48 protein-coding genes (1 of these 48 running past the window's edge) are annotated in these 57671 nt (G+C 64.5%); 35 read left to right on the top strand and 13 right to left on the bottom strand.

Going from position 1 to position 57671, the window contains the following annotated elements; translation table 11 throughout:
• Positions 1-611 carry the 5' end (the start) of a type VI secretion system-associated FHA domain protein TagH gene (gene tagH, locus ACQ4OD_RS08615; protein ID WP_110700232.1) on the bottom strand. It extends 757 nt beyond the left edge of the window, so the window shows 611 of its 1368 coding nt (coding positions 1-611); the start codon lies at positions 609-611; the stop codon falls past the left edge of the window.
• Between the two features lie 396 nt (positions 612-1007).
• On the opposite strand from tagH, the gene tssA reads away from it, so the two are divergent.
• The 16 genes from tssA (at position 1008) to ACQ4OD_RS08535 (ending at position 21859) form a co-directional block, all read left to right on the top strand.
• A complete protein-coding gene (tssA, locus tag ACQ4OD_RS08610) occupies positions 1008-2045 on the top strand; it encodes a type VI secretion system protein TssA (RefSeq protein WP_139667907.1) in 1038 nt (345 codons plus the stop codon).
• A 72-nt stretch (positions 2046-2117) separates the two neighbouring features.
• Positions 2118-2633 (top strand): type VI secretion system contractile sheath small subunit, encoded by a 516-nt coding sequence (gene tssB / locus ACQ4OD_RS08605; protein WP_023632506.1) that lies wholly within the window; start codon positions 2118-2120, stop codon positions 2631-2633.
• 11 nt (positions 2634-2644) lie between these two features.
• On the top strand, positions 2645-4138 hold the full coding sequence (gene tssC, locus ACQ4OD_RS08600; protein ID WP_046857484.1) for a type VI secretion system contractile sheath large subunit: 1494 nt from the start codon (positions 2645-2647) through the stop codon (positions 4136-4138).
• Positions 4139-4227: 89 nt separating this feature from the next.
• On the top strand, positions 4228-4716 hold the full coding sequence (locus tag ACQ4OD_RS08595) for an Hcp family type VI secretion system effector (RefSeq protein ID WP_023632508.1): 489 nt from the start codon (positions 4228-4230) through the stop codon (positions 4714-4716).
• Between the two features lie 75 nt (positions 4717-4791).
• The gene (locus tag ACQ4OD_RS08590; RefSeq protein WP_102683426.1) at positions 4792-5226 is read left to right on the top strand and encodes a type VI secretion system amidase effector protein Tae4; all 435 of its coding nucleotides are present in this window, start codon (positions 4792-4794) and stop codon (positions 5224-5226) included.
• Positions 5223-5633 carry a hypothetical protein gene (locus ACQ4OD_RS08585; protein WP_102683427.1) on the top strand — a complete coding sequence of 137 codons (411 nt, stop codon included), beginning with the start codon at positions 5223-5225 and terminating at the stop codon, positions 5631-5633. Before ACQ4OD_RS08590 ends, ACQ4OD_RS08585 begins: the two co-directional genes overlap by 4 nt.
• The gene (tssE, locus tag ACQ4OD_RS08580) at positions 5627-6142 is read left to right on the top strand and encodes a type VI secretion system baseplate subunit TssE (RefSeq protein ID WP_038707176.1); all 516 of its coding nucleotides are present in this window, start codon (positions 5627-5629) and stop codon (positions 6140-6142) included. The genes ACQ4OD_RS08585 and tssE overlap by 7 nt, the downstream gene beginning before the upstream one ends.
• Positions 6139-8001, top strand: coding sequence for a type VI secretion system baseplate subunit TssF (gene tssF, locus ACQ4OD_RS08575; protein ID WP_139667905.1), 1863 nt, complete (start codon positions 6139-6141; stop codon positions 7999-8001). The genes tssE and tssF overlap by 4 nt, the downstream gene beginning before the upstream one ends.
• On the top strand, positions 7965-9014 hold the full coding sequence (gene tssG, locus ACQ4OD_RS08570) for a type VI secretion system baseplate subunit TssG (protein WP_139667903.1): 1050 nt from the start codon (positions 7965-7967) through the stop codon (positions 9012-9014). The genes tssF and tssG overlap by 37 nt, the downstream gene beginning before the upstream one ends.
• Complete coding sequence (tssH, locus tag ACQ4OD_RS08565; RefSeq protein WP_198753754.1) at positions 9007-11682, top strand: type VI secretion system ATPase TssH; 2676 nt, start codon at positions 9007-9009, stop codon at positions 11680-11682. Before tssG ends, tssH begins: the two co-directional genes overlap by 8 nt.
• A gap of 11 nt (positions 11683-11693) precedes the next feature.
• On the top strand, positions 11694-13631 hold the full coding sequence (locus ACQ4OD_RS08560; RefSeq protein WP_430944164.1) for a type VI secretion system Vgr family protein: 1938 nt from the start codon (positions 11694-11696) through the stop codon (positions 13629-13631).
• A gap of 12 nt (positions 13632-13643) precedes the next feature.
• Positions 13644-14078 carry a DcrB-related protein gene (locus ACQ4OD_RS08555; protein WP_102683431.1) on the top strand — a complete coding sequence of 145 codons (435 nt, stop codon included), beginning with the start codon at positions 13644-13646 and terminating at the stop codon, positions 14076-14078.
• 9 nt (positions 14079-14087) lie between these two features.
• Positions 14088-18494 carry an RHS repeat-associated core domain-containing protein gene (locus ACQ4OD_RS08550; RefSeq protein ID WP_430944163.1) on the top strand — a complete coding sequence of 1469 codons (4407 nt, stop codon included), beginning with the start codon at positions 14088-14090 and terminating at the stop codon, positions 18492-18494.
• A gap of 2 nt (positions 18495-18496) precedes the next feature.
• Positions 18497-19282: a hypothetical protein gene (locus ACQ4OD_RS08545; protein WP_102683433.1), complete on the top strand. Its 786-nt coding sequence runs from the start codon at positions 18497-18499 to the stop codon at positions 19280-19282.
• 87 nt (positions 19283-19369) lie between these two features.
• On the top strand, positions 19370-20035 hold the full coding sequence (locus ACQ4OD_RS08540; RefSeq protein ID WP_198753748.1) for a hypothetical protein: 666 nt from the start codon (positions 19370-19372) through the stop codon (positions 20033-20035).
• A gap of 153 nt (positions 20036-20188) precedes the next feature.
• A complete protein-coding gene (locus ACQ4OD_RS08535) occupies positions 20189-21859 on the top strand; it encodes an FMN-binding glutamate synthase family protein (RefSeq protein WP_430944162.1) in 1671 nt (556 codons plus the stop codon).
• 30 nt (positions 21860-21889) lie between these two features.
• On the opposite strand, the gene ACQ4OD_RS08530 is transcribed toward ACQ4OD_RS08535, so the two are convergent.
• Entirely contained in the window at positions 21890-23209 is a 1320-nt protein-coding gene (locus tag ACQ4OD_RS08530; RefSeq protein WP_430944161.1) for an OprD family porin, read from the bottom strand.
• Between the two features lie 610 nt (positions 23210-23819).
• On the opposite strand from ACQ4OD_RS08530, the gene ACQ4OD_RS08525 reads away from it, so the two are divergent.
• Positions 23820-25910: a TonB-dependent receptor gene (locus ACQ4OD_RS08525; RefSeq protein WP_198753746.1), complete on the top strand. Its 2091-nt coding sequence runs from the start codon at positions 23820-23822 to the stop codon at positions 25908-25910.
• A gap of 477 nt (positions 25911-26387) precedes the next feature.
• Here ACQ4OD_RS08525 and aguA read toward each other — a convergent pair whose 3' ends face one another.
• Both aguA and ACQ4OD_RS08515 read right to left on the bottom strand, forming a co-directional pair.
• The gene (aguA, locus tag ACQ4OD_RS08520) at positions 26388-27494 is read right to left on the bottom strand and encodes an agmatine deiminase (protein WP_198753745.1); all 1107 of its coding nucleotides are present in this window, start codon (positions 27492-27494) and stop codon (positions 26388-26390) included.
• Positions 27495-27698: 204 nt separating this feature from the next.
• Positions 27699-30599 carry an aminotransferase gene (locus ACQ4OD_RS08515; protein WP_430944160.1) on the bottom strand — a complete coding sequence of 967 codons (2901 nt, stop codon included), beginning with the start codon at positions 30597-30599 and terminating at the stop codon, positions 27699-27701.
• A 168-nt stretch (positions 30600-30767) separates the two neighbouring features.
• On the opposite strand from ACQ4OD_RS08515, the gene rfbB reads away from it, so the two are divergent.
• From rfbB to ACQ4OD_RS08480, 7 genes are read left to right on the top strand one after another with little or no spacing between them, the layout of a single operon-like run.
• On the top strand, positions 30768-31850 hold the full coding sequence (rfbB, locus tag ACQ4OD_RS08510; RefSeq protein WP_139667882.1) for a dTDP-glucose 4,6-dehydratase: 1083 nt from the start codon (positions 30768-30770) through the stop codon (positions 31848-31850).
• Complete coding sequence (rfbA, locus tag ACQ4OD_RS08505) at positions 31847-32722, top strand: glucose-1-phosphate thymidylyltransferase RfbA (protein ID WP_139667880.1); 876 nt, start codon at positions 31847-31849, stop codon at positions 32720-32722. Before rfbB ends, rfbA begins: the two co-directional genes overlap by 4 nt.
• Positions 32719-33267, top strand: a complete 549-nt coding sequence (gene rfbC, locus ACQ4OD_RS08500) for a dTDP-4-dehydrorhamnose 3,5-epimerase (protein WP_139667878.1) — start codon at positions 32719-32721, stop codon at positions 33265-33267. Before rfbA ends, rfbC begins: the two co-directional genes overlap by 4 nt.
• On the top strand, positions 33264-34124 hold the full coding sequence (gene rfbD / locus ACQ4OD_RS08495) for a dTDP-4-dehydrorhamnose reductase (RefSeq protein ID WP_139667876.1): 861 nt from the start codon (positions 33264-33266) through the stop codon (positions 34122-34124). Before rfbC ends, rfbD begins: the two co-directional genes overlap by 4 nt.
• Before the next feature lie 40 nt (positions 34125-34164).
• A complete protein-coding gene (locus ACQ4OD_RS08490; protein ID WP_430944181.1) occupies positions 34165-35979 on the top strand; it encodes a sensor histidine kinase in 1815 nt (604 codons plus the stop codon).
• Complete coding sequence (locus ACQ4OD_RS08485) at positions 35976-37376, top strand: sigma-54-dependent transcriptional regulator (RefSeq protein WP_198753741.1); 1401 nt, start codon at positions 35976-35978, stop codon at positions 37374-37376. The genes ACQ4OD_RS08490 and ACQ4OD_RS08485 overlap by 4 nt, the downstream gene beginning before the upstream one ends.
• Positions 37373-37828: a YiiD C-terminal domain-containing protein gene (locus ACQ4OD_RS08480; protein ID WP_198753740.1), complete on the top strand. Its 456-nt coding sequence runs from the start codon at positions 37373-37375 to the stop codon at positions 37826-37828. The genes ACQ4OD_RS08485 and ACQ4OD_RS08480 overlap by 4 nt, the downstream gene beginning before the upstream one ends.
• Before the next feature lie 144 nt (positions 37829-37972).
• On the opposite strand, the gene cysQ is transcribed toward ACQ4OD_RS08480, so the two are convergent.
• Both cysQ and nudE read right to left on the bottom strand, forming a co-directional pair.
• Positions 37973-38806: a 3'(2'),5'-bisphosphate nucleotidase CysQ gene (gene cysQ / locus ACQ4OD_RS08475; RefSeq protein WP_198753739.1), complete on the bottom strand. Its 834-nt coding sequence runs from the start codon at positions 38804-38806 to the stop codon at positions 37973-37975.
• Entirely contained in the window at positions 38803-39369 is a 567-nt protein-coding gene (gene nudE / locus ACQ4OD_RS08470; RefSeq protein WP_023630347.1) for an ADP compounds hydrolase NudE, read from the bottom strand. Before nudE ends, cysQ begins: the two co-directional genes overlap by 4 nt.
• A 64-nt stretch (positions 39370-39433) precedes the next feature.
• On the opposite strand from nudE, the gene yrfG reads away from it, so the two are divergent.
• Entirely contained in the window at positions 39434-40096 is a 663-nt protein-coding gene (gene yrfG, locus ACQ4OD_RS08465; RefSeq protein WP_430944159.1) for a GMP/IMP nucleotidase, read from the top strand.
• A 95-nt stretch (positions 40097-40191) separates the two neighbouring features.
• Here yrfG and lysM read toward each other — a convergent pair whose 3' ends face one another.
• Positions 40192-40626, bottom strand: coding sequence for a peptidoglycan-binding protein LysM (lysM, locus tag ACQ4OD_RS08460; RefSeq protein ID WP_198753737.1), 435 nt, complete (start codon positions 40624-40626; stop codon positions 40192-40194).
• 175 nt (positions 40627-40801) lie between these two features.
• Here lysM and fdhD point away from each other — a divergent pair, with 175 nt between their 5' ends.
• The 5 genes from fdhD to ACQ4OD_RS08435 all read left to right on the top strand — a co-directional run bounded on the left by fdhD (position 40802) and on the right by ACQ4OD_RS08435 (position 46483).
• A complete protein-coding gene (fdhD, locus tag ACQ4OD_RS08455; RefSeq protein ID WP_430944158.1) occupies positions 40802-41629 on the top strand; it encodes a formate dehydrogenase accessory sulfurtransferase FdhD in 828 nt (275 codons plus the stop codon).
• An 8-nt stretch (positions 41630-41637) separates the two neighbouring features.
• On the top strand, positions 41638-43983 hold the full coding sequence (locus ACQ4OD_RS08450) for an FdhF/YdeP family oxidoreductase (RefSeq protein ID WP_198753735.1): 2346 nt from the start codon (positions 41638-41640) through the stop codon (positions 43981-43983).
• A 223-nt stretch (positions 43984-44206) separates the two neighbouring features.
• Complete coding sequence (locus tag ACQ4OD_RS08445) at positions 44207-44689, top strand: glycine zipper domain-containing protein (RefSeq protein WP_046857505.1); 483 nt, start codon at positions 44207-44209, stop codon at positions 44687-44689.
• Between the two features lie 209 nt (positions 44690-44898).
• Complete coding sequence (locus tag ACQ4OD_RS08440) at positions 44899-45708, top strand: CheR family methyltransferase (RefSeq protein WP_198753734.1); 810 nt, start codon at positions 44899-44901, stop codon at positions 45706-45708.
• Between the two features lie 118 nt (positions 45709-45826).
• Positions 45827-46483 carry a response regulator gene (locus ACQ4OD_RS08435; RefSeq protein ID WP_102683455.1) on the top strand — a complete coding sequence of 219 codons (657 nt, stop codon included), beginning with the start codon at positions 45827-45829 and terminating at the stop codon, positions 46481-46483.
• Here ACQ4OD_RS08435 and ACQ4OD_RS08430 read toward each other — a convergent pair.
• From ACQ4OD_RS08430 to hslO, 3 genes are all read right to left on the bottom strand, one after another.
• Entirely contained in the window at positions 46473-46907 is a 435-nt protein-coding gene (locus ACQ4OD_RS08430; protein WP_198753733.1) for an acyl-CoA thioesterase, read from the bottom strand. The genes ACQ4OD_RS08435 and ACQ4OD_RS08430 overlap by 11 nt on opposite strands.
• 149 nt (positions 46908-47056) lie before the next feature.
• Complete coding sequence (locus ACQ4OD_RS08425) at positions 47057-48598, bottom strand: phosphoenolpyruvate carboxykinase (RefSeq protein WP_102683456.1); 1542 nt, start codon at positions 48596-48598, stop codon at positions 47057-47059.
• Positions 48599-48777: 179 nt separating this feature from the next.
• Positions 48778-49680 (bottom strand): Hsp33 family molecular chaperone HslO, encoded by a 903-nt coding sequence (gene hslO, locus ACQ4OD_RS08420; RefSeq protein ID WP_110700172.1) that lies wholly within the window; start codon positions 49678-49680, stop codon positions 48778-48780.
• Between the two features lie 108 nt (positions 49681-49788).
• Here hslO and ACQ4OD_RS08415 point away from each other — a divergent pair, with 108 nt between their 5' ends.
• A complete protein-coding gene (locus ACQ4OD_RS08415) occupies positions 49789-50589 on the top strand; it encodes a phosphatase PAP2 family protein (protein ID WP_430944157.1) in 801 nt (266 codons plus the stop codon).
• A gap of 30 nt (positions 50590-50619) precedes the next feature.
• Here ACQ4OD_RS08415 and ACQ4OD_RS08410 read toward each other — a convergent pair whose 3' ends face one another.
• Positions 50620-51021, bottom strand: a complete 402-nt coding sequence (locus ACQ4OD_RS08410) for an RNA-binding S4 domain-containing protein (protein ID WP_038707163.1) — start codon at positions 51019-51021, stop codon at positions 50620-50622.
• Positions 51022-51130: 109 nt separating this feature from the next.
• Between ACQ4OD_RS08410 and ACQ4OD_RS08405 the strand changes: the two genes are divergently transcribed.
• Positions 51131-51613 (top strand): ATP-dependent zinc protease family protein, encoded by a 483-nt coding sequence (locus ACQ4OD_RS08405; protein ID WP_038707162.1) that lies wholly within the window; start codon positions 51131-51133, stop codon positions 51611-51613.
• Positions 51610-52515, top strand: coding sequence for a 30S ribosomal protein S6--L-glutamate ligase (rimK, locus tag ACQ4OD_RS08400; RefSeq protein WP_046857513.1), 906 nt, complete (start codon positions 51610-51612; stop codon positions 52513-52515). Before ACQ4OD_RS08405 ends, rimK begins: the two co-directional genes overlap by 4 nt.
• A 30-nt stretch (positions 52516-52545) precedes the next feature.
• Here the strand turns inward: rimK and ACQ4OD_RS08395 are convergent, their stop codons facing one another.
• Entirely contained in the window at positions 52546-53859 is a 1314-nt protein-coding gene (locus tag ACQ4OD_RS08395; RefSeq protein ID WP_102683459.1) for an ATP-binding protein, read from the bottom strand.
• Positions 53860-53953: 94 nt separating this feature from the next.
• Positions 53954-54694, bottom strand: a complete 741-nt coding sequence (ompR, locus tag ACQ4OD_RS08390; RefSeq protein WP_046857514.1) for an osmolarity response regulator transcription factor OmpR — start codon at positions 54692-54694, stop codon at positions 53954-53956.
• 229 nt (positions 54695-54923) lie between these two features.
• Between ompR and ACQ4OD_RS08385 the strand changes: the two genes are divergently transcribed.
• Positions 54924-57248 carry a Tex family protein gene (locus ACQ4OD_RS08385; RefSeq protein WP_430944156.1) on the top strand — a complete coding sequence of 775 codons (2325 nt, stop codon included), beginning with the start codon at positions 54924-54926 and terminating at the stop codon, positions 57246-57248.
• Positions 57248-57631: a PaaI family thioesterase gene (locus ACQ4OD_RS08380; RefSeq protein ID WP_102683462.1), complete on the top strand. Its 384-nt coding sequence runs from the start codon at positions 57248-57250 to the stop codon at positions 57629-57631. The genes ACQ4OD_RS08385 and ACQ4OD_RS08380 overlap by 1 nt, the downstream gene beginning before the upstream one ends.
• Positions 57632-57671: the final 40 nt, after the last annotated feature.

Below are 57671 nucleotides of genomic sequence, written 5' to 3'. Positions count from 1 at the left end.
CCCGGCGCGCCGGGCATGGCTACCGGTAAAGGCGCGGGCGGCGGCGCCACCGGCGTGGGCGGTCGAAAATCATGCTGCTGCGCGGGAACATGATCCGGCTGGCTGACAGGCGGCACGCTGGAAGGGCCGAGAAAATCGAACAGATCCGGCAAGGTGTCGTGGCTCGACGCCCCCTGCAGGAAGGCGGCGGGTGCACCGGCGATGGGCGCGCTCGGAGTGGCCACCTGGTTGGCCATCAAGGCCTCGAAACTATGGGCCTCGGACTGCCCGGCAATCGGGATCGACAAGCCGGAATCAATACGTGCCTGGATCTCGTAATCGCCAATTCGAATAACTTCGCCGTCCATCAACGGCTCACTGTTACCGCGACGCAGGCGAATGCCGGCATGCACCAATTCCACGCCATTGGTGCTGTTATCGGTCAAATAGTAGCGACCATCCTTGAACTGGATCACACAATGTTTCGAAGAAACAAGGCGTTCCGGATCGGGAAGCACCCAATCATTATCCGCGGCCCGACCGACGCTGATGGCACCGTTTTCCAGCAACTTCTCCGGGCACTGCCCCGGGGTGATCTTGTGATAACTGGTAATGGTCAGGCAAAGTGCCATCATGCCTCCTTGCATATATATGAAACACTCATCCATCCATTTGAGTGGATAAACGAGCCCGACCCTGCATTTCGACAAAGCCCTTTGAAATCAAGGGCTGGATGCCAAAACACGCTTCCCGGAAGGCCGTATTAAACCCTATCGGCAAGGCACTTTGATGGCACCTGACCAATGGACGCCAAGGGTTGCCAACTGGTTCACAGTCGCCTTGCGCGGCGCGTAGCTTACCTTGACAGCAATTTGGAAATAAACCATAAATGCGCAACTTAAGAGTGCCAAAGTGATATCACCTTGATATCAACTTCGCATTCTTTGACAAGTTTGTGCGCCAATTCACATTTGCAACTTGGCGCATACGAAGCCCTCGCCAAGGGCCGATATGGAGATCGATTTCTGGTGAACTCACCGCAGCTGCTCGCCGCTGTTTCCGCAGACTTCCCGTGCGGCGATGACCTCGAATACGACGCCGATTTCCTGCAACTGGAACGCGATGCCCAGGGCCGCCCCGAGCGCGTGATGGGCGATGCCGTGCAAGCAGCCGAACCGCCGCAGTGGCGCGCCATCGAACAGTCCTGCACCGACCTGCTGCAACGCAGCAAGGACCTGCGCATCACCCACTTCCTGGTCCAGGCCAACCTGGCCCTGCACGGCCTGCCGGGCCTGGCCGCCAGCCTCGAGCTGATCCGCGACTTGCTCGGCGAATACTGGCTGCACCTGCACCCGCAGCTGGATGCCGCCGACGACAACGACCCTACCGTACGCATCAACGCCCTGGCCGGCCTTACCTGCGACACCAACATCGGCCTGCTGCGCGACGCCGTACTGGTGCGCTCCCGGGCGTTCGGCCCGGTGACCCTGCGCGCCGCCCTGCATGCAGCCGGTGTGCAGCACTTCGCCAGCGAGCAGCTGAGCGCAGAGGAACTGGCCGCCGCCCTGCGCGATGCCGACCCCGAGCAGCTCGAACAGTGCCGCCAGGCGCTGCAACTGGCCCGCGACGCCCTTGACGTCATCGAGAGCCGGGTCAATGACCAGGTCGGCTCGTCCAGCGGCGTCGATCTGTCCGCGTTGCGCCAGCCGCTGCGCCAGGTCCAGCAGGTGCTGGCCGACTACAGCCCGGAAGGCGCAGCGCCGCCTTCGAGCAGCAGCGAAGACCAACCCGCCAGCAGCAGCCATGACGACCGGCAACCCGTTGCCAGCGCTGCCGCGCCACGCTCGACGGCGCGGCCCGGCGAAGTGAACAGCCGCGACGACGTGCTGCAGAGCCTCGAACGCCTGCTGCAGTACTACGCCCGCCACGAGCCATCGAGCCCGTTGCCGGTGCTGCTGCGCCGGGCGAAGAACCTGGTCAACGCCGATTTCGCGACCATCGTCCGCGACCTGATCCCCGAGGGTCTGTCGCAATTCGAGAACCTGCGCGGCCCCGAAGGCGACTGACGCCTCGACACCGCATCAACACCGACGCCTGCAACAAGCAACGCCGCCTTACCGGCGACCAGGAGGAACAACGTGGCGAAAGACAGCTCCCAGAAGTTCATCGCGCGCAACCGTGCGCCGCGGGTGCAGATCGAATATGACGTCGAGCTGTACGGCGCCGAGAAGAAGGTCCAGCTGCCCTTTGTCATGGGCGTGCTCTCGGACCTCGCCGGCAAGCCCGCCGAACCACTGCCGGCGGTGGCCGACCGCAAGTTCCTGGAGATCGACGTCGACAATTTCGACTCGCGCCTCAAGGCCATGAAGCCCCGCGTGGCGTTCAACGTGCCCAACGAGCTGACCGGTGAAGGCAACCTGAGCCTGGACATCACCTTCGAGAGCATGGACGACTTCAGCCCCGCCGCCGTGGCACGCAAGGTCGATGCGCTGAACCAGCTGCTCGAGGCCCGCACCCAGCTGGCCAACCTGCTGACCTACATGGACGGCAAGACCGGTGCCGAGGACATCATCCTCAAGGCTATCAAGGACCCGGCCCTGCTGCAGGCCTTGGCCAGCGCGCCGAAACCCGCCGACACCGAGCCGAAGGCCTGAGGAGACCGACCATGAACGATCCGTTGCGCGACAGCCAGGCCCCGCAGGCGGCCACCCAGGACCCGAGCGAGTTCGCCAGCCTCCTGCTGCAGGAATTCAAGCCCAAGACCGAGCGGGCCAAGGAAGCCGTCGAGAGCGCCGTGCGCACCCTCGCCGAGCAGGCCCTGGCGCAGACCAGCCTGGTGTCCAACGATGCCATCGGCTCGATCGAGCAGATCATCGCCGCCATCGACGCCAAGCTCACCGCCCAGGTCAACCAGATCATCCACCACGATGACTTCCAGAAACTGGAAAGCGCCTGGCGTGGCCTGCACTACCTGGTCAACAACACCGAGAGCGACGAGCAGCTGAAGATCCGCGTGCTCAACATCTCGAAGAACGACCTGCACAAGACCCTGAAGAAGTTCAAGGGCACCGCCTGGGACCAGAGCCCGGTGTTCAAGAAGCTCTACGAAGAGGAATACGGCCAGTTCGGCGGCGAGCCGTACGGCTGCCTGGTGGGCGACTACTACTTTGACCAGTCGCCGCCCGACGTCGAGCTGCTCGGCGAGGTGTCGAAGGTTTGCGCCTCTATGCACGCGCCGTTCATCTCCGCCGCCTCGCCGACGGTGATGGGCATGGGCTCGTGGCAGGAGCTGAGCAACCCCCGTGACCTGACCAAGATCTTCACCACTCCGGAATACGCCGGCTGGCGCTCGCTGCGCGAATCGGAAGACTCGCGCTACATCGGCCTGACCATGCCGCGCTTCCTGGCGCGCCTGCCCTACGGCGCCAAGACCGATCCGGTGGAGGCCTTCGCCTTCGAGGAAGACACCGACGGCGCCGACAGCAGCAAGTACACCTGGGCCAACGCCGCCTACGCCATGGCGGTGAACATCAACCGCTCGTTCAAGCACTACGGCTGGTGCTCGCGTATCCGCGGCGTGGAGTCGGGTGGCGAAGTCGAAGGCCTGCCAGCGCACACCTTCCCCACCGACGACGGTGGCGTGGACATGAAGTGCCCGACCGAGATCGCCATTTCCGACCGCCGCGAAGCGGAGCTGGCCAAGAACGGCTTCATGCCGCTGCTGCACAAGAAGAACACCGACTTCGCCGCCTTCATCGGCGCCCAGTCGCTGCAGAAACCGGCCGAGTACGACGACCCGGACGCCACCGCCAACGCCAACCTGGCCGCGCGTCTGCCGTACCTGTTCGCCACCTGCCGCTTCGCCCATTACCTGAAGTGCATCGTTCGCGACAAGATCGGCTCGTTCAAGGAAAAGGACGAGATGCAGCGCTGGCTGCAGGACTGGATCCTCAACTACGTCGACGGCGACCCGGCGCACTCCACCGAGACCACCAAGGCCCAGCACCCGCTGGCGGCCGCCGAAGTGGTGGTCGAGGAAGTCGAAGGCAACCCGGGTTACTACAACTCGCGCTTCTACCTGCGCCCGCACTACCAGCTCGAAGGGCTGACCGTGTCGCTGCGCCTGGTGTCGAAGCTGCCTTCGGCCAAAGGGGCCTGATCATCGCGGGCCAGCCCGCTCCCACGCTGGGGGCGGGCTGCCCGCGATTAGCCACTCAACGCTAACCGACGCGAAATCCCGAGGACATCATGGCTGTAGATATTTTCATCAAGATCGGCGACATCAAGGGCGAGTCCCACGACAAGGCCCACAAGGACGAAATCGACGTGCTGAACTGGAGCTGGGGCATGTCCCAGTCCGGCAACATGCACCTGGGCAGCGGTGGCGGCTCGGGCAAGGTCAACATCCAGGACCTGTCCATCACCAAGTACATCGACAAGTCCAGCCCCAACCTGATGGCCCACTGCTCCAGCGGCAAGCACATCGACAAGGTCAAGCTGACGGTGCGCAAGGCCGGCGGTGAAAGCCAGGTCGAGTACCTGATCATCAACCTCGAAGAGGTGATCATCAGCTCGCTGAGCACCGGCGGTTCGGGCAGCGACGACCGCCTGACCGAGAACGTGACCCTGAACTTCGCCAAGGTCACCGTCGACTACCAGCCACAGAAAGCCGACGGCACCAAGGAAGGCGGCCCGATCAAGTACGGCTGGAACATCCGCTCGAACGTCAAGATCTGATCGACCGCGCCCGTGCCGCGCCACCGTGCGGCGCGGGTGCACCTCCCCACGCGTCACCCGCTCACGGTGAACATCATGGCCAAGCCTTCTTTCATCAACCTGTGGAATGCCTACCCCAGCGTGTCATCGCCCTGCGACGGCGGGTGGGACAACCAGTGCGCCATCCGCATGAGCATCGCGCTCAACGGCGAGATGAGCCTCAAGGTCAACAAATCGACCTATACCGAACCCAAGTGCGCCCACGACCATGCCCGTGGCGCCGAATCCCTGGCCAACTGGCTGGAGACACGATTGTTCTACCCGCTGAAGATTGCCGGTACCGCCAAGGCCCGCGACGCGCTCAAGGGCAAGACCGGGATCATCTTCTACAAGGACTGCTTCGCCCGCAACGGACAAAGCCAGGAGAACCGCACGGGCGACCATATCGACCTGTGGAACCGCGGCCTGACCAAAGGTTTCTCCGACCACAACTACCAGTCGAAGCAAGTCTGGTTCTGGGAGCTCACATGACCCGCGCTGTCCTGGCCGGTGCCCTGCTGCTGGCCCTGAGCGCTTGCGCCGACGCCGAACTGCTGAACGAGGCGAACCTGGGCGGGCAGGCCGTGAAGCTGAGCGAGAATGCCGGCCAGTGTGTGCTTGATCGCGGCGAACAGCGCCTGGCGCTGGACATGCAATGGCCCTGCGGCCTGAGCCCGGACCGCGCCGGCAAGGCCCGGGTCGAGCAGTTCAATGGCACGCCGGTGGTGCTGGTGACCCATGTGCAGCCGCACCCGACGCTCAAGGGTGAATGCCTGAAGACCTCGCGCGCCGTGCGCCTGACCCAGGCCGGCCTGGAAGCCTCCACGCCCGCGCCGAGCGCCTCCTGCGACACCGGCTTCGAAGACCAGAAAATGTTCACAGGGATGTTCCAGTGGTAGCCGAAATCGCCACCCGCGACCGCTTGCAGCCTTCGCTGCTGGATCGCCTGACCGACGATGACCCGGGCAACCCGCAGGAAGCCCCCGACAAGCGCGTGCTCAGCCTGCAGCAGCTCAAGGCCTCGGTACTGCGCGACCTGGCCTGGCTGCTCAACACCACGTCGCTGCTCGACACCGGCGCCACGCTGAACTCCCCGGCCGGCGCCTCGGTGATCAACTATGGGCTGCCGGCATTGGCCGGCAACAGCGCGTCGAACATCGACCTCAACGCGCTCGAACGCATCATCCACCAGGCCATCGCCACCTACGAGCCGCGCATCCTCGCCCATACCCTGAAGGTACGGGCCCAGGCCGCGCCCGGCGAGATGAACGCCAACGCCCTGAGCTTCGAGATCGAAGGCGACCTGTGGGCCCAGCCGGCGGCCCTGCCGCTGCTGCTGCAGACCGACGTCGACCTGGAATCCGGGCACGTGCGCGTGGCCCCCGCCGACCGCCGGAGGCGCGCATGAACCCGCGCCTGCTCGAGCTGTACAACCAGGAACTGCAGCACATCCGCGAGGGTGCCGCGGAGTTCGCCAAGGAATACCCGAAGATCGCCGGGCGCCTGACGCTGTCCGGGATCGAGTGCGCCGACCCTTACGTCGAGCGCCTGCTTGAAGGCTTCGCATACCTCACCGCGCGGGTGCAGCTCAAGCTCGACGCCGAATACCCGACCTTCACCCACAACCTGCTGGAAATCGCCTACCCGCACTACCTGGCGCCGACCCCGTCGATGACCGTGGTGCAACTGCAGACCGATCCCGACGAAGGCTCGCTGGCCGCCGGGTTCCAGCTACCCCGCGACAGCGTCCTGCGCGCCAATCTCGGGCGCAATTCGCAGACGCCCTGCGAATTTCGCAGCACCCAGGACGTCACCCTGTGGCCGTTGCAGGTGGCCCGGGCCGAGTATTTCGGCAACCCCGGCGCCGTGCTCGGGCGCCTGGCCGCCAGCGAACCGAAAGCCCGCGCCGGGCTGCGCCTGACCCTGCGCAGCGGCGCCGAGATTCCGTTCTCCAGCCTGCCGCTGACGCACTTGCCGCTGTACCTCAACGGTGCCGACGAAACCCCGTTCCGCCTGTACGAACAACTGCTCGGCAGCGCCTGCGCGGTGTTCGCGCGCCAGCCGGGCGCCGACTGGGTCGAACGCATCCCGGTCGAGGACGCCTTGCTGCCCTGTGGCTTCGATGACCGCGAAGCGGCGTTGCCGGTGGTGCCGCAGGCCTTCCAGGGCTACCGCCTGCTGCAGGAGTACTTCGCCCTGCCCCAGCGCTACCTGTTCATCGACTTCGCCGGGCTCGAGCGCGCGGTCAAGCGCTGCGACGGCCAGGAGTTGGAGCTGCTGGTGCTGTTCGACCGCATCGACGCCGCGCTGGAAAGCAGCGTGGGCCCCGCCCAGTTCGTGCCGTTCTGCACCCCGGCGATCAACCTGTTTCCGCGCCGGGTGGATCGCATCCACCTGACCGACCGGGTCCACGAGCACCATGTGATCGCCGACCGTACCCGGCCCACTGATTTCGAGATCCACTCGTTGCAGCGGGTCACCGGCCACGGTACCGGGCCGGACCAGGAATTCCTGCCGTTCTACGCGGTGCGCGACCCGTCGCGCTATGGCCGTGACCAGGCGTACTACCTGGTGCGCCGCGAACCGCGCGTGCTTTCCAGCGAGCAGCGGCGCAACGGTACGCGCTCCAGCTACATGGGCAGCGAGACCTTCGTCAGCCTGGTCGATGGCAACCAGGCGCCGTACCGTCATGACCTGCGCCAACTGGGCATCAGCGCGCTGTGCAGCAACCGCGACCTGCCGCTGTTCATGAATGTCGGCGACGGGCGCAGCGACTTCAGCCTGGCCGACAGCGCACCGGTATCCGCCGTGCGCTGCCTGGCCGGCCCCAGTCGACCGAAGGCCAGCCATGCCCACGACAACAGGGCCTGGCGCCTGATCAGCCAACTGTCGCTGAACTACCTGTCGCTGGCCGAACAGGGTCAGGGCGCCGCCGCCCTGCGCGAACTGCTGCGCCTGTACGGTGACCAGCAGGACAGCGCCCTGCAGCTGCAGATCGATGGCCTGCGCGAAGTCAGCTGCAAACCCTGCACGCGGCGCCTGCCGATGCCCGGGCCGATCGTCTTCGGCCGTGGCCTGGAGATCACCCTGACGTTCGACGAGAACGCCTTCCGCGGTACCGGGGTGTTCCTGCTGGGCGCGGTGTTCGAGCGCTTCCTGACCCGTTACGTGTCGATCAACAGCTTCACCGAAACCGTGCTGCGCACCAGCGAACGAGGCGAGATCATGCGCTGGAAAGCCAAGCCCGGGCGCAGGCCGAACCTGTGAACACGCTACAGGCCATGCAGGCTGAGCCCTGGGAGTACGATTTCTTCCAGGCGCTGCGCCGTCTCGAGGCGGAGAACCCCGAGCTGCCCCGCTTCGGCCACTCGCTGCGCCTGGCTGACGAACCGGTGCGCCTGGGCCAGCGCCTGGACTGCGGCTTCGCCCCGGCAACGCTGGCCTCGGTCACGGCCAACGACGACCAGCCAGCGCGCCTGGAGCAGTTTTTCTTCGGCCTCGGCGGCCCCAACGGCCCCCTGCCGCTGCACCTGACCGAGTACATGCGCGAGCGCCAGCGCAACCACGCCGACCCAACCAGCAAGCGCTTTCTCGATGTCTTCCACCACCGCTTGCTGAGCCTGTTTTATCGCGCCTGGGCCGAGGCCCGTCCAACCGTCAGCCATGACCGCCCGGGCGACGATTACTGGGCCGCGCGCCTGGCCGCCCTCAGCGGCCGCGGTCAACCGGAGCTGCAAGGCCAGGGGCCGCTGGCCGATACCGCCAAGCTGCACTGGTCCGGTCACCTGGCCGCGCAGACCCGCTACCCGGATGGCCTGTGCAGCATCCTGGCCAGCTACTTCGGCGTGCCGGTGAAGCTGGAGGAATACGTCGGCCAGTGGCTGGAGCTGCCTGAACGCAGCCAGCTCGGCGTGCGCGCCAACCGCCTGGGCGTCGACCTGTGCCTGGGCCGCTACGTCTGGGACCGCCAGCACAAGTTCCGCCTGTGCCTGGGCCCGCTCACCCTTGACCAGTACCACGCCCTGCTCCCCGGCGGTCAGGCGTTCGTCGAGCTGGCTGCGTGGGTCGCCGAGTACCTGGGCCAGGAGCTGGACTGGGACCTCAACCTCATCCTCGCGCAGGGCCAGGTGCCCGCGCTGCAACTCAATGCCGACCAACGCCTGGGGTTCGACACCTGGCTCGGCCGGCCGTCGCACGATGCCAACGACCTGAAGCTCGCCCGGTACTACGCCGAGCGGCCGGTCAACGCCCCGCCAACAAGGAGTCAGGACCATGGGTGAAATCAGCCGCGCCGCGCTGTTCGGCAAACTCAACAGCGTCGCCTACAAGGCCATCGAGGCCGCCACGGTGTTCTGCAAGCTGCGGGGCAACCCCTATGTCGAGCTGGCGCACTGGCTGCACCAGTTGCTTCAACTGCAGGACAGCGACCTGCATCGCATCATCCGTCAGTTCAACATCGAGCCGGCGCGCCTGGCCCGCGACCTGACGGACGCCCTGGACCGCCTGCCGCGGGGCTCGACGTCGATCACCGACCTGTCCTCCCAGGTCGAGGAAGCCGTCGAGCGCGGCTGGGTGTACGGCAGCCTGATGTTCGGTGAAAGCCAAGTGCGCACCGGCTACCTGCTGGTTGGCATCCTCAAGACCCCGAGCCTGCGCAACGCCCTGCTGGGGCTGTCCAGCGAGTTCGCCAAGCTGAAGGTCGAGGCCCTGAGCGAACGCTTCGACGAGTACGTGGGCGATTCGCCGGAAAACAACCTGGCCGCCAGCGATGGTTTCAGCGCCGCCGCCCCCGGCGAGGCCAGCGGTGCCGTAGCCCCGGCGGCGATGGGCAAGCAGGAGGCGCTCAAGCGCTTCACCGTCGATCTCACCGAGCAGGCGCGCAGCGGCAAGCTCGACCCCATCGTCGGCCGTGACGAGGAAATCCGCCAGCTGGTGGACATCCTCATGCGCCGCCGCCAGAACAACCCGATCCTTACCGGCGAGGCCGGCGTCGGCAAGACCGCCGTGGTCGAAGGCTTCGCCCTGCGCATCGTCGCCGGCGACGTGCCGCCGGCCCTGAAAGACGTCGAGCTGCGCAGCCTGGACGTCGGCCTGCTGCAGGCCGGCGCCAGCATGAAGGGCGAGTTCGAGCAGCGCCTGCGCCAGGTCATCGAAGACGTGCAGGCCTCGCCCAAGCCGATCATCCTGTTCATCGACGAAGCCCACACCCTGGTCGGCGCCGGTGGCGCGGCCGGCACGGGCGATGCCGCCAACCTGCTCAAACCGGCCCTTGCCCGTGGCAGCCTGCGCACCGTGGCGGCGACTACCTGGGCCGAGTACAAGAAGCACATCGAGAAGGACCCGGCGCTGACCCGGCGCTTCCAAGTGGTCCAAGTAGACGAGCCGAGCGAGGCCAAGGCGCTGCTGATGATGCGCGGCGTGGCCTCGACCATGGAGAAGCACCACCAGGTGCAGATCCTCGACGAAGCGCTGGAAGCCGCCGTGAAGCTGTCGCACCGCTACATTCCGGCGCGCCAGTTGCCCGACAAGTCGGTGAGCCTGCTCGACACCGCCTGCGCCCGCGTGGCCATCAGCCTGCACGCGGTGCCGGCCGAGGTGGACGACAGCCGTCGGCGCATCGAGGCGCTGGAAGTCGAGCTGCAGATCATCGCCCGCGAGGCCGCCATCGGTGTGAACACCGGGCAACGTCAGCCCCAGGCCGACAGCCTGCTGGCCGAAGAGCGCGAGCGCCTGGCCGCCCTGGAAAGCCGTTGGGCCGAGGAGAAAGCCCTGGTCGACGAGCTGCTGGCCACCCGCGCGCAACTGCGTGAACAGGTCGGTGTGGTCGATCAGGAAGTAGACGTGCAGGGCAGTCATGAGCTGCGCGAAAAACTCATCGACCTGCAGCAGCGCCTGAGCCAGCTGCAAGGCGAGAGCCCGCTGATCCTGCCAACCGTGGATTACCAGGCGGTGGCCTCGGTGGTCGCCGACTGGACCGGTATCCCGGTGGGGCGCATGGCGCGCAACGAGATCGAGACCGTGCTCAACCTCGACTCGCATTTGGCCAAGCGCATCATCGGCCAGGATCACGCGCTGAAGATGATCGCCAAGCGCATCCAGACCTCCCGCGCAGGCCTCGACAACCCGAACAAGCCGATCGGTGTGTTCATGCTCGCCGGCACCTCCGGCGTGGGCAAGACCGAGACCGCCCTGGCCCTGGCCGAGGCCATGTATGGCGGTGAACAGAACCTGATCACCATCAACATGAGCGAATTCCAGGAAGCCCATACCGTCTCGACCCTCAAGGGCGCGCCACCCGGCTACGTCGGCTACGGCGAAGGCGGCGTGCTGACCGAAGCGGTGCGCCGCCGCCCGTACAGCGTGGTGCTGCTGGACGAGGTGGAAAAAGCCCACCCCGACGTGCATGAAATCTTCTTCCAGGTGTTCGACAAGGGCGTGATGGAAGACGGCGAAGGCCGCCAGATCGACTTCCGCAATACCCTGATCCTGCTCACCACCAACGCCGGCACCGAGCTGATCGCCAACACCTGCAAGGACCCGAAGGCCCTGCCCGACCCCGAGGCCGTGGCCACTTCTCTGCGCAAGCCGCTGCTGGAGATCTTCCCGCCGGCGCTGCTCGGTCGCCTGGTGACCATCCCCTACTACCCGCTCAGCGACACCATGCTCAAGGCCATCACCCGCCTGCAGCTGGAGCGCATTCGCAAGCGTGTGGAAGGCACCCACAAGGTCGGCTTCGCCTACGACGACGAGGTGGTCGAGCTGATCGTCTCGCGCTGCACCGAAACCGAAAGCGGTGGCCGCATGATCGACGCCATCCTCACCAACGGCCTGCTGCCGGATATGAGCCGCGAGTTCCTCACCCGCCTGCTCGAGGGCAAGCCGCTGGCCAGCGTCAGCATCAGCCGTCGCGACAGCGACTTGCACTATGACTTCGGCGCCGCCGACTGACAGGACCGACCATGCTGTTCAAGCAGTTCACGCGCCTGGCGCAAATCAACAGCCCCCTGGGGCCGAACAAGCTGATCCTTGCCGAGATGGGCGGCAGCGAGGAGCTTGGCCGCCTGTTCGACTACGAGCTGCAGCTGACCAGCGACGACCCAGCCATCGACCTCAACCAGCTGCTGGGCAAGCCCATGAGCCTGAGCGTGCAGCAGAGCCTCGGCACATCGCGGCACTTCCACGGCATCGTCGCCCGCTGCAGCCAGTCGGTGGATCAGGGCCAGTTCGCCAGCTACCGCGTCACCCTGCGCCCTTGGCTGTGGTTGCTGACGCGCACCAGCGACTGCCGGATCTTCCAGCACCTGAGCGCGCCGCAGATCATCAAGCAAGTGTTCCGCGACCTGGGTTTCTCGGATTTCGAGGACCTGCTCAGCCGCAACTACCGCGAGCGCGAGTACTGCGTGCAGTACCGCGAGACCAGCTTCGACTTCGTCAGCCGGCTGATGGAGGAGGAAGGCATCTACTACTTCTTCCGCCACGAGCAGGAACGCCACGTACTGGTGCTCGCCGACGCCTATGGCGCGCACCAGAAAGCCCCCGGCTACGAGACCGTGCCCTACTACCCGCCGGACGGCCAGCACCGCGAGCGCGACCACATCAACGACTGGCACCTGGCTCAGGAAGTCCAGCCCGGCTCCCTGGAGCTAAACGACTACGACTTCCAGCGCCCCAGCGCGCGCATCGACGTGCGCTCGGCCATGCCCCGGCCGCACCAGGCCGGCGACTACCCGCTGTACGACTACCCCGGTGCCTATGAGCAGACCCAAGATGGCGAGCACTACGCCCGCACCCGCCTGGAATCGCTGCAAAGCCTGCACGAGCGCGTCGAGCTGCGCGGCAACGCCCGGGGCCTGGGCAGCGGCCATCTGTTCAGCCTGAGCAACTTCAGCCGCCAGGACCAGAACCGCGAGTACCTGATCGTCGCCGCCCGCTACTACGTGCACCAGGAACGCCTGGAAAGCGGTGGCGGCAGCGGCGCGGCGCAGTTCGAGAGCAACCTGAGCTGCATCGACGCGCAGCAGAGCTACCGCCCGGTGAGCAGTTCGCTGCGCCCGATCGTCAAGGGGCCGCAGACCGCCGTGGTGGTCGGCCCGGCTGGCGAGGAGATCTGGACCGACCAGTACGGCCGGGTGAAGGTGCACTTCCACTGGGACCGCCACGACCAGTCCAACGAGAACAGCTCGTGCTGGATCCGCGTGTCCCAGGCCACGGCCGGCAAGAACTGGGGCTCGATCCAGGTCCCGCGCATCGGCCAGGAAGTCATCGTCAGCTTCCTCGAAGGCGACCCCGATCGGCCGATCATCACCGGGCGGGTGTACAACGCCGAACAGACCGTGCCCTACGACCTGCCCGGCGGCGCCACCCAGAGCGGCATGAAGAGCCGTTCGAGCAAGGGCGGCAGCCCGGCCAACTTCAACGAAATCCGCATGGAGGACAAGAAGGGCGCCGAGCAACTGTACATGCATGCCGAACGCAACATGGACACCGTGGTCGAGCAGAGCGAGACGCTGTCGGTGGGCGTCAACCGCACCCAGACCGTCGGCATGCTCGAGACCATCACCATCGGCCAGGACCGCATCCGCGCCGTGCGCCGCGACGACATGCTGCTGGTCGGCGCGAGCAAGACCGACAGTGTCAGCACCAGCTACCTGATCGAAGTCGGCGAGAACCTGCGCCTGGTCTGCGGCAAGAGCGTGATCGAGCTCAACGCCAGCGGGCAGATCAACATCAGCTGCGAGCAGTTCAGCTTCCACGCCAACGCCGACGCCGAGATCAACACCGGCGGCACCCTTGACCTGAACGTGGGCAGCGGCGCGCAGACCGACCCGAACAACCAGGGCGTGAAAACGGCCATCGACGGCGCGGTGAAGGCCCTCTTTCCCGGCGCCGGCAAGTAACGAGAACAAACCATGAGCTACCGCGTCAACGAATTCCGCTTCGCCCTGCCCGATGCGCAGGTACGCGACACCAGCATCAACATCCTGCGCTTCGAAGCCCTGGGCACCTCGCTGATCGTCAGCCGCAGCCTGCTCGAAGAGGGCGAGACCCTGCAGAGCAACTTCGACGGCCAGTTGCAGCGCCTGCAGCAACAGGTCAAGGACCTGCAGTTCCAGCCGGCCCGCGCCACCCAGGTGGGCGCGGCGCAGCCGATCGAGGCGATCGAGCTGAGCAGCCAGTTCAGCAAGGGCCAGGAAAAGGTCTACCAGTACCAGCTGGCGCTGGTGCTGCCGGGCACGCGCAAGATGTTCGCCCTGAGCTACGTCAAACCCACTCCCCTGGGCGAGGCCGAGGCGACGCACTGGGCGGCGCTCAAGCAGTCCCTCGACTTCGACAACCTGGGCTGACCCCGCACCATGTCCGACGCTCTCTGGGCCGCCCGCGAAGGCGATGCGCTGCTGCACACCTCGGTGATGGCCGACATCATCGGCGGCGTGCTGGAAGTCGCCGCCAACGTCGCCATCGGCGCTCTGGCCACCGCTACGGTGGCCGCGGCACTGGGCCTGACAGTGGTCACCGGCGGCCTGGGCTGCTTCGTGCTGGGCGCGGTGGTGGGCTTGGTGGTCGGCGTGGTCATGGCCAAGACCGGCGCGGACACCGGGCTCAGTCGATTATGCGAGGGCATCGGCAACGCCCTGTTCCCGCCGACCGTGCAAGCCACCATCGCCAGCGGCTCGCCCAACACCAAGACCAACGGCAAGCGCGCCGCGCGCGCGGCCGGCGTGGTCACCGCGCCCTCGGCACCGGCCAGTGGCGAGGGCGGTGGCGCGCAGGCCGAGGAACAGGAAGAGACCTTCCTCGACATGGCCAAGGGCTTTTTCTCGCAGATGTGGCGGCCGACCGTCGCCAGCCCCGCGCCCAACACCCAGGAAGCCCCCGACGACAAGGTGCTGTGCACCAAGCACCCGCCGATGCCGCCGCAGTACCTTGCCGAAGGTTCGAGCAAGGTATTGATCAACGGCCACCCGGCCTGCCGCAGCGGCGATCGCAGCACCTGCGAGGCGGTGATCGTCGATGGCGGACTGGTATCGGACAACGTGCGCATCGGCGGCGGGCCGATCGTGGTGCGTGAAATACGCAGCGGCAAGACGCCGGGGATCGGCCTGGCGATTACGGCGTTGATGATGTTGCGGGGGCGGGGGGGGAAGTTTTATAGCAAGTTTGGGTGCATGCTCGTCGGAGGCGTGGTCAGTTTTGCCAGCAGCCAGGTGACCGCCGCCCTGACTTCGGCCATCGTCGGCTCGCCAAACCCTGTCCACGCGCCTACTGGTGCGAAGATTCTGAGCGACGAACACGACCTCGACTTCACCCTCCAGGCCATGATCCCACTGGACTGGCAACGCTACTACAACAGTCGCGATGAACGCCGCGAGGGTCTGTTCGGTGCCGGTTGGAGCGTCCCCTATGAAGTGTCTGTAAGGGTCGAGCACGACCGTCTGCTGTATACAGACGAGCAAGCTCGTGTCATCGACATGGGAATGATCGCCCTCGGCGACGCCGTCTTCAGCGCTGGCGAAGGCATCAGCGTGCGACGCGCCCTTGATGGCGAGCTGCTGATCGAAGACATCAGCAGCGGCCTCTATCGTTTGTTCGAACCCAGTCCACAGGACGCCAACCACCTGCGTCTGGCGAAACTGGGAGATCGCAACGACAACCGCATCCACCTGGACTATGACGATCTCGGGCGCCTGATGTGGCTGCGCGACACCTTTGACCGCGTGCGGATCAAGCTGCACTACAGCGGCGCTTGGCCACGTCGAGTCAACCATATCGAACGGGTGTTCGTCGATGACGATGCTGAAACGCTCGCCAGCTATCGCTACGACGCCGCTGGCGATCTGGCCGAGGTCCACGATGCACTGGGGCAATTGCAGCGTCGATTCATGTATGACGAAGGTCGGCGCATGGTCGGGCATCAAACAGCCAATGGCCTGCTTTGCCATTACCAGTGGCAGAAACTGGACGACTGGCGGGTGATCCGGCACTGGACCAACGCCGGCGACGAGTATCACTTCGAATACGATGTCGAGGCTGGCATCACCTGCATCACCGACCCGCTGCTACGCACCAGTGTGCGGCGCTGGAACGCGCAGTTCCAGATCATCGAGTCGAGCAACGCGCTGGGCCAGACCTGGCGCTTCCACTGGAACGATGAACGTCAGCTGCTTGCCGCCACCGATCCTGAAGGCGGTGAGTGGCGCTTCAGCTACGACGAATCCGGCAACCTGTGCGAAACCATCGATCCGTTGGGACGCAGTGAATCGACCCAGTGGCTCGAGCATTGGGCGTTGCCTCGCAGTGAAACCAATGCCGCCGGGGCAACCTGGACCTATCGCTACGACCAGCACGGCAACTGTATTCGCGAAACCGACCCCTTGGGCGAGGTGACGCGCTACCGCCATGACGAACATGGCCTACCGCTGGAAACCATCGACGCCACGGGCAAGCGCCAACGTCAGCGCTGGAACGAACAAGGTCTGCTGATCGAGCAGGTGGACTGCTCAGGCTACGCCACACGGTTGCGCTACGACCGGCGCGGCCATTTGCAGAGTCTGACCAACGCCCTCGGCCAGACCAGCCACTTCCAACACGATGCCTTGGGACATCGGATACGCCAGGAGCTGGCGGATGGGCGCATTGTCCAGTACCGGTACACCGCCTCGGGCCTGCTCGAATGCTTCATCGATCCGCTCGGCAACACCGAGCATTTTCGCTATGACCTGAATGGCCAGATCATCGAGCAGCAGGACAACCTTGGCCGTCCGACACTGTTTACCTATGACCGTTGCACACGGCTGGTGGCACTGACCAACAGCAACGGTGAGTCCTATCGTTTCACTTGGGATGAGGCGAACCGCCTAGCCGTGCATGAAAATCTGGATGGCAGTCGCAAGGCCTATCAGTACGATGGACTCGGCCAGATCATCGCCATGGACTTCATTCCGGCGCCGGGCGCCGGAGAGGCGCCGATCCATCACCGCCTTCGACGTGACGCCGCCGGCAGGCTGGTTGCGTTGCTTACCGAGGACGACAGCACTACCTACAGTCTCGATCCGATGGACCGGTTGATGGAGGTGATCAGCGAGGATCGTCAGGGGAATGTGCAACGCGTCGCGTTCGAGCATGATGCCTGCGGACGCCGCACTGCCGAAAGCAACAGTGCCGGAAGGCTGGAGCACACCTACGACGCACTGGACAATCGCTTGCAGACGCGGCTGCCCGATGGCCGCCAACTGAACCGCCTGGTGTATGGCTCGGGACACCTCCATCAGATCAACATCGACGGGCTGGTGATCTGCGATTTCGAGCGCGATCGCCTGCACCGTGAGGTCTCGCGAACCCAGGGACGGCTGCTGACCCGTAACCAATACGACCTCAGTGGCCGACCGAGCGCCCGTCTGCGCTGGGACACCGACCACAACGAACACCTGCCCGCGCCCTGGCAGCAGCGCTTCGACTTCGATGATCGCGACAATCTGGTGCGCTACCTGCGCCAGCAACCCGATCATCAGCATCAGCTGCTGATGCATTACGACGCAACGGATCGCCTGCTCGCCAACCAGGGACCGTTGCCAGGCCAAAACGAACAATACCTCTATGACGCTGCGGCAAACCGTGTGCCCGGTGCTGGGCAAGTCGCCCGCCATGACCAGTTGCTCCAACTGGAAGATCGCCACTACCGCTATGACGGTTTCGGGCGCCTTTCGGAAAAACGTAGCACGCTGTATGGCGAACAGCATATGAGCTACGACCAGCATCATCGCCTTGTTCAAGTGCGCTCTATACGCGGCGGACGCGAGCGCATCGTCAAGCTGCACTACGACCCTCTCGGACGCCGCATCGGCAAGATCGACCACGACGATCAGGGCAATCTGCTGGGCAGCACCGACTTTGGCTGGGACGGTCTCAAGCTGCTGCAAGAACGCTGCAACGGCCACCTCACCCTATATGTCTATGAGCCGGGCTATAGAGTCCTGGCACGTGTCGACGGTCAAGGCGCGCATCAACGCACGTTCCATTACCACAACGCCCTCAACGGTCTGCCCGAGCAACTGACCGACAGTGACGGTACGTTGGCCTGGGAGGGCGAATGCTCCGCCTGGGGCATGACCTTACGCGAGTGGCGGGCTGACGACTTCATCGAACAGCAGAACCTGCGCTTTCAAGGTCAGTACCTGGACCGTGAGACAGGCCTGCACTACAACCTGTTCCGCTACTATGACCCACAGAGCGGCCGCTTCACTCAGCCCGACCCTATTGGCCTGGAAGGCGGCATCAACCTATACCGCTATGCGCCGAACCCTGTCGGCGGGATAGATCCGCACGGGTTGGACTGGAGCTATTTCCTTTCCGACGAGAAAGGCAACCCGTATTACAACGGGCGAGCCTCGGACAACGATACGCTCGAAGGCGTGGTACGCCGACATATGGAGACCAAGGGCGCAGACGGCCCACGCCTCAAGGAAGGTGACCGCATCAACCGCGTGACACCGATTGGTACCGACTACGACACGATCCGCGGCATTGAGGATTCGGGGATCCGCGAGCGAGAAGTGCTCGGCAGGAAGAACCCGAACGTGCGAGGCAACAAGATCTATGGCATCTCCGACGCCAAGGCGAAAAAAGACCCTGGCCTCGAGCGGATAGCGCTCGCCAACGACTTCCTGAAGGCACGCGGTGTCAGCAAAGTCACGCAACTGCCCGTGCTCGACAGCCGTGGCGCCCTGCCCCCCAAGGCCAACAAAAGCTCCTGCGGGAAATGAACATGACTGCAACTCCGGAACAACTTTGCAAGATCCTCAAGGCCCAGCATCCCAGCGAGCCACCAAGCTCGGCGCTGGTAGCCACAGGCCTGGCGACCGAGACCCGCAGGATGAGCCATGACCAGGTGCTTACCTGGCTGTTCAAGGAGCGAGAGACCGTGGTGAAGAAAGAGGTGGTCGCCAACTTTCTCACCGGTGTCGAGCGCAACCAGGCCTACCTGCGCGCGGCTCTGTCGGCCTATGCTTGCGCGACACACCTGCCGCAACACGCTTTCACGGCGCAGGACCAACCGAACTGTCAGGTCTGCAGTTTCTTCAAGGAGCGCGAAGTCAACTTCATTGCCCTCAACAGGGTGCGTTTTCTGATCGGCGCAGCGCTTTTCGGCAGCCCCTCCCACATCGCGTTCCAGTTGCAGGAACATAGCGCCGGGCCGAAAGAACGGCCGGGTAACCTGGACCTAATGGTGTCGATTCTGGACCTGATCCGTAACGTGCCTGCCGTGACCAAACCCAAGGACCTGCTCAAACTGCTGCGTAAACTACCCGGTATCAAGATGAGCGAAGAAGAAGGCCGGGGTTTCCTCGACCTGCTTGGACACTGCGGGATACTGCAGACCCCGGAGCACCCTGGCCTGCTGTACCGCTACACCAACCTCGGCCTGGCGCCACGCAGCGCGCGATCGTCGGACTGGAGCTACCCGATGGACTTCTGGCGCGGTGAGCATGGCCTCAACCAGGACGCCCTGCGCTATTGGTTCAGCGACTATCCCGAGTTGCTCAAGGCGTAGGCCATTGGCAGGCAGATCACAGCAACAGCCACGACCATTGCGGTACTGCACAATCAGACTCGCCAAAAGCAAAGGATGCTATCGATCATGACCTCGCAAAAAATCGTGCTTTCCGGCCAGGATCACGGTCTGGGCCAGATCGGCGGCGGTGCCCGCCTCAAGGATGCTTCGCTGTGGCCAAGAAGCCCGGACACCGGTGAGCCGATGACCCCGTTGCTGACATTGAGCGAACTCTTCCTGCCCGTCACCTTCATTCCACCCGGCATGGCAATCACGGTGTTCATCACCACGCGTCAGCATGACGGTGCCTTCAGTCGATCCACCCAGCGCCATTACACCGTCAACCAGCAGAGTGAGCTCGACGAAAAACGCGCCAATGGATTTGCCCGGGTCATCCTGCATGAGCTGGCCGACCAGTCGATCGCGCCGCCAACCGCAGCCCTCCTGCTGGAACGTGCCTACATCCAGTTCGAACCGTTCAGCGATGAAGAGGAAAAGCAGGAACTGGAGGACGAGGACAGCGGCATCGACCTGAGCAAGCCCGTCGGGCGGCCTTGCTGGCTACAGGATCCGATCTACGAGCCCCAGCGCTTCCTGTTCCTGATGCAACTGCTCGACAGTGATGTGGCCAGCGCCAGCCCGCAGCACGTGGGATTGTTCTCGGACGGTATCGGCTACCTGTATATCGACAGGCAGGCACGGCGCGGCAAGCAAGGCGATGAAGCCGGCTTCTTCTTCATCCAGTTCACCTGATCGGATAGCGCGACCTTGGCTCCCATCGAAACTGGCCGTAGTTAACGCTCCAGGCAATTCCGCGTCGAGTAACAGTCTTTTACCGAAACCCCAGGTTTTCCCTGCGCAGCCTTTGCCTATCCTAGGCTGGGTCATCCCGCCTGCGATGGACCCATGAAAGACTCGCTCCCCAGCCGCTATGCCTGCCTGTTCCTGTGTCTGGTCTTTACGATTGCCAGTGCCCCTTTCCTGCTTGCGCACACCTGGCTCTGGCCCTTTACCGTCATCAGCGCCCTGCTCAGCCTGGTCGGCCTCAACGACCTGCGCCAACGCCACCACGCCGTGCGCCGCAACTATCCGATCCTGGGCAATATCCGCTACCTGATCGAGACCATTCGCCCGGAGATCCGCCAGTACCTGATCGAGGGCGACGACGACAAGCTGCCGTTCTCCCGCGCCCAGCGTTCGCTGGTCTACGCCAGGGCCAAGAACGAGAGTGCCGAGAAAGCCTTCGGCACGCTCAACGATGCCTACAAACCGGGCTTCGAGTTCATCAGCCACTCGATGCTGCCGGTGCCGATGCCCGACCCTGCGTCTTTCCGCATTCGCATCGGCGGCCCGCAGTGCCGCCAACCGTACTCGGCGTCGATCTTCAACATCTCGGCCATGAGCTTCGGCGCCCTCAGCGCCAACGCCATCGCTGCGCTGAACAAGGGCGCGCGCCTGGGCCGCTTCGCCCATGACACCGGTGAGGGCAGCATCAGCCCCTACCACCGCGAACACGGCGGCGACCTGATCTGGGAAATCGGCAGCGGCTATTTCGGCTGCCGTACCGAAGACGGCCAGTTCGACCCCGAGCGCTTCGCCGAGCAGGCCCGCGCCGCCCAGGTGAAGATGATCGAGATCAAGCTCAGCCAGGGCGCCAAGCCGGGCCATGGCGGGATCCTGCCGGGGCACAAGGTCAGCGCCGAGATCGCTGCTACCCGAGGCGTGCGCGAGGGCGAGGACTGCATCTCGCCGGCCGCCCACAGTGCCTTCTCCACACCGCGGGAGCTGCTGCAGTTCGTCGCCCGGCTGCGCGAGCTGTCCGGCGGCAAGCCGGTGGGCTTCAAGTTCTGCCTGGGCCACCCGTGGGAGTTCATGGGCATCGCCAAGGCCATGCTGGCCACCGGCATCACCCCGGACTTCATCGTCGTCGACGGCAAGGAAGGCGGCACTGGCGCGGCGCCCCGGGAGTTCTCCGACAACATGGGCGTGCCGCTGCGCGAGGGCCTGATGTTCGTGCACAACACCTTGGTGGGGCTGAACCTGCGCGAGCGCATCCGCATCGGCGCGGCGGGCAAGCTGGTCAGCGCCTTTGACATCGCCAGCGTGCTGGCCATCGGCGCGGACTGGGTCAACTCCGCCCGGGGCTTCATGTTCGCCATCGGCTGCATCCAGTCGCAAAGCTGCCACACCAACAAGTGCCCGACCGGGGTGGCGACCCAGGACCCGCTGCGCCAGCGCGCGCTGGTGGTGCCGGAGAAGGCCGAGCGGGTCGCCAGCTTTCACCGCAATACCCTGCACGCCCTGGCCGAGATGCTTGCCGCCGCCGGCCTGGACCATCCTTCTGAACTCAAGCCCAAGCACCTGGCGCGGCGTATCAGCGCCAGCGAGATCGGCCTGTTCTCGCAACTGCACACCTTCCTCAAGCCAGGCGAGCTGCTCAGCGGTGCGATCGACAGCGAGTTCTATGCACGGATGTGGCGGATGGCGCGCAGTGACAGCTTTGCGCCGGAGACGGGGGAGATCGAGGTGGCGCCGGTGACGGCCAGCGTGCTGCGGAAAGAAACAGCCCCGGCATAGGCCGGGGCTGCGGGTGATGCAGGATCAGGATCAGAAGATGCTGATCGGGTACTCGACGAATACGCGGACTTCGTTGCCGTCGTCGTTGTAACCGTTCTGCTGGACAGCATTGTTGGTCCGCAGGAAGGAGCTGCGCAGTTTAACGGACAGGTCCTTGGCCGGGCCTTCCTGAACCACGTAACGGATCTGGTTGAAGATCTCGCGCTCTTTACCTTCACCGAAGCCTTGTGGGGCGCCGACTTTACGGGTGTTGATGTTGTCACCCACGACATAGGCAAACTTGTAGGTCAGCCCCGGAACGCCGAAGGCGCCAAAGTCCAGGCCATAGCCCAGCTGCCAGGAGCGCTCGTCTTCTGCGTTGAAGTCGGACCAGTAGGAGTTGGCCAGGTAGATGGTCGAGCCACCGTCACCCACGCCACCATCGTTCTGGTACCAGCCGTAGTTGTAGCCGGTGCTGCCGGTGCTGCGCTGGTGCGCCAGGGTGAACGAGTGCGGGCCGTAGGCGTAGGTGACGGCCAGGCTCCAGATGGTGTTGGAGTCGCCGTTGAGCTTGGCGGCACGCACGTACTTGTTGTCGATGTCCGACTTGTAGCCGTTGAAGTCCAGGGTCAGGGACTGGTCGCTGGCAATCGGGAAGACGTAGTTCAGGCCCAGGTAGTGCTTCTTCATCACGTCTTCGTTGTCTGCGGTGTACAGCGACGCGGTGAAGTTGTCGGTGAACTTGTAGCTGCCGCCGAGCACGTTGATCGACTTCAGGCCGCCGCCATCACGACGCTCGGCACTCTTGCGCGCTTCCTGGGTGAAGCGGCCGGCGTTGATTTCCAGGCCCTTGATCTCCTTGGAAGTGATCATGGTGCCGGTGAAGCTTTCTGGCAGCAGACGGCCGTCGTCGTACTGCAGAACCGGCAGGGCCGGCATCTGGTCACCGTATTTGAGTACGGTGTTCGAAACACGGAACTTCACCGCAGCGCCACCACGGGCCAGGTTGTGCGGAGCGTTGGTCTTCTCACCATCGAAAGTGGGATCGGAACGCTTGAAGAAGTCGACACCGCCACCCTGGTTACGGCCCTTGCCGCCATCCAGGCGCAGGGCGTACAGACCAAAGGCATCGACACCAACACCGACGGTGCCCTGGGTGAAGCCGGAGGAGAAGTTGGCGATGACACCCTGGCCCCACTGGGACTGGTCGTTGGTGTGATGCTTCTTGTCACGGTTGATGAAGGCGTTGCGCAGAAGGACGTTGGCGTGGCTGTCCTCGATGAAGCCCTTGCTCTCGGCCTGGTCATTGGCCTGTGCCTGGGTCGCGGCGATCATCGCCAGGGCGACCAGGCTGATCCTGGTTTTCAACATGTTATTTTCCTTATTTCGTATTCAAAAACGCTCTGCATCAGAACGCCAGGAACCAACGCCCCTTCGTAGGTTCGACGCTATGCGGATCCAAGCCGAAGGCCCGCCAATGGTCTGCAACGGGCCTTGCAGCCGCATGGCCAGAGAATGGCCAGCAGGCGTAGAGCCCGAATCCTAGCCCTGCCTGCTTATACATGTCAAAAAAACGTGAAATGCAGGTTGATATAACCAAAAACAAGGTCAGCGCTGGTGCATTTCCATGCATATCTGCCGTGGGTCAGCGCAAATTTGTCTCTTTTGTGGAAAACGCTCGAAATCCATAAAACCGTCATACGGCCATGTTCCCGCAGGCCTTCCGAAAGCCTGTTGGAAAGTGCCCTGCCCTTCCGGCTGCGCTGTCACGCGCAGAGCAGCGTTGCACGCACCGCCGCTCCCACAAGCCATTCCGGAAATGCATCCCTATGAATGCCAAGATAATTCCAAATCAATCCAAATGAATAGCAACATCTTGAAACATTTGTAAAGACAACCATTTACAAATGTCGATGCAACAGCAAATAGCAAGCATTACCATTCGCGCCCAATTTCTCACTCCTTCCCTTGGACGCCTTCGATGCCTGCCCCCTGCCGCCTTTCACCCTTGACCCTGGGCCTGTCGCTGCTGTTCAGCGCCGGCCTGGCCAGTGCTGCCACCACGACCCTGCCGGAAACCTCGGTGACCGCCGACAGCACCCGCGAAGAGGACAACCCGCGAGTCAAGGACGTGACCACCGCGACCCGCACCTCGACCCCCGCGCGCTACGTGCCACAGGCCATCGATTCGGTGAAGACCCGCAACGTGCTGGACTACGGCAGCAGCAACCTGGGCAAGGCGCTGGAAGGCATCCCCAACGTCAGCAGCGGCGCCGACACCCGCTTCGACAGCCTGCGTATCCGCGGCTTCGACGCCAGCAACGACTTCTACCTGGACGGTGTGCGCGACGACAGCCAGTACACCCGCGACCTGCACAACATCGAGCGGGTCGAGGTGCTCAAGGGGCCGGCGGCAGTGCTTTATGGCCGTGGCAGCCAAGGCGGCATCGTCAACCGGGTGAGCAAGGCGCCGGAGCACGGCCGCCGCTCGACCATCGAGGCACAAGGTGGCAGCCAGGACCTGCGCAGCCTGTACGCCGACCTCAGCGCCGACCCCAGCGACACCCTCAGCCTGCGCCTGAACCTGGGCAACGAGGACAAGAACAGCTTCCGCGACGGCATCGACGGCAACCACCGCCAGCTGTTCGCGCCGTCGATGAGCTGGCAGATCACCCCCGAGCTGAACTGGCTGGTGCAGTACGAGTACAGCCGCTATGACCGTACCCCCGACCGTGGCATCCCCGGCAACCCGCTCACTGGACGCCCGGCCGACGTCAGCCGCAAGACCACCTACGGCGACACCCAGCGCGACTACATCAACGACCGCGCCGAGTCGCTGCGCTCGCGTCTGAACTACGAGCTGAACGATCAGTGGCAACTGCGCCACACCTTCAGCCTGTTCACCCTGGAGAGCGACTTCGACAACACCTACCTGACCGCCTACCGCCCCGTTGCCGGTCTGGTGGACCGCCAGCGCTGGCAGCAGGACCTGAGCACCCGCAATCTCTACAACACCATCGAACTCGAAGGTCATGTAGAAACCTTCGGTCTGGAGCACACGCTGCTGGTGGGCCTGGAAATGGGCGAACAGCGCCGCAACTCGCTGCTGAGCCAAGGCGTAGGCGTTCCCTCGGTACCGCTGCAGGGGGCCACGGCCAGCCAGCAGCACAACGGCACGATGCGGGTGTCCAGCAACAACCACACCGACGTCGAGAGCCGAGGGATCTACCTGCAAGACCAGATCCGCCTCAACGACCAGTGGCAGCTGCTGGCCGGCGTGCGCTTCGACCAGTTCGAGGTGGACACCACCAACAAACTGCGCAACATCTCGGAAAAGCAGAAGGACAACAGTTTCAGTCCGCGTATCGGCGTGGTGTACACCCCCTGGCAGGACCACTCCTTCTATGCCTCCTGGAGCAAGACCTACTCTCCGGTCGGTGGCGGCCTGATCGGCATCACCCCTGGCGCGGCCGGCAACGCCAACCAGACCGACCCGGAACAGACCCGGCAGAAGGAAATCGGGGTCAAGAGCGAATGGTTCGACGAGCGCCTGAGCACCACCCTGGCGATCTACGAACTGGAACTGTACAACCGCCGTACCCGCGACCCGATCAACCCGGAACTGATCCAGCTCAGCGGCCTGCAGCGTTCACGCGGCATCGAGCTGACCGCCACCGGCAACGTGGTGGGCAACTGGTACGTGCGCGGCGGCATCGGCCTGCAGGACGCGACCATCGTCAAGGACAACAACGGCCAGCAGGGCAACCGCATCAACGACGTGGCCAAGCGTAACGCCAGCCTGTTCGTGACCTGGAAGCCGGAGCTGGGCTGGTACGCCGAAACCGGCCTGACCCTGGTCGGCGACCGCTACGCCGACAACCAGAACACCGTGATCCTGCCGGGCTACGGCCGTTGGGACGCGCTGGCGGGCTATCGCACCCACGACTGGGATGTACGCGCGGCGTTGAGCAACATCACCGACAAGACCTACTACAGTTCGGCCACCAGCGCGGCGCAGATCCAGGTGGGCGATCCGCGCAGCCTGGTGGTGACCGGGACCTACAGCTTCTGAGTTGTGACAGGTGCGAGCGTCAAGGACAGGCCGCCCAAACGAAAACGCCACCGCAATTGCGGTGGCGTTTTTTTCTGCGGCGGGATCCTTCCCGGTCAATGCCAGACAGCCAGCAGAGCTTCGAGCTCTTCCTCGCTGATCAGGCCTTGGGGGTATCGCCCATCCAGCAGGCGTCGTGGGTCGGTCGTCCTGACCCGATCGTCTCCATGACGTTTCAACCACTGAGCCAGGATTCTGAGCGATTGGTGACTGGCCGCCGTTGAGGGCAAAGCCGACTCACTTGCTGCGTTCATTTCCTCACGTACTCCCTGGGCCGAGTGAGCGGCTAAGTTACTTCAGATGCATTACAGAATGGCGTAGGCCCATTCGTCTGAAGTACGAGGAAAAATCAATACAATTGCTGTGCCATGCCGCCCGACCGACTATCGCGAGCATAAAAAAACCCGCCTTTCGACGGGTTTTTCACTCATTGGCCGATCAACGTTTTACCGGTGCCGGTTGCTGCTGGGTCAGGCAGTGGATGTTGCCACCGCCTAACAGCAGCTCACGCCCCGGGATCATCACCACTTCGTGATCCGGGAAGACCTTGGCCAGGATCGCTCTGGCTTGCGCATCAGCAGGGTCGTCGAAGCTCGGCGCGATGATGCCGCCATTGACGATCAGGAAGTTCACATAGGACCCGGCCAGGCGTACCGAAGGGTCACGCTCTTGGCTGCCCACCACATGATCGACGCCATCGCATTCGGCCTGGGTGGCGTAAAGCGGCCCCGGAATCGGCATCTTGTGCACCACGAACTCGCGCCCTTTGGCGTCGCGGGTGTTTTTCAGCACCTCGTAGGCGGCGTGGCAGCGCGCGTAGTTGGGGTCATTGGAATCATCGGTCCAGGCCAGTAACACTTCGCCTGGGCTGACGTAACAGCAGAAGTTGTCGACGTGGCCATCGGTCTCGTCGTTGTACAGGCCGTCCGGCAGCCAGACGATGGTCTCGACCGCCAGGTGCTCGCGCAGGATCTCCTCGATCTGCGCACGGTTCAGGTGCGGGTTGCGGTTGCGGTTGAGCAGGCATTCTTCGGTGGTGATCAGGGTGCCTTCGCCATCGACGTGGATCGAACCGCCTTCGAGCACGAAGCCTTCGGTGTGGTAGCGCTGCACGCGCTCCATCTCCATGACCTTGGCGGCCAGCTCCTCGTCGCGGTTCCAGGGCGCGTACAAGCCGCCGTCGAAGCCGCCCCAGGCGTTGAAGCCCCAGTCCACGCCGCGTACCTCGCCGTGGTCGTTGATGACGAAGGTCGGGCCGGTGTCACGCACCCAGGCGTCGTCATTGCTGATCTCGACCACGCGGATGTTGGGCAGGTCGAGCTGGCGACGGGCGTTCTCGTACTGGCCGGCGGACACCGCCACGGTGACCGGCTCGAAGCGGGCGATGGCCTTGGCCAGGGTCACGTGCGCGGCCTGCGCCGGCTTGCCGCCCAAGCGCCAGTTGTCCGGACGCTCCGGCCAGACCATCCATACCTGGGTCTGCGGGGCCCACTCGGCGGGCATGTGGAAACCGTCGGCGCGGGGGGTCGAGTTGAGGGTCTTCATGGGTAACCTCTGCGAAGGCCCGGGGCCAGTGGCGCCAGGTCGGTGATCGAAAAAGATGCAGGCCCGCCAGTATAGGCAGCGTAATGATCCGCCGATATTACAATCGATAAATATCGACTTTAAATAGCTAATCACAAAATATTTAGGCATAAAAAAGCATGGCGAACCGATAACAATCGACTTGCCAGGCCTGCATGCCGTGATTCAGAGCCCTTCGCCGAGGACCCGCTCCACGCTGTCGACGAAGTAGTCCACGCTGGCCCGCGTGGTGCACATCGGTGGCTTGATCTTGAGGATATTCAGGTAGTCGCCGGTCGGCTGCATGAAGATCCCCAGGTCACGCAGGCGATCGCACAGGATCATGGTCTCCTCGGTCGCTGGTTCCAGCGTCTGGCGATCGCGCACCAACTCCAGCCCCAGGTAGAACCCGGAACCATGGGCGGCGCCGGCAAGCGGATATTTATCGACCAATGCCTGCAGGCGTGCCTTGAAGTAACGGCCCACGTCACGGGCGTTGTCCCACAATCCTTCGTCACGCATTACGTCCAGCACCGCCATGCCGATGCGGCAACTGACCGGGCTGCCCCCGGCCGAGGAGAAGAAGTAGCCCTCGGCCTCCAGCGCCTCGGCGATCTCACGCCGGGTGATCACCGCGCCCAGCGGCTGGCCGTTGCCCATGCCCTTGGCCATGGTGATGATATCAGGCACCACACCCTGCTCCTCGAAGCCCCAGAAGTACTCGCCCAGACGCCCGTAACCGACCTGCACCTCGTCGGCGATGCACACCCCGCCGCGCTGGCGCACCTTGGCGTAGGCCTCGCGCAGGTAGCCCGGCGGCAACGAAATGCCCCCGGCGTTTCCGTACACCGGTTCGCAGATCATCCCGGCCAGCTGGCGACCACGAGCGTCGAAGTCGGCCAGCTTGGCATCGACATCGCGCAGGTAGTCGGCGGCGCTGTCGGCGCCCCGGTAGCGCCCGCGGAAGGTATTCGGCGCCTCCACCGGATGCACCCAGTCCGGCCGGGTCTCCAGGGCCTGGGGGTTGTCGGCGATGGAGGTGGAGATCGCGTCAGTAGCCACCGACCAGCCGTGGTAGGCCTCCAGCACGCTGAGCAGGTCGCGCCCACCGCTGTAGGCCCAGGCCAGACGGATCGCCAGGTCATTGGCCTCGGTGCCGCTGTTGACCAGGAACACCCGGTCGAAGCCTTCCGGGGCCACTTCCAGCAGGCGTTCGGAGAATTCGGCGATGGCTGCGTAGTGAAAACGCGAGTTGGTGTTGACCAGCGACCACTGGCGCGCCGACTCGGCGGCCATGCGCGGATGGCCATGACCGAGCACCGCGACGTTGTTGAGCATGTCCAGATAGGACCGGCCCTGCATGTCGATCAGGTAGTTGCGCCAACCGCGCTCTATGTGCGGAGGCTGGGCGTAGTAATGCTTCTGCGAGCGGGCGAAGCTGGCATCGCGACGGGCCAGCAGGGCCTGCGCGTCGGCCAGCGGCTCGGCATCGCAGTCGAAGCCGAGCAGGGTGCGCGGTGACGGGCACAGGGCCAGCCAGGCGGCAGCGTGGGACGGCGTGGCGAAGAACGGTGGACGGATATCGGTATCCAGGCACAGTTGCACGCGGAGGAAACCACAGGTCGCGCCGATAGCCTGCCCCTTGAACAACGCCTGGCCATCGGTCGGCGCCTCTTCCAGACCATCGAGCCACAGGTTCCAGTGCGCGGTGCGCAAGCAGCCACGACCATCGCCGATGCATTGCCATACCCCAGCTTCGGGCGCTTGCAACGCGGTGCCGCGCGACAGGTTCAGCTCTACGCCCAGGGCGCAGGTGGCCGGTTCTTCAGGTCGGTCGATGTGGGTTTGCGACAGGCGGTACTGCCCATGCAGGCTACACGCCGGCCCCGGCTGGATAGCGAGCAGACGCTGGTCAAAGCCCGGCTGCTCCCAGTTGCCTGCCTCGCAGTGAGGGCTGAGCACGCCCAGGTCGACGCGGATCACCGACTGGCCGTTGAGTGCCGGCAGCAACACGGCACAATCACCAAGGTCGATGCTGGCCGGCTTTCGCCCGGCCGCCTGGAGAATTGCCGCCTCCATCAAAGCGACGGGCACGGTGCAGGCGGTATCGAAGATCTCCCATTCATGGGCGATGTTGTTGCGGGTGTACTGGTTGTCCGGATCAATGGCCAGTTGCTGTTCGCTGCTGAGCACCAGCACGGCGGCGCGGTTCAGCACTAGCGGCCAGAGGGCACGCAACTCGGCATCCTGCAGGGGATTCACGGCATGGTAGGCGCTGACCGCCGGCAAGATCCGCAGCGGATCGCCCTCGGCGTGATGCAGCAAGGCCGCGCAGGTCACCGACAGATCGGCGATACGCCAGGTACGCACCAGGTCACCAAAGTCGATAACACCTTGTACCTGCCACTGCCGCTCGGCATCCCGGGCCCAGACCACGTTGTCGTCGGTGATGTCCAGGTGCACGGCCTGGATCGGCAGCAGGTCGACCAACGGATGCAGACGTGCGGCTGCCGCCTGGGCGACCTGCTCCACCTGCGCCCGGCGCTGGGCATCCTGCAATACGGGCGACAAATGCTGGATCAGTACCTGGGCGTGGCTCGGATCCCACTGCAAGGTGCGCTTGAGGCCCGGATGGTCGAAGTCGGCCAGGCCCTTGTCGACACGGGCGCAAAGCGCGCCGAGCTCGACCATCACCCGCGCCGGCAGGTGGCCCAGGCGGGTCAGCGGCTGACCGTCAATGAAATCGAGCAGACGGGCCCGCAGCGGCTGGCCGTCGAACTCGAGGTCCAGCAAGTGCTCGCCGGAGTTCGCTGCACGTACTCCCGGCACCGGCACGCCTTGCCCGCGCAGGAACTCCAGTGCTGCATGCTGAGCCTGCAGTTCGGCTACCGCGTAGCTGCCATGGCAGACCTTGAGCACGAAGCGGCCCTGGTCGCTGTCCACGCGAAAATTGAGGTCCTGCTGGCTGCCCAGCACCTGCAACGTGCCCTGCAAGTCGTAGTGCGTTCTCAGCAGGGCATGGGCGTGGGCCTCGTCAAGTGAGGGACTGGGCTGGCTCGAACGCTGGATCAGGGTGCTCAGGGGCATGAACGGGGAACCTCGTTTTTTTGTCGCTAATATCGCCACCACCGCTGCCGATAAGCAAGTGGCGGCCTTGCACAGACGACAGGCCGCCCTGCAACAAGACTTGCAACGGACGACGCCAGCCAACAAGCTAGGCATCTGGCACCACGCTTTCCGCACAGGCATCTGCACATGCGCATTCTCGTCACCGGCGGCGCCGGCTTCATCGGCTCGGCCCTGATCCGCCACCTGATTGACCATACCGAGCATGAAGTGCTCAATCTCGACAAGTTGACCTACGCGGGCAACCTGCAGTCCCTGCAGCGGATCGCCGACAACCCCCGCTATGAATTTGTCCAGGCTGATATCGCCGACCAGGTCAGTGTCAGCGCCATGCTTGCCAGGTTCCAGCCACACGCCATCATGCACCTGGCCGCAGAGTCGCACGTCGACCGCTCCATCGATGGCCCGGCGGACTTCATTCACACCAATATCGTCGGCACCTACAGCCTGCTGGAGGCCGCTCGCGGTTACTGGAGCTCGCTGGAAAAGCCTGCCCGCGACACGTTCCGCTTCCACCACGTTTCCACCGACGAAGTGTTCGGCGACCTGCACGGCCCCGACGGACTGTTCGATGAAAACACCCCGTACGCCCCCAGCTCTCCCTACTCGGCCAGCAAGGCGGCAGCCGATCATCTGGTCCGCGCCTGGCAACGTACCTACGGCCTGCCGACAGTGATCAGCAACTGCTCCAACAATTACGGCCCGTATCACTTCCCAGAAAAGCTGATCCCGTTGATGATCCTCAACGCCCTGGCCGGCAAGCCGCTTGCGGTGTACGGCGATGGCCAGCAAGTCCGCGACTGGCTGTACGTCGAGGATCACGTCCGAGCCCTGCTCCGGATCGTAACCGCTGGAGAGGTCGGCCAGACCTACACCATCGGCGGCCACAACGAGCAGCGGAACATCGACGTGGTGCACGCCGTGTGCACGCTGCTGGAAGAGCTGGCCCCTGCGCACCCCGCCGGGGTGACCCGCTACACCGACCTGATCACCCACGTCCAGGACCGCCCGGGGCATGACCTGCGCTACGCTATCGATGCCGGCAGGATCGAGCGTGAGCTCGGTTGGGTACCGCAGGAAACCTTCGCCTCGGGCTTGCGCAAGACCGTGCAGTGGTACCTGAACAATCTCGAGTGGTGCCGCCAGGTCCAGGACGGCAGCTATCAAGGACAGCGCCTGGGCAATTCGGACTTCAAGGACCTGATCGCATGACTAAAGGAATCGTCCTGGCCGGCGGCACGGGTACCCGCCTGCACCCCATCACCCTCGGTGTCTCCAAGCAGTTGCTGCCGATCTACGACAAACCGATGATCTACTACCCGATATCGGTGCTGATGCTCGCCGGCATCCGCGACATCCTGCTGATCTCCACGCCACAAGACCTGCCGCAGTACCGCCAGTTGTTCGGTGACGGCAGCCCGTTCGGCATTCACATAAGCTATGCCGAACAGCCGTCCCCCGACGGGCTGGCACAGGCGTTCCTGATCGGAGAGTCGTTCATCGGTGACGATGCTGTCTGCCTGATTCTTGGCGACAATATCTTCCACGGCCAGAGCTTCAGCGAACAGTTGCAGCGTGCAGTGAAGCAAACCTCGGGCGCCACCGTGTTCGGCTACTGGGTCAAGGACCCGGAGCGATTTGGCGTGATCGAGTTCGACGCCGATGGCCGGGCGTTGTCGATCGAGGAGAAGCCCCGGCAACCCAAGTCCAGCTTTGCCGTGACCGGCCTGTACTTCTACGACAATGATGTGGTGAACATCGCCAAGAGCATCCGCCCGTCAGCCCGCGGCGAACTGGAGATCACCGACATCAACAACGCCTACCTGGCACGCGGCGACCTGCGCGTAGAACGCTTCGGCCGTGGCTTCGCCTGGCTCGACACCGGCACCCACGACAGCCTGCTGGAAGCCTCGCAGTACGTGCAGACCCTCGAACATCGCCAGGGGCTGAAGGTGGCCTGCCTGGAAGAGATCGCCTTCCAGAACGGTTGGATCAGCCGTGAGCAACTATTGGCCAAGGCCTGCGAACTGCAAAAGACCGGCTACGGCCAATACCTGCGCCAACTGGCCGAAGAACAGCCATGAATGTCATCGCTACCGCACTCCCGGAGGTCCTGATCATCGAACCCAAGGTGTTCGGGGACAGCCGAGGGTTCTTCTACGAAAGCTACAACGCCCGCGACTTCACCCTGCGCACCGGTATTGACACGCCGTTCGTCCAGGACAACCACTCTCGCTCCCGGCACGGCGTGCTACGTGGGCTGCACTACCAGTTGCAGAATGCCCAGGGCAAGCTGGTCCGAGTGTTGCAGGGCGAGATACTCGACGTGGCGGTGGACATCCGTCGCAGCTCGCCAACCCTGGGCCAGTGGGTGGCGGTGCGGCTGTCCGCCAACAACCACCGCCAGCTGTGGCTGCCACCCGGTTTCGCCCATGGTTTCCGGGTGTTGAGCGAATCGGCCGAGGTGCTCTACAAGACCACCGACTACTACAACCCCGACGCCGAGCACAGCATCCGCTGGGACGACCCGCAGTTGGCCATCGACTGGCAGCTGAACGGCCTGCAACCGTTGCTGTCGGCCAAAGACCAGGCCGCCATGTCATTTGCCGATGCGCAGCTGTTCCCATGAAGATCCTCGTCTGCGGCCGCCACGGCCAGGTTGCACTGGCACTCAAGGAAGCATTGCACGGCCTGGGCGATGTACAGCGGCTCGGTCGTGACGGGTTCGACATGGCCCAACCGGAGCAACTGCGCGCCTCGCTGCGTCAGATGGCGCCCGACCTGATCATCAATGCCGCCGCCTACACGGCAGTCGACCAGGCCGAAAGCGAAACACAGCAGGCCCACGCCATCAACGCCGAAGCGCCCCGGGTACTGGCCGAAGAAGCCGCACGGCTCGGCGCACCGCTGATCCACTACTCCACCGACTATGTCTTCGACGGCAGCAAGCCAACCTCCTACAACGAGGATGACGCCCCCAATCCACTGGGCGTCTATGGCCGAAGCAAGCTGGCGGGCGAACAGGCCATCACCGCAGTCGCCGGTGAACATCTGATCCTGCGCACCAGCTGGGTCTATTCGCTGCATGGACGCAACTTCCTGCTGACCATGCAGCGCCTGCTTCAGGAACGTCCACAGCTGAAAGTCGTCAACGACCAGATCGGCGCCCCAACCTGGGCGGGCACCCTCGCCGCCAGTACCCGCGCGCTGATCGAGCGCTGGCGCAACGGTCAGGCCGGTGCCTGGGGCACCTACCACCTGACCGCCCAGGGCGAGACCTCCTGGTTCGGCTTTGCCCAGGCCATCGGCGCACAGCTCAAGGCGCGCGGACTGCCCTGCGCCGAGCTGCTGCCGATCCCCTCCAGCGAGTACCCGACGCCCGCGCAACGGCCGCTCAACTCGCGCCTGGACTGTTCGCGCCTTGCCCGTGAATGGCAGGTCGTCCAGCCGCACTGGCACGATGCACTCATCGACTGCCTCAAGTAGCGCATAATTGCGCCAGACCTTTCTGGCGCAATCAACCGCGATGATCCCAAGACCCACGCCTCCCCGCCGCCCCCGCTGGCGCAGCCTGGCCCTGCTGGCGCTGTGCCTGGCCCCGCTGCTGTGGCCGCTGCACCACCTGGCCGAGCGCTACTACCAGGATGAGCTGGCCTCACAGAACCGCCAGACCCTAGACCTCTACGTCGCCAACCTGCTGGGCACCCTGCACCGCTACGAAACCCTGCCGCAGATCCTCGGCGACCTGCCGGCGCTGCGCGGCGTGCTGGCCGACCCGCTGCGCCTCGAGGCGGTGACCAACGCCAACCGGTTGCTCAAGGGCATCACCCAGCAGACCGGTGCCGAGGTGATGTACCTGATGGATGTCAGCGGCAATACTCTGGCCGCGTCCAACTGGGACAAGCAGGACAGCTTCGTCGGCCGCAACTTCTCGTTCCGCCCGTACTTCATCGAGGCGATGGAGGGGCAGCTGGGGCGGTTCTTCGGCCAGGGCACCACTTCGGCCAAGCGCGGCTACTTCTTCGCCGCCGCCGTCCATGATCGCGACAAGGTAATCGGCGTGCTGGTGGTCAAGGTCGACCTCGACCACACCGAAACCCTCTGGGGCCGCACCCCGGAACAATTGCTGCTGACCGACCAGAACGGCGTGGTCGTGCTCACTTCGCGCCCGGACTGGCGCTTCCGCGCCACCCGCGAGCTGACCGCGGCCGAGCGCCAGGCCATCGTCGCCATCCAGCCCTACCCGACCCAGGCCCCGCAGCCGTTGAGCCTCAACCGCGACGCCTGGTTGATCCAGACCCGCGACATCAAGGAAACCGGCTGGCAAGTGAACATCCTCGCCCCGCGCCTGCTGGTCGATCGCTCGGTGCAGACGGTCATGGCCATCGGCGGCGGTGCGCTGCTGGTGACCATGCTCCTGGCTGGCCTGGTCATGCAGCGCCGACGCCACTACATCGACCGCATCGACTTCGAGGCCCTTGCCCGGCAGGAACTGGAAAAGCGCGTGATCGAGCGCACCGCCGACCTCGAAGGCCTCAATACCCGGCTCAAGAGCGCGGTACTGGAGCGCGAGAGCGCCCAGCAGGAGCTGGTGCGCGCTCAGGATGAACTGGTCCAGGCCGGCAAACTGTCGGTACTGGGCACCATGTCGGCAAGCATCAGCCATGAACTCAATCAGCCGCTGGCGGCGATTCGCTCCTATGCCGAGAACGCCGAGATTCTCCTCGACCATCAACGCACCGAGGACGTGCACGGCAATCTCAAGCTGATTGGCGAACTGACCGGGCGCATGGCCTCGATCATCGCCCACCTGCGCGCCTTCGCCCGCCGCGACCAGCACGCCCCGGAGAGCGTTGCCCTGCAACCGGCCCTGGATGATGCCCTGGCGCTGCTGGCCAAGCGTCGCCGGGCCATGGCCGTGGAACTGGTGCGCGACCTGCCCGAGGCCACGCTGTGGGTACAGGCCGGCGAGACCCGCCTGCGCCAAGTGCTGGGCAACCTGCTGGCCAACGCCCTCGATGCCCTGACCGAAAAAGCCAACCCGCGCAGGCTGTGGCTGAGTGCCGAGCGCCAAGACGGCTGCGTCTACCTGTACATTCGCGACAATGGCCCAGGCTTCAGCCGCCAGGCGCTGGAGCACGCCAAGGAGCCGTTCTTCACCACCAAGACCCGCACCCAGGGCCTCGGCTTGGGGCTGGCCATCTGCGAAAGCCTGATGCACGCGCTCGGCGGCGAGCTACTGCTGGGCAACCACCCGGAAGGCGGCGCCCTGCTGACCCTGAAACTGCGCGTGGCCAAGCCCGGCGCCAACCTGCAATCTTCGGAGGATACCTCGGCATGAGCACCGAGACACCGATCGACAGCCGTGCCCAGGTGATCCTGGTCGATGATGACCCGCACCTGCGCCAAGCCCTGAGCCAGACCCTGGACCTGGCCGGGCTCAAGGTGGTGGCCTTGGCCGACGCCCAGGGCTTGGCCGAACGCCTGGAGGAGGACTGGCCGGGCGTGGTGGTCAGCGATATCCGCATGCCCGGCATCGATGGCCTGCAACTGCTGGAGCAACTGCACGCCCGTGACAGCGAACTGCCGGTGCTGCTGATTACCGGCCACGGCGATGTGCCACTGGCAGTGCAGGCCATGCGCGCCGGGGCATATGACTTCCTGGAGAAACCCTTCGCCAGCGACGCCCTGCTCGACAGCGTGCGCCGCGCCCTGGCCCTGCGCCGCCTGGTGCTGGACAATCGTAGCCTGCGCCTGGCCCTGAGCGATCGCCAGCAGTTGGCCACGCGCTTGGTCGGGCAATCCCCCGGCATGCAGCGCCTGCGTGAGCAGATCGGCGCCCTGGCCGGCACTCGCGCCGACGTGCTGATCCTTGGCGAGACCGGCGCCGGCAAGGAAGTGGTGGCGCGTGCCCTGCACGACCTGTCGAGCCGACGCGACGGCCCGTTCGTGGCGATCAATGCCGGCGCCCTGGCCGAGTCGGTGGTCGAGAGCGAGCTGTTCGGCCATGAGCCGGGCGCTTTCACCGGTGCGCAGAAGCGCCGCATCGGCAAGTTCGAATTCGCCAATGGCGGCACGCTGTTCCTCGACGAAATCGAAAGCATGAGCCTGGATGTTCAGGTCAAGCTGCTGCGCCTGCTGCAGGAGCGGGTGGTCGAGCGCCTGGGCGGCAACCAGCTGATCCCGCTGGATATCCGTATCATCGCCGCCACCAAGGAAGACCTGCGCCAAGCCGCCGACCAAGGGCGTTTCCGTGCAGACCTGTACTACCGCCTGAACGTCGCACCGCTGCGTATCCCCGCGCTGCGTGAGCGCGGCGACGACATCTTGGTGCTGTTCCAGCACTTCGCCGACGCCGCCAGCGAACGCCATGGCCTGCCGCCCCACAACTTGCAACCGGCGCAGCGTGCCCTGCTGCTGCGCCACGACTGGCCGGGCAATGTACGCGAGCTACAGAATGCCGCCGAACGCTTCGCCCTTGGCCTGGAGCTGGCCCTTGATGGCCAGGCGCCTGCGGCGGCCAACGATATCCATGTCCCGGTGCCGGCCGGTAACCTCAGCGAGCAGGTCGAGCAGTTCGAGCGCTCGCTGATCGCCGCCGAGCTGATGCAGCCGCACAGCTCCATGCGCAGCCTCGCCGAGGCCCTCGGCATCCCACGCAAGACCCTGCACGACAAGCTGCGCAAGCACAGCTTGAGCTTTGGCGGGCACGACGAACAGGAGGACAATCGTCAATGAGCAACGACAGCCAGTACCTGCAGTCCGTACTGCACGGCGACATCCCGCTGACCCGCGAAATGGGCATGGAGGTCATCGATTGGCAGGCACACACCTTGCGCCTGAAGCTGCCGTTGGCACCCAACGTCAACCACAAGAGCACCATGTTCGGCGGCAGCCTGTATTGCGGCGCGGTGCTGGTGGGCTGGGGCTGGCTGCACCTGCGTCTGCGCGAGTTGGAGATCGATGACGGGCATATCGTCATCCAGGAAGGGCAGATCAGCTACCCGCTGCCAGTCACCGGGGCCGCCGTGGCACGTTGCCCGGCGCCGGACGAGAAGACCTGGGAGCGGTTTCTGACGATGTATCAACGTCGTGGACGGGCACGACTGACGCTGGAGACGGTGGTGAGCAACGAGGGTAGTGACGAGCCTGCGGTGACGTTCAGCGGGCAGTACGTGCTGCATCGCTGAAAGCTGGGGGTGCTTCGCCCCCCTTTCGTCGCGGTTCGTCGCCACGACAAGCCGGCTCCTACAAAGATAACGGTGACTCCTGTGGGAGCCGGCTTGTCGTGGCGACGAACCGCGGCGATGGGGCGCGTAGCGGCCCCGACGAGCTCAAGCCTTGATTGCACTCGCCAGTTCGACGAGCGCCTGACGCCATTCAGCCGCGCGGGGCAACGCCAGGAAGAACGGATTGAGCAGCGACTCACGCGGTGGGTAGCGGAACGGCAACCCGTCCAGCCCGATCACTTCGCCCCCGGCTCCCTCCAGCACGCCCTGGGCAGCCGCAGTATCCCACTGCGAGGTCGGCGCCAGCCGCGGATAACAGTCGGCACTGCCTTCGGCCAGCAGGCAGAACTTCAGCGAGCTGCCGATGTTGGCCAGTTCCAGCTCCCCCACCGCACTCCCAAGCCCCGCCAGCAGCGCTTCCTGCTCCGGACTCGAATGCCGACGGCTGGCGACAACGGTAAACCGCTCCTGTGCCGGTGGGGCATTACGCACCTGGATCGTTTGAGCCTCTTCGTTACGCTCGGCCCTCCAGGCACCGAACTCGCACCCACCGAAGTAACAGCGGCCATTGGTTGGCATCGCCACCACACCAAACACCACCTCGCCGTTTTCGATCAGCGCGATGTTGACGGTGAACTCCTCGCTACCGGCGATGAACTCCTTGGTGCCATCCAAAGGATCGACCAGCCACCAGCGCTGCCAGCCTGCGCGGGTTGCCAGCGGGATGTCGCAGTCCTCTTCGGAGAGCACCGGAATCTGCGGCGCCAACGCCTGCAAGCCATCGGCGATAACCCGATGGGCCGCCAGGTCGGCAGCGGTCACCGGTGAATCGTCGGCCTTGTTGCTTACCGCCACGTCAGCGCGCCAGAACGGCAAGGTCGCCTCGCCGGCCAACAAGGCGAGCTGGGCTACGTCCTGCATCAGTTGCCGATCATTCATACGCTCAGCACCCCACGCTGGATCAGCAGGTCACGGGCCAGGTACAGCGCCGCCAGCGCCCGGCCTTCGCTGAACTGCGGGTGCATGGCCAGGGCCGAGAGCTCGCGCAGGTTGACCTTGTCGACGCGCATCGGCTCGGGCTCGTCGCCCTCCAGGCGCTCTTCGTACAGATCGGTGGCCAGGACCACCTGGATCTTCTGGCTCATGTAACCGGGCGACAACGACAGCTCTGTCAGGTGTTCCAGCTGACGCGCGCCGAAACCGGCCTCTTCCTTGAGCTCCCGGTCGGCGGCGGCGAGCACGTCCTCGCCCGGCTCGATCAGGCCCTTGGGCAACGACAGCTCGTATTCGTCGGTACCGCCGCAATATTCCTCGACCAGCACGGCATGCTCGGCGTCGAGCATGGCCACGATCATCACTGCGCCATAGCCATTGCCACGGCCGACCAGTCGCTCATAGGTGCGCTCCGTACCATTGGAGAAGCGCAACTGCACGGCTTCGACGCGGAACAGACGGCTGCTGGCGACGATCTCGCGACTGAGGACGGTGGGTTTCTGGCGCATGGGGCGGCTCCTTGGCGTGAACGGGTTACTATACCGTGGCTTGCCGACTGATCGAGAATTTCCCATGCCCGTTCTTCCCTGGTCCGCCATCGATACCGTCCTGCTGGACATGGACGGCACCCTGCTCGACCTGCATTACGACAACCGCTTCTGGCTGGAGCACTTGCCCCAGCGCTACGCCGAGCTGCATGGCGTGAGCCGGGCCATGGCCGAGCTCGAGCTGCGCCCGCTGTTCGAACAGCACGCTGGCACGCTCAACTGGTACTGCCTGGATTTCTGGAGCCGTGAACTGCGCCTGCCAATCCGCGAGCTCAAGCTGGAGATCGCCGACCTGATCGCCTTGAAGCCGGATGCCGATACCTTCCTCGCCGCCATTCACAAGGCCGGCAAGCGGGTGGTGATGATCACCAACGCGCACCGTGACTCGCTGTCGTTGAAGCTGGAGCGGGTTGAACTGGCGCCTTACTTCGAACGGCTGATCAGCTCGCACGACTATGGCTATCCGAAGGAGAGCCCGCAGTTCTGGGATGCGTTGCAGGCAGACATCGGCTTCGAGCCGGCACGCAGCCTGTTCATCGATGACACCCTGGCGATTCTGCGCAGTGCCCGGCAATTTGGCGTGGAGCACCTGCTGGCTGTGCGCCAGCCGGATAGTCGGGCCGAGCCGCGGGATACCCAGGAGTTCGCGGCAGTAGAGGATTATCGGGCGTTGCTGGCAGGCTTGTAACTGCGCATTCGCCCCGTAGGAGCGGCTTCAGCCGCGATCACCCGCGACGCGGGTGCCTGGCACCGCGGGCTAAAGCCGCTCCTACAAGCGCCTCCTCAGTCAGGAATACGCAGCACTTGCCCCGGATAGATCTTGTCCGGATGTTTGAGCATCGGCTTGTTCGCCTCGAAGATCTTCTGGTACTTGTTGGCATCCCCATAGACACGCTTGGAGATGGCACTCAAGGTGTCCCCCTTCTCGACCTCGATGAACCGGGCCGCCTGGGCCACCGGCCCGGTAACGGTGATCTGGTCATCCACCGAGGCCACGCCAGCGATATTGCCGGCCGCCAGGATGATCTTCTCTTTCTCTTCCTGGCTGTTTACCTCGCCCTTGAGGATGACCTTGTCACCCTCTACAGTGGCCGAGATGTTCGGGTTGCCCAAACCAACGTTCTTGACGTGGTCTTTGAGTGCAGCCTCTGCTTTGTCAGGCGTCAGCAGGTCGAGCAACTTCTCGCCGGCTTCCTTCACGAAACTGAACAGGCTCATGTGGCGCTCCTTTGATGGTGAATCCATGGAAGCAGGAGTCTAGGCCAGGATCCCCCATCCCGCCCCGCTGCGACCAATCGACGCGCTCTATCACGACATAGACGCTAGCGATTAGACGCCACCGGCACAGGGGCCTAGGCTTGTAGGGTCAAACTGCCAGCCGGTATTCGCCCCGATGAACAGCAAGCCACCGGTCTGCGCGGCGTCCACGCCCTTTGCCCTGCCCGCCGCCAGCAACACCTACGACTATGTCCAGCTTTCCGATGCCGCCCGCGACAATACCCCGCTGGCCGAGGAAGTGGCGCTGGCGATCGTCTACAACGGCCTGAACCAGGCGGTGATGCTGGTCAGCCCGACCGACCTGGAAGACTTCGCCGTCGGCTTCAGCGTGGGCAGCGGCATCGTCGCCGGTACCGAGGAAATCTACGATGTGAAGCTCTCCGGCAGCGGTTCGGCGCTGTATGCCGACCTGGAGATCTCCAGCCGCGCTTTCTGGAACCTGAAGAATCAGCGCCGTCAGCTGGCCGGCACCAGCGGCTGCGGCCTATGCGGCGTCGAGGCACTGGAGCAGGCATTGCCCGAGCTGGAGGTGCTGCCCGGGGCGCCGTTGCCGCCCGCGCACTGGCTGAAGGACCTGCGCCAGCGCATCGATGCCTTCCAGCCACTGGGCCAGCACTGCGGCGCGGTGCACGCGGCACTGTTCATGGACCGCGACGGCCAGCTGCTGCTGGGCCGCGAGGACATTGGCCGGCACAACGCCCTGGACAAGCTGATCGGCGCCCTGCTGCGCCAGCGTATCGAGACCCAAGGGGGGCTGGCCATCGTCACCAGCCGCTGCAGCCTGGAACTGATCCAGAAGGTCCTGCGCGCCGGCATCCAGACCCTGGTGAGCCTTTCCGCGCCCACCGGCCTGGCCCTGCAATGGGCGCGCAAGCACAACCTCAACCTCATTCATCTGCCCAAACACAGCGCACCGCGGGTGTTCAGCCCAGCGGCGGAGTAGCAACAGCCGTGACCTCCTACGAAAAACTGCCAGACAACGCCCCCGCCTCCACCCCTCGCTACAAGCCTTATCCCGGCCCCGCCGGCGGCTGGGGCGCGCTGCGCAGCGTGGCCAAGGCCTGGGTGGGCAGCGACAACGCCCTGAAGAACATCCGCGCCCTGCTCAAGACCAACCAGAACGGCGGCTTCGACTGCCCCGGCTGCGCCTGGGGCGACTCGCCCGAAAGCGGCATGGTCAAGTTCTGCGAGAACGGCGCCAAGGCGGTCAACTGGGAAGCCACCAAGCGGCGGGTGGACGCCGCGTTCTTCGCTCGCTACAGCGTGAGCGCGCTGCTTGGGCAGAGCGACTACTGGCTCGAGTATCAGGGCCGACTGACCGAGCCGATGGTCTATGACCCGATCACCGACCGCTACCGGCCGATCGACTGGGACGCTGCCTTCGCCCTGATCGCCCGGCACCTGAACAACCTGGCAAGCCCCGACCAGGCCGAGTTCTATACCTCTGGCCGGGCCAGCAACGAGGCGGCCTATCTCTATCAGCTGTTCGTGCGCGCCTACGGCACCAACAATTTCCCCGACTGTTCGAACATGTGCCACGAGGCCAGCGGTGTGGCACTGGGCCAGAGCGTTGGGGTGGGCAAGGGCACGGTCACCTACGACGATTTCGAGCACGCCGACACGATTTTCGTCTGGGGCCAGAACCCCGGCACCAACCACCCGCGGATGCTAGACCCGCTGCGCGACGCGGTGAAGCGCGGCGCCCAGGTGGTTTGCGTCAACCCGCTCAAGGAACGTGGCCTGGAGCGCTTCCAGCACCCGCAGAACCCGCTGGAGATGCTGACCAACAGTGACCGCCCGACCAATACGGCATTCTTGCGCCCGGCGCTGGGCGGCGACATGGCGCTGCTGCGCGGCATGGCCAAGTTCCTGCTGCAGTGGGAGCGCGAAGCCCAGGCCAACGGTGCGCCGGGGGTCTTCGACCATGCCTTCATCGCCGAACACGGCCATGGCATGGACGAATACCTGGCGGTGGTCGACGCCACCCCCTGGGAACAGATCCAGGCCCAGTCCGGGCTGACCCTGGCTGATATCGAACTGTCGGCACGCATGTACTGCAAAGGCAAGCGAGTGATCATGTGCTGGGCGATGGGCATCACCCAGCACCGCCATTCGGTGCCGACCATCCAGGAAATCGTCAACCTGATGCTGCTGCGCGGCAACCTCGGCGTACCGGGCGCAGGTCTGTGCCCGGTACGCGGCCACAGCAACGTGCAGGGTGATCGCACCATGGGCATCAACGAACGCCCGCCGATGTTCCTGCTCGATGCCATCGAAAAACGCTTCGGCTTCCCGGTACCGCGCCACAACGGTCACAACACCGTCGAAGCCATCCACGCCATGCTGGAAGGCCGGGCCAAGGTGTTTATCGGTTTGGGCGGCAACTTCGCCCAGGCCACGCCGGACACCGAACGCACTGCCCAGGCGCTGCGCAACTGCGAGCTGACCGTGCACATCAGCACCAAGCTCAACCGTAGCCACCTGATTCATGGCAAGCAGGCACTGATCCTGCCGTGCCTGGGCCGCACCGATATCGACCTGCAGGGCGAAGGCCCGCAGGCGGTGACGGTGGAGGACTCCTTCAGCATGGTCCACGCCTCCAACGGCCAGCTCAAGCCGCTGTCTCGACAGATGCGCTCGGAGCCAGCCGTGGTTGCCGGCATCGCCGCCGCCACCCTGGGCAAGCAGCCAGTGGACTGGCACTGGCTAGTGGCCGACTACGACCGCATCCGCGACCTGATCGCCGACACCATCCCGGGCTTCACCGACTTCAACGAGCGTCTGCGACTGCCCGGCGGCTTCTATCTCGGCAACAGCGCCGGCAGCCGCCAGTGGAAGACCGCCAGCGGCCGCGCCAACTTCAAGGCCAACCTCCTACCGGACAGCCTGCTCGACGAACGCGTGCGCGCCAGCGGCCAGCTCCCGGACCTGATCATGCAGTCGATGCGCTCGCACGATCAGTACAACACCACCATCTATGGCATGGACGACCGCTACCGCGGCGTGCGCGGCCAGCGCGACGTACTGTTCGCCAACGAAGCCGACATCGTCCGTCTGGGCTTCCAGCCGGGGCAGAAGGTCGACATCGTGTCACTGTGGGGCGATGAGCACGTACGCCGGGTGCATGGCTTCACCCTCCTGGCGTTCGACATCCCCGCCGGCCAGGCGGCGGCGTACTACCCTGAGGTGAACCCGCTGGTGCCGCTGGAGAGCATCGGTGACGGCAGCCACACGCCGACGTCGAAGTTCATCGCCATCAAGCTGGAGCGCGCGCGGGACGACGGGCGCATCATCTGATTCGCGCCCGGCAAAGCTGAACGCCGCCCACAAAAAAGCCCTGTTCCGCAACGGTTCAGGGCTTTGTCATAAGTACCTCAGACAAGCAAAAATCGAGAAAGTTTCATACACAATTCAATAACTTAGAGAATTGTGTACAACTCGTGCTACTCGTCGGATTCCGATTGCCAGCCGCTTCGCCGAGCCTCAAATTCCGCTTCGTCATCCCTCTGAGGCTCTCTTGATGAAGAAGTACTCCTCGATTCTGTTGTTGTCTTTCGGTCTGCTCAGCGGCGTTGCCATGGCAGGCGGCACCACCGAGGCCGGCATTGGCGGCGCGTTGGGTGGGGTACTGGGCTCCGTGGTGGGCAACTCGATCGGTGGCAGCACCGGCGGTGCCATCGGTGCCGGCCTGGGCGGCGCGGCCGGCGGTGCCCTGGGTGCCGACAAGCGCCAGCGCGGCGAAGCGGCCATCGGTGGCGCACTGGGCGCGGCCGGTGGCAACGTGGTTGGCCGCTCGGTGGGCGGTACCACCGGTAGCTACATCGGTGCGGCGGCCGGCGGTGGCGCCGGGGGCGCACTGGGTAACTACATGGGCAACAAGGCCGACGAAGACGAGCGCCATGAATCGCGCCGCTACCGTCGTGACTACGATGATCGCCGCCATTACGACCGCGGCCATCACTACGGCCACCGCAAGCACAAACGCCACTGGCGCCATGACTGATCGCCAGGCTTAAGCCTGACGCCTAAGGCCCTGCCCTCACCGGCAGGGCCTTTTCGTTTGCAGACAAGCCTGGGGATTAAGGGCCACCCCGATATGGAGGCCACTAGCCACTAGTTATCATCGCTGTTTCGACCACGTACAGGACGCAGGGAATGCGCGCGACCTTCACCGATCTCATCTGTCTGCCCCGAGCCAGGAGAGGCTGAAGGATGCCCAGCCGCCGCCCGCCACTGCTCAGCGAAGCCGGCTTTGCTTCGATACGCCAGCGCGTGATGCAGGCTACCGGCGTGCAACTGGCCGATGATCGCCGGGCCGTGGTCGCGGCACGTCTGCACAAGCGCCTGAAAGCGCTGGGCCTGGCTAGCTTCGAGCATTACCTCAGCTTGCTCGAAAGCCCACAGGGCACAAACGAGCACGAGCACCTGCTGCGCCTGCTGGTCGCCCGCGACAGCTACTTCTTTCGCGAACATCGCCATTTCGAATGCCTGGCCCGCTGGCTGGCCGAGCTCGACCACCCCGCTCGCCTGTGGAGCGCAGCCTGTGCCACCGGCGAGGAGGCCTGGAGCCTGGCCATGGTCGCCGCAGAAAAAGCCCGCCACCCAGGCTGGCAGCTGCTGGCCAGCGATTACGACCCGCAACTGCTGGAAACCGCAGGCGCCGGGATCTACGACATCGCCCAGGCCCGCTACTTCCCCGAGGGCTGGCTGACCCGGCACTGCCTGTGCGGTGTAGGCGAGATGGCCGGGCGACTACGCATCGCACCCGCCCTGCGCGAACAGGTACGCTTCGAGGCCATCAACCTGATCCGGCCTCTGCCTGCCCACCTCGGCAGCTTCGACGTCATCTTGTTGCGCAACCTGCTGTCGAGCCTGGCGCCACGCTACAAGAGCGAGATGCTCCAGCAGTTGCTAGCGCACCTGCGCCCCGGTGGCCTGCTGATCATCGGCCACAGCGAAAGCGTCCACGCGCTGGGCCTGCCACTGCGCCCGCTACTGCCGTCGGTGTTCGAACGCCTATGATAATAGGCACTGCCGCGCCAATCGGCAGACAAGGACTGATCGCGCAGTTGCGCGGCAGTGCGCTTTCGGATCGAGCAGGCCTGCCGCCCCCCTTCCCTTGCGAAACAGGCCCTAATCCATGCCTTGCCGAATCCTGCTTGCCGATCATTCGCCCCTCTTCCGCGCCGGCCTGCGTGCCTTGCTGGAGCAGAAGAAAGATTTCGTCGTGGTGGGCGACACCGGTGATGCCATGAATGCCGTGAGCCTGGCCGAAAAGCTCAAGCCGGACATCGTGGTGCTCGACATGAGCGGCGAACTGGACGGCCAACAGGCCCTGCAGGAACTGTTCATCCGCGCTCCCGCCAGCCGGGTGCTGATGTTCTCGCCACGCTCGGAGCTTGAGCATGTAATGAGCTGCCTGCAGCTCGGCGCCCATGGTTTCCTGCTCAAGAACGCCACGGTGACCGAGCTGGAGCAGGCCCTGCAGACCCTGCGCGGCGGTGGCCAGTACCTGTCTTCGGCGGTGCTGCCGATGGTCATCGGCCAGGCCCTCAAGCACAGCCGCAAGCGCGTTGCCAACCAGGTCCAGCCGCCGCCCCTGACCACCCGCCAGCTGGAGATCCTGCGCCTGATCGCCCGGGGCGAGACCACTCGCTCCATCGCCGACGGCCTGGGGTTGAGCATCAAGACCGTAGAGGCGCACCGCTCGCAGATCATGCACCGCCTGCAGATCCACGACGTGCCCGGCCTGGTGCTGTTCGCCGTGCGCGAAGGGATCATTCGCCTCAACGATTGAGTGACAGCCCGGCGAGGATCAGCTGCAGCGTTTCCGGCAGTGCCGCCGGGCGGCCCGACGCACGCTCGATGAACACCTGCACCACGCTGCCCGCCGCACAGGCTTCGGTCTCGCCCGGGCGGAACAGCGCCAGGCGGAACTCAACGGTGCTACCCGCCAGACGGGTCACCCCCAGGCCCACCTCAAGCACGTCGGGAAAGCCAGGCAAGGCGAAGAAGTCTGCCGCAGAACTCACGACGAAACCGACCAGCTCACCGTCGCGCAGGTCCAGCTCGGCCTGTTCGACCAGGAAAGCCTGGATCGCGGTTTCGAAGAAGGCATGCACGGTGGAGCCGGCAAGATGGCCGTTGTGGTCGTTGTCCTGGGGACGGGTGAGGATGGGATGGAAATGGGAGAAGGCGGAGCGTTGCGGAGACTCGGTCATGGGGCCATCTGCATTCTGGTGGGTACCCTGCAAGTGAAACAGATTCTGCCAGTACTGTATCGCCCCCATCGCAGACCCAACCCGTTCCTACATCGAATAACGAAAAAGCCGCCCCGAGGGGCGGCTTCCTTATCCGAACCGGCAGCAGCTTACAGCTGCGGACCAGCGGCCTTGATGGCGTCGGAAACGTCGAACTTCTTGAAGTTCTCGGTGAACAGTGTGGCCAGGCCCTTGGCAGCTTCGTCGTAGGCAGCCTTGTCAGCCCAGGTGTTGCGCGGGTTGAGCAGCTCGGTCTCGACGCCCGGAACGACCTTCGGCACGTCCAGGTTGATGATGTCCAGGTGCTCGGTCTCTGCACCGACCAGCGCGCCGCTCTGGATGGCAGCGATCACGCCACGGGTGGTGGGGATGCTGAAACGCTTGCCAACGCCGTAGCCACCACCGGTCCAGCCAGTGTTGACCAGGTAGACCTTGGAGCCGAACGCCTTGATGCGCTTGATCAGCAGCTCGGCGTAGACACCGGCTGGGCGCGGGAAGAACGGTGCGCCGAAGCAGGTGGAGAAGGTCGACTTGATGCCGCTGCCCGAACCCATTTCGGTGGAACCGACCAGTGCGGTGTAGCCGGACAGGAAGTGGTAGGCCGCCTGCTCGTTGTTCAGGATCGACACTGGCGGCAGCACGCCGGTCAGGTCGCAGGTCAGGAAGATGACCGCATTCGGCTCGCCGCCCAGGTTCTTCTCGGAGACCTTGGCTACGTGGGTCAGCGGGTAGGCTGCACGGCTGTTCTGGGTCAGGCTCACGTCGGCGTAGTCGGCGTGCTTGGCATCGTCGATGACGACGTTTTCCAGCACCGCGCCGTGCTTGATGGCTTTCCAGATGACCGGCTCGTTCTTCTCGGACAGGTCGATGCACTTGGCATAGCAACCGCCTTCGATGTTGAAGACCACGCCTTCGCCCCAACCGTGCTCGTCGTCACCGATCAGGTAACGGCTTTCGTCGGCCGACAGGGTGGTCTTGCCGGTGCCGGACAGGCCGAAGAACAGGGTGACGTCACCCGCTTCGCCGATGTTGGCGGCGCAGTGCATCGGCAGCACGTCGGCGGCCGGCAGCAGGAAGTTCTGCACAGAGAACATGGCTTTCTTCATTTCACCGGCGTAACGCATGCCGGCGATCAGCACTTTCTTCTGGGCGAAGTTGATGATCACGCAGCCGTCGGAGTTGGTGCCGTCACGCTCTGGCACGCACTCGAAGTTGGCGACGTTGAGAACCTGCCACTCATCGCGGCCAGCCGGGTTGTACTGGGCCGGGTTGATGAACAGGCAACGGCCGAACAGGTTCTGCCAGGCAGTCTGGGTGGTCATCTTGACCGGCAGGTAGTGATCGGCGGCAGCGCCTACGTGAACGTAGGAAACGAAGTGATCCTGGGCGTTGTTGAACGCCTCGACGCGGTCCCACAGGGCATCGAACTTGTCGGCCGGGAACTTGCGGTTGATCGGGCCCCAGCCAATCTGGTCCTGGGTGGAAGGTTCTTCGACGATGAAACGGTCAGCCGGCGAACGGCCGGTGCGATGACCGGTTTCCACCACCAGCGCGCCGGTATCGGCCAGCACGCCTTCACCGCGGGACAGCGCTTCTTTTACCAGCTCATCGACGCTCAGGTCGGTGTACACGGTGTTGTTGGCTTGCGTCATGAGATACCCCATCCGGCCCGAGGCCGAGTGCTCCAAACGTTTTGTAGTTGTCTCGAAAAAACTACTACAGCGAAAAAAGTGGCCGGATTATGCCAGAAAAGCCCAAAAAAAGTAGGCCCCTCCTGTCAGAACTGCGCTTTTGCGCAATTCGACAGGAGTATTTCCTGTAGTGAACCGTTTCAGTGCTGAGTTTCTGATGGCGCCTCGGTGCCACCGCCAGCAAACAATTGCGCAACATCGCTCGCGTCGAACACATAACGCTCGTTGCAGAACTGGCAATCGATCTCGACCTGGCCGCCACATTCGGCCACCAGCGCATTGGCATCCTGCTCGCCGAGGCTGACCAGGGCGTTGCCGGAGCGCTCGCGCGAGCAGCTGCAGCGGAAGCGTAGCGGCTGGATATCGAACAGGCGAACCGCGTCCTCGTGGTACAGGCGATGCAGCACGGTTTCGTTGTCCAGGCCGAGCAGTTCCTCGATCTTCACGGTGTTGGCCAGGGCCTTGACGTGGGCCCAGCTTTCCTCGCGCTCCTCGCTGTCCTTGTGGATCTCGGCCGGCAGCTGCTGCACCAGCAGGCCACGGGCGCGGGCGCCATCTGCGGCCAGGGAGATGCAGGTGTTCACCTGCTGCGACATGACGAAGTAGTTGGTGAAACACTCCGACAGGTCCTTGCCGTCCAGCTCGACGGTGCCCTGGTAACGCTGGCCGTTGACCGGAATGATGGTCAGCACCAGGTGACCACCCGGCATCAGATCGGCAAGGCTGGCATCCGCCTTGATCTGCTCGGCCTCGTAGCGCGCCAGGCCACGGATGTCGTGCTCGCTGGTGTACTCGATGGCTAGCAGCGGAACCGGGCCCTGGGACTGCGCCTGGAGCACCAGCAACCCGTCGAACTTCAGGGTGCCGACCAGCAGCGCGGCGGCGGCCATCAGTTCACCGAGCAGATGCTTTACCGGCTGCGGGTAGTCGTGCTTGGCCAGCACCTCGGCGTAGCTGCTTTCGAGCACGACCATCTCGCCGCGCACATCGCGGTCGTCGAACAGGAAGCGTTGGGTGAAATCGGTATCTGGCAAGTCGCTCATGGTTGTCTGGCTTTCTGAAAATGGTTACAAAATAATTACAGGAGACTGAAAGGTCTGTCGCAGAGCGCTCACAAGGCGCTCATTTCCTGCTGGATATCGAGGTATTTTATGGACAATCGACCACTGTTCCAAGCAAGGTGGTCCTGGGGCCCTTTGGCAGCCTGCACCCTGCTGCCCATCGCACTACTGTGTTTCTGGTTGTGGCCCGTTGGCCAGATCCTTTGCCTGACATTCGACGAGTGGCTGTTCCACAGCCTGAATGCGCCGCTGGCCGACAACACCCCCTGGCGCTACATCTGGACCGTCGGCAGCCTGCGCCCGTTCGACATCGTCGTCGGCCTGATCCTTCTGGCAGTGCTTATCCGTGGTGACTGGGTGTTCAAGGCAGTCCAGGTCCGCCAGGCCTTTTTCGGTTTTCTGATCACGCTACTCCTCTTAGTGGTGATTCGCGCGCTGTTTTCCAAGTGGGTCGATGCAGCGGGGTGGCAACACAAGAGCCCGTCGATGATGTTCGACGATGTGGTGCACCTCAGTGACTACTACCCGAACCTGGAGGCGGCCTGGGAGCTCAAGGACCGCTCGAGCAAGAGTTTCCCCGGCGATCACGCCTCGGTGCTGCTGGTCTGGGCACTGTTCATGAGCCTGTTCAGTCGTCGCCCGTTGCAGTACCTGCTCGTGTGGGGGCTGGCCCTGCTGTTCATGCTGCCGCGCCTGGTGGCCGGCGCCCACTGGGGCCAGGATGACTACATCGGTGGTTTGTTGATGGCGGTGCTGGCGTTGGGCTGGAGCTGCTACACGCCGCTGGCGGCCAAAGGCAGCGCAGCGTTGCTGCGCTGGACGACACCGCTGTTCGACCTGCTGGGCAAGTTGCCGTTGATCGGGTGGATGAGCGTGATTCGCGCCACCTGATCGTTCACGGGGGCCGCTACGCGGCCCTCGTCACTCGAAACTGCCGTGCAACTGGTGAATCTGCCGGCGCTGCTTCTTGGTCGGCCGCCCGTCGGTCGTCACGCCCATTGCCCCTGCCTTGCGCATTTCAGCGGCCTGCTCGCGGCGCTTCACACTCTCGGCGGTTTCCTCGTACAGCGTCTGTGCTTCGGGCGCGCCACGGCGCACCACCGACAACGCCCTGACCACCACGGTGCGCTCGTCGAAACCGGTGCGCAGCACGAACTCATCGCCCACCCGTGGCTCCTTGCCGGGTTTGCAGCGCTCGCCCCGGCAGTGCACCTTGCCACTTTCAATGGCCGCCTTGGCCAATGCGCGGGTCTTGTAGAAGCGCGCTGCCCATAGCCACTTGTCCAGGCGTACCTTGTCGTCGTCTTCAGGCTTTTGTGCCATGGTTTTTCCTCGAATTCTGTCTTTCACGGAACTGTACTACCGTGACTGACAGATGCAAAAAGTCCGTGCCGTCATTACAGTTCACCTCCTTATCCGCAGGGCACGCTTAGTGAAGACATTTGACCACCTGACTGTGATCGGCCTGCGTGAATGGGTCGCCCTGCCCGGCCTCGGCGTCGCCGGCCTGCGCGCCAAGATCGACACCGGGGCCAGCACCTCCAGCCTGCATGCCACGGAGGTCGAGCCGTTCGAGCGCGATGGCCAGCAATGGGTAAGATTCACCGCCCACCTGGGCTCGGTGGTGCAACTGCGCCACCGGCGCTGCGAAGCGCCCATGGTCACCATGAAGACGATCAAGAGCTCCAACGGCCATGCCCAGACCCGCTACGTGATCCGCACGCCCCTGGCGCTCGGTGACCGGGTCTGGGAGGTCGAATTCACCCTGGCCTGCCGCAAGAGCATGCGCTATCGGCTGCTGCTCGGCTCGAAGGCGCTCATCCACGGCCAACTGGTGGTCAACCCCGGCCTCAAGTACGTTCAGGACAAACCGGCCTTCGCGGCCACCCTTTCCCCTGTCACAGGTGCTGCATGAAGATCGCTGTGCTGTCGCGCAATCCGCGTCTGTATTCCACCCGCCGCCTGGTCGAGGCCGGTACCCAGCGGGGCCACGAAGTGGTGGTGATCGACACGCTCCGGGCCTATATGAACATTGCCAGCCACAAGCCGCAGATCCACTACCGCGGCAAACCCCTGGAAGGCTTCGACGCGGTCATTCCGCGCATCGGCGCATCGGTCACCTTCTATGGCTGCGCGGTGCTGCGCCAATTCGAGATGATGGGCGTCTACCCGCTCAACGAATCGGTGGCCATCGCCCGCTCGCGGGACAAGCTGCGCTCGCTGCAATTGCTGTCGCGGCGCGGTATTGGCTTGCCGGTTACCGGCTTCGCCCACTCGCCGGACGACATCCCCGACCTGATCCAGATGGTCAACGGCGCACCGCTGGTAATCAAGGTGCTCGAAGGCACACAGGGCATCGGGGTGGTGCTGTGCGAGACCACCAAGGCCGCCGAGTCGGTGATCGAGGCGTTCATGGGCCTGAAGCAGAACATCATGGTCCAGGAGTACATCAAGGAGGCCGGCGGCGCCGATATCCGCTGCTTCGTGGTCGGCGACAAGGTGATCGCCTCGATGAAGCGCCAGGCCAAGCCGGGCGAGTTCCGCTCCAACCTGCATCGCGGGGGCGTGGCCAGCCTGATCAAGATCACCCCTGAAGAACGCATGACCGCGATTCGCGCAGCCAAGGTGATGGGGCTGAGCGTGGCGGGTGTGGATATCCTGCGTTCGAATCATGGGCCGCTGGTGATGGAAGTGAACTCGTCGCCGGGCCTGGAGGGGATCGAGGTGACTACCGGCAAGGACGTGGCCGGGATGATCATCGAGCACCTGGAAAAGAACAGCGGGCCGAATCAGACGCGGACCAAGGGCAAGGGTTGATATTCCGGGGCCGCTTTGCGGCCCCGGCAATCACACGGCGTTACGCGGCAGCAACAACCCCAACGGTAATCGCACCCGCGCCTCGATCCCGCCACCGGAGCGGTTGCGCAATTCGACATTGCCACCATGCTGCGCGGCGATGCGCTTGACGATGGCCAGCCCCAGCCCGGTACCCTTGCCGCCCCGCGCACGGTCGCCACGGATGAACGGGTTGAAGATGGTCTCCAGCTCCGACTCGTCGATGCCCGTCCCCCGATCCAGCACGCTGAGCACCACATAAGGCGCGCTCTGGTCACCCGACACATAGGCCGCTACCTCGACCCCCTTGCCGGCGTGATGCAGGGCGTTGCCGATCAGGTTGCCCAGCATGCGCTTGAGCGAGACACGGCGCAGCGGGAACGGTGGAATCGGCTCCAGGCACAGGCGCACCTGCTCCTTGTGCTGGTTGTAGGGGGCCACCACCTCGTAGATCAGGTCGTTCAGGTCGACCTCCTCCACCGGTTCGTCGCGCCCGTCGCGAATGAAGGCCAGGAACTGGTCGAGGATCGCGTCCATGTCCTCGATATCGCGGACCATGTCCTCGCTGAGGTCGCTTTCGTTGCCCATCAGCGACAGCGACAGCCGCAGCCGGGTCAGCGGCGTGCGCAAGTCGTGGGAAACGCCCGCCAGCATCAGCTCGCGTTCGCGTCCAGCCTGCTCGACATCTTCGGCCATCTGGTTGAACGCCCGATACACTTCGGTCATTTCGCTGGGTGTATCACTGATCGGCAAGCGCACGCTGCGCCCCTGGCCCAGCTGGCGGGCGGCGAACACCAGGCGCTTGAGCGGCTGGTTGAGCTGGCGCACGAAGATCCAGGCCGAAGCCGTGGACAGCAAGCCGATGGCCAGGAACCAGCCAAGCACGTTCCAGATCTTCTGCCCGCGCAGCGGATGCGGATACAGCGGCACCTTGAGCCAGCCCGGGCCCAGGCTCGGGGCGTTCACCCACAGTGCGGGCGGCGCATGGATACGCAACCGCACTTCGGTGTCCTCGCCCAGCTCGGCCTGCATCTGGCGCTGGTAGATCTCGCTGTAGGGCCAGTGCTGCTCGCCCTCCGGCACGCCGGCGCCGGTCACGCGGATCAGGCCGGCGGCCTCGGCAATCTGGTCGCGGTTCTCTTCATCCGCTGCCCAATAGGCACGCAGCGTCAGGGCCACGCCGTGGCTGTACTGGCGGTCGACCAGCACGTCCTCGTTCATCAGCAGGTACACCAGCGTCAGCGCCTTGGAGAACAGCACGACGATCAGCACCAGCCAGAGGGTGCGGGCGAAGAAGCTTTGCGGGAACCAGAGAGGCGTTTTCATCGATCGACTACTGTGCTGAAAAGGCCGGTCGCCGTAGACGAAAACAGGGCGACCCGCATGGGTCGCCCTGCTGCACCCTGACGAGCCGGCAGGCTCATTTGCCGGCGTTTCCGTCCGGCACGAAGACGTAGCCCACACCCCATACGGTCTGGATGTAACGCGGCTTGGAAGGATCGGGCTCGATCATCCGGCGCAGGCGCGAGATCTGCACGTCGATGGAACGCTCAAGAGCATCCCACTCACGGCCACGGGCCAGGTTCATCAGCTTGTCGCGGGTCAGCGGCTCGCGAGCGTGCATCACCAGGGCCTTGAGCACGGCGAACTCGCCGGTGGTGAGCATGTGCGTTTCTTCACCGCGCTTGAGCTCGCGGGTGGCCAGCGACAATTCGTAGTCGCCAAAGGTGACGGTCTCTTCCTCGCTCCCCGGCGCGCCTGGCACAGCCGGGGCCTGGCGGCGCAGTACGGCCTTGACCCGGGCCACCAGCTCATCCGGGTTGAACGGCTTGGCCAGGTAGTCGTCGGCGCCAAGTTCCAGACCCTTGATACGGCTGAGCTCATCGCCCTTGGCGGTGAGCATGATGATCGGGATCTGGTTGTTCGAGGCGCGCAGGCGTTTGCAGGCGGACAGGCCGTCCTCGCCAGGCAGCATCAGGTCGAGCACCACCAGGTTGAACACTTCACGGGCCAGCAGGCGATCCATCTGTTCGACGTTGGGCACGGTGCGGACACGGAAGCCCTTGCTGGTGAAGAAGCGGTCCAGCAGGCTGCTCAGGCCCGGATCGTCGTCGACGATGAGAATCTTGTCGCCTTCTACGGCGTTTGCGGTGCTGGTCATGAATTACTCCTCTGATATCGCCGCGCATTATGGCGTAGCCATTGCCGCGCGTGCCGTGTGCATTGTTAGCAGATTTTTCCCGCCGCGCCACTGCCGCCCCATCGACGACTGGCGCCGCGCCATCACCGCAAGCCCGGCCCGATGGGTATAATGCGCGGCTTTCACCCAGTGTCGCCGGGGCTGAACGCCCACCCGCGGCCTTGCATTCACTATTTGTCAGGTGGTTTTCATGGACAGCATCAACAGCCGTATCGCCGAGGAACTGGGCGTGCGCCCACAACAGGTCGAAGCGGCCGTGGGCCTGTTGGACGAAGGATCGACCGTGCCCTTCATCGCCCGTTACCGCAAGGAAGTGACCGGCAGCCTGGACGACACCCAATTGCGCCACCTGGAAGAGCGCCTGCGCTACCTGCGCGAGCTCGACGAGCGCCGCGCCAGCATCCTGGCCAGCATCGAGGAGCAGGGCAAGCTGACTCCGGAGCTGGCCCGCGAGATCAAGCTCGCCGACACCAAGACCCGCCTCGAAGACCTCTACCTGCCGTACAAGCAGAAGCGCCGCACCAAGGGCCAGATCGCCCTGGAGGCCGGCCTGGGCGAGCTGGCCGACGGGCTGTTCAACGACCCGCAACTGAACCCGGAAGCCGAAGCCGCGCGCTTCGTCGACGCGGACAAGGGCGTGGCCGACGTCAAGGCCGCCCTGGAAGGCGCCAAGTACATCCTCATGGAGCGTTTCGCCGAAGACGCCGGCCTGCTGGACAAGCTGCGCAACTTCCTCAAGCAGGAAGCGGTACTCACCGCCCGCGTAGTCGCCGGCAAGGAAGACGAGGGCGCCAAGTTCCGCGACTACTTCGCCCATGACGAACTGCTGCGCAGCGCGCCGTCGCACCGCGCCCTGGCGATCTTCCGCGGGCGCAACGAAGGTGTGCTGAGCGCCTCGCTGAAGGTCGGCGAAGAGCTCCCGGGCACCCTGCACCCATGCGAGGTGATGATCGGCAATCATGTCGGCATCGAAAACCGCAACCGCCCCGCCGACAAGTGGCTGGGCGAGGTGGTGCGCTGGACCTGGAAGGTCAAGCTCTACACCCACCTGGAAACCGACCTGTTCGGCGAGCTGCGCGACAACGCCGAAGGCGAGGCGATCAACGTCTTCGCCCACAACCTGCACGACCTGCTGCTGGCCGCCCCGGCCGGCCCGCGCGCCACACTGGGCTTCGACCCGGGCCTGCGCACCGGCTGCAAGATTGCCGTGGTCGACGCCACCGGCAAGCTACTGGACTACACCACGGTCTACCCGCACGCGCCGAAGAATGACTGGGACCGCACCATTTCCATCATGGCCGCACTGTGCGCCAAGCACTCGGTGGAGCTGATCGCCATCGGCAACGGCACTGCCAGCCGCGAGAGCGACAAGCTGGTGGCGGAGCTGGTGAAGAAGTACCCGGCTCTGAAGATCACCAAGATCATGGTTTCCGAGGCTGGCGCTTCGGTGTACTCGGCCTCTGAACTGGCCGCCCGCGAGTTCCCGGACCTGGACGTGTCGATCCGCGGCGCGGTGTCCATCGCCCGCCGTCTGCAGGACCCGCTGGCCGAACTGGTGAAGATCGACCCGAAATCCATCGGTGTCGGCCAGTACCAGCACGACGTGTCGCAGGTGAAACTGGCCCGTGGCCTGGACGCCGTGGTCGAGGACTGCGTGAACGCCGTGGGCGTGGACGTCAACACCGCCTCGGTGGCGCTGCTGACGCGCATTTCCGGCCTCAATGCCACCCTGGCGCAGAACATCGTCGCCCACCGCGACGCCAACGGCCCGTTCGCCACCCGCGCCGCGCTGAAAAAGGTCAGCCGCCTGGGCGAGAAAACCTTCGAGCAGGCCGCCGGCTTCCTGCGTGTGATGAACGGCGACAACCCGCTGGACGCCTCGGCGGTGCACCCGGAAGCCTACCCACTGGTGCAGCGCATCGCCGCCGACACCGACCGCGACATCCGCTCGCTGATCGGCGACAGCAGCTTCCTCAAGCGCCTGGATCCGAAGAAATTCACCGACGAGTCCTTCGGCCTGCCGACCGTCACCGACATCCTCCAGGAACTCGACAAGCCAGGTCGCGACCCGCGTCCGGAGTTCAAGACTGCCACCTTCCAGGACGGCGTCGAGGACCTGAAGGACCTGGAACCCGGCATGATCCTCGAAGGCGTGGTGACCAACGTCACCAACTTCGGTGCTTTCGTCGACATCGGCGTGCACCAGGATGGCCTGGTACACATCTCGGCGCTGTCGGAGAAGTTCGTCAAGGATCCGCGTGAAGCGGTCAAGGCTGGCGACGTGGTCAAGGTCAAGGTCATGGAAGTGGACATCCCGCGCAAGCGCGTCGGCCTGTCCATGCGCATGAGCGACACCCCGGGCGAGAAGGTCGAGGGCAACCGTGGCGGCAACCGCGGCAATGGCGGCAACCGCCAGCAGCAGGCGCCTCGCCAGCGCGAGACCGCCACCGCCGCGCCGGCCAACAACGCCATGGCGGCGCTGTTCGCCAACGCCAAGCAACTGAAGAAGAAGTGATGGAAGTACCGAAGGAGTACGTCGAAAGCGCCTTCAGCCAGCTCCTCGGCTGCCGCCTGCAACGCCTGGAGACGGGTGTTGCAGAGGTGGCCCTGGCACTTGAGCCGCACCTGCGCAACCGTGGCCAGAAGCTGCACGGCGGGGCGATCTTCAGCCTGGTCGACATCGCCATGGGCCTGGCCTGCTCGGCCAGCCATGGCTTCGACCAGCAGAGCGTGACCATCGAATGCAAGATCAACTACATGCGCGCCGTCAGCGAGGGCGAGGTCGTGTGTACCGCCCGGGTGCTGCATGCGGGACGGCGCACCCTCGTGGTCGACGCCGACGTGCTCCAGGACGACAAGCTGGTGGCCAAGGCGCAGGGAACCTTCGCGGTTCTCTAGCTGATGTAGCTAAATCTGCGGTATTTTCGAGCTACTCGGG

The organism is Pseudomonas sp. WC1 (assembly GCF_050586565.1).
GTDB lineage: Bacteria > Pseudomonadota > Gammaproteobacteria > Pseudomonadales > Pseudomonadaceae > Aquipseudomonas.
Note: the sequence above shows the minus strand (reverse complement) of the source record. Positions and strands in the feature narration are given on the sequence as shown.

Excerpts from the sequence above, each read along its gene's own strand:
- tssC (WP_046857484.1), top strand. The coding sequence starts at position 2,645 with ATGAACGATCCGTTGCGCGACAGCCAGGCCCCGCAGGCGGCCACCCAG.
- ACQ4OD_RS08595 (WP_023632508.1), top strand. The coding sequence starts at position 4,228 with ATGGCTGTAGATATTTTCATCAAGATCGGCGACATCAAGGGCGAGTCC.
- ACQ4OD_RS08590 (WP_102683426.1), top strand. The coding sequence starts at position 4,792 with ATGGCCAAGCCTTCTTTCATCAACCTGTGGAATGCCTACCCCAGCGTG.
- ACQ4OD_RS08585 (WP_102683427.1), top strand. The coding sequence starts at position 5,223 with ATGACCCGCGCTGTCCTGGCCGGTGCCCTGCTGCTGGCCCTGAGCGCT.
- tssF (WP_139667905.1), top strand. The coding sequence starts at position 6,139 with ATGAACCCGCGCCTGCTCGAGCTGTACAACCAGGAACTGCAGCACATC.
- tssH (WP_198753754.1), top strand. The coding sequence starts at position 9,007 with ATGGGTGAAATCAGCCGCGCCGCGCTGTTCGGCAAACTCAACAGCGTC.
- ACQ4OD_RS08560 (WP_430944164.1), top strand. The coding sequence starts at position 11,694 with ATGCTGTTCAAGCAGTTCACGCGCCTGGCGCAAATCAACAGCCCCCTG.
- ACQ4OD_RS08555 (WP_102683431.1), top strand. The coding sequence starts at position 13,644 with ATGAGCTACCGCGTCAACGAATTCCGCTTCGCCCTGCCCGATGCGCAG.
- ACQ4OD_RS08550 (WP_430944163.1), top strand. The coding sequence starts at position 14,088 with ATGTCCGACGCTCTCTGGGCCGCCCGCGAAGGCGATGCGCTGCTGCAC.
- ACQ4OD_RS08545 (WP_102683433.1), top strand. The coding sequence starts at position 18,497 with ATGACTGCAACTCCGGAACAACTTTGCAAGATCCTCAAGGCCCAGCAT.
- ACQ4OD_RS08540 (WP_198753748.1), top strand. The coding sequence starts at position 19,370 with ATGACCTCGCAAAAAATCGTGCTTTCCGGCCAGGATCACGGTCTGGGC.
- ACQ4OD_RS08535 (WP_430944162.1), top strand. The coding sequence starts at position 20,189 with ATGAAAGACTCGCTCCCCAGCCGCTATGCCTGCCTGTTCCTGTGTCTG.
- ACQ4OD_RS08530 (WP_430944161.1), bottom strand. The coding sequence starts at position 23,209 with ATGTTGAAAACCAGGATCAGCCTGGTCGCCCTGGCGATGATCGCCGCG.
- ACQ4OD_RS08525 (WP_198753746.1), top strand. The coding sequence starts at position 23,820 with ATGCCTGCCCCCTGCCGCCTTTCACCCTTGACCCTGGGCCTGTCGCTG.
- aguA (WP_198753745.1), bottom strand. The coding sequence starts at position 27,494 with ATGAAGACCCTCAACTCGACCCCCCGCGCCGACGGTTTCCACATGCCC.
- ACQ4OD_RS08515 (WP_430944160.1), bottom strand. The coding sequence starts at position 30,599 with ATGCCCCTGAGCACCCTGATCCAGCGTTCGAGCCAGCCCAGTCCCTCA.
- rfbB (WP_139667882.1), top strand. The coding sequence starts at position 30,768 with ATGCGCATTCTCGTCACCGGCGGCGCCGGCTTCATCGGCTCGGCCCTG.
- rfbA (WP_139667880.1), top strand. The coding sequence starts at position 31,847 with ATGACTAAAGGAATCGTCCTGGCCGGCGGCACGGGTACCCGCCTGCAC.
- rfbC (WP_139667878.1), top strand. The coding sequence starts at position 32,719 with ATGAATGTCATCGCTACCGCACTCCCGGAGGTCCTGATCATCGAACCC.
- rfbD (WP_139667876.1), top strand. The coding sequence starts at position 33,264 with ATGAAGATCCTCGTCTGCGGCCGCCACGGCCAGGTTGCACTGGCACTC.
- ACQ4OD_RS08490 (WP_430944181.1), top strand. The coding sequence starts at position 34,165 with ATGATCCCAAGACCCACGCCTCCCCGCCGCCCCCGCTGGCGCAGCCTG.
- ACQ4OD_RS08485 (WP_198753741.1), top strand. The coding sequence starts at position 35,976 with ATGAGCACCGAGACACCGATCGACAGCCGTGCCCAGGTGATCCTGGTC.
- ACQ4OD_RS08480 (WP_198753740.1), top strand. The coding sequence starts at position 37,373 with ATGAGCAACGACAGCCAGTACCTGCAGTCCGTACTGCACGGCGACATC.
- cysQ (WP_198753739.1), bottom strand. The coding sequence starts at position 38,806 with ATGAATGATCGGCAACTGATGCAGGACGTAGCCCAGCTCGCCTTGTTG.
- nudE (WP_023630347.1), bottom strand. The coding sequence starts at position 39,369 with ATGCGCCAGAAACCCACCGTCCTCAGTCGCGAGATCGTCGCCAGCAGC.
- yrfG (WP_430944159.1), top strand. The coding sequence starts at position 39,434 with ATGCCCGTTCTTCCCTGGTCCGCCATCGATACCGTCCTGCTGGACATG.
- lysM (WP_198753737.1), bottom strand. The coding sequence starts at position 40,626 with ATGAGCCTGTTCAGTTTCGTGAAGGAAGCCGGCGAGAAGTTGCTCGAC.
- fdhD (WP_430944158.1), top strand. The coding sequence starts at position 40,802 with ATGAACAGCAAGCCACCGGTCTGCGCGGCGTCCACGCCCTTTGCCCTG.
- ACQ4OD_RS08445 (WP_046857505.1), top strand. The coding sequence starts at position 44,207 with ATGAAGAAGTACTCCTCGATTCTGTTGTTGTCTTTCGGTCTGCTCAGC.
- ACQ4OD_RS08440 (WP_198753734.1), top strand. The coding sequence starts at position 44,899 with ATGCCCAGCCGCCGCCCGCCACTGCTCAGCGAAGCCGGCTTTGCTTCG.
- ACQ4OD_RS08435 (WP_102683455.1), top strand. The coding sequence starts at position 45,827 with ATGCCTTGCCGAATCCTGCTTGCCGATCATTCGCCCCTCTTCCGCGCC.
- ACQ4OD_RS08430 (WP_198753733.1), bottom strand. The coding sequence starts at position 46,907 with ATGACCGAGTCTCCGCAACGCTCCGCCTTCTCCCATTTCCATCCCATC.
- ACQ4OD_RS08425 (WP_102683456.1), bottom strand. The coding sequence starts at position 48,598 with ATGACGCAAGCCAACAACACCGTGTACACCGACCTGAGCGTCGATGAG.
- hslO (WP_110700172.1), bottom strand. The coding sequence starts at position 49,680 with ATGAGCGACTTGCCAGATACCGATTTCACCCAACGCTTCCTGTTCGAC.
- ACQ4OD_RS08415 (WP_430944157.1), top strand. The coding sequence starts at position 49,789 with ATGGACAATCGACCACTGTTCCAAGCAAGGTGGTCCTGGGGCCCTTTG.
- ACQ4OD_RS08410 (WP_038707163.1), bottom strand. The coding sequence starts at position 51,021 with ATGGCACAAAAGCCTGAAGACGACGACAAGGTACGCCTGGACAAGTGG.
- rimK (WP_046857513.1), top strand. The coding sequence starts at position 51,610 with ATGAAGATCGCTGTGCTGTCGCGCAATCCGCGTCTGTATTCCACCCGC.
- ACQ4OD_RS08395 (WP_102683459.1), bottom strand. The coding sequence starts at position 53,859 with ATGAAAACGCCTCTCTGGTTCCCGCAAAGCTTCTTCGCCCGCACCCTC.
- ompR (WP_046857514.1), bottom strand. The coding sequence starts at position 54,694 with ATGACCAGCACCGCAAACGCCGTAGAAGGCGACAAGATTCTCATCGTC.
- ACQ4OD_RS08385 (WP_430944156.1), top strand. The coding sequence starts at position 54,924 with ATGGACAGCATCAACAGCCGTATCGCCGAGGAACTGGGCGTGCGCCCA.
- ACQ4OD_RS08380 (WP_102683462.1), top strand. The coding sequence starts at position 57,248 with ATGGAAGTACCGAAGGAGTACGTCGAAAGCGCCTTCAGCCAGCTCCTC.